At 39.9% G+C, this 57671-nt stretch carries 55 protein-coding genes and 1 pseudogene (2 of these 56 running past the window's edge); 12 read left to right on the top strand and 44 right to left on the bottom strand.

Annotation, left to right across the window (positions count from 1 at the left end; translation table 11 throughout):
• Positions 1–2132, bottom strand: the 5' portion of a protein-coding gene (gene pbp2a, locus JJN14_RS00720; RefSeq protein ID WP_201058659.1) for a penicillin-binding protein PBP2A. The gene continues 64 nt to the left of window position 1, outside the view; the window shows 2132 of its 2196 coding nt (coding positions 1–2132); its start codon is at positions 2130–2132; the stop codon falls past the left edge of the window.
• Between the two features lie 86 nt (positions 2133–2218).
• Between pbp2a and JJN14_RS00715 the strand changes: the two genes are divergently transcribed.
• Positions 2219–3094, top strand: coding sequence for an RluA family pseudouridine synthase (locus JJN14_RS00715; protein WP_322107892.1), 876 nt, complete (start codon positions 2219–2221; stop codon positions 3092–3094).
• 34 nt (positions 3095–3128) lie between these two features.
• Here the strand turns inward: JJN14_RS00715 and JJN14_RS00710 are convergent.
• The 24 genes and pseudogenes from JJN14_RS00710 to pbp1b all read right to left on the bottom strand — a co-directional run bounded on the left by JJN14_RS00710 (position 3129) and on the right by pbp1b (position 26426).
• Positions 3129–4477 (bottom strand): IS3 family transposase gene (locus JJN14_RS00710; protein ID WP_201058010.1). Its coding sequence is split into 2 segments (ribosomal slippage): positions 3129–4027 and positions 4027–4477, totalling 1350 coding nucleotides; the frame shifts between segments, so codons are not numbered across the junction.
• A gap of 123 nt (positions 4478–4600) precedes the next feature.
• Positions 4601–5611, bottom strand: coding sequence for a type I glyceraldehyde-3-phosphate dehydrogenase (gene gap / locus JJN14_RS00705; RefSeq protein WP_033687386.1), 1011 nt, complete (start codon positions 5609–5611; stop codon positions 4601–4603).
• Between the two features lie 318 nt (positions 5612–5929).
• Positions 5930–8581, bottom strand: a complete 2652-nt coding sequence (gene adhE / locus JJN14_RS00700; RefSeq protein ID WP_201058658.1) for a bifunctional acetaldehyde-CoA/alcohol dehydrogenase — start codon at positions 8579–8581, stop codon at positions 5930–5932.
• Positions 8582–8879: 298 nt separating this feature from the next.
• Positions 8880–9290, bottom strand: a complete 411-nt coding sequence (locus JJN14_RS00695; RefSeq protein WP_201058657.1) for an MORN repeat-containing protein — start codon at positions 9288–9290, stop codon at positions 8880–8882.
• Positions 9277–9720: a low molecular weight protein-tyrosine-phosphatase gene (locus tag JJN14_RS00690; RefSeq protein WP_201058656.1), complete on the bottom strand. Its 444-nt coding sequence runs from the start codon at positions 9718–9720 to the stop codon at positions 9277–9279. The genes JJN14_RS00695 and JJN14_RS00690 overlap by 14 nt, the downstream gene beginning before the upstream one ends.
• Before the next feature lie 46 nt (positions 9721–9766).
• Positions 9767–10066 (bottom strand): preprotein translocase subunit YajC, encoded by a 300-nt coding sequence (yajC, locus tag JJN14_RS00685; RefSeq protein WP_201058655.1) that lies wholly within the window; start codon positions 10064–10066, stop codon positions 9767–9769.
• 117 nt (positions 10067–10183) lie between these two features.
• The gene (tkt, locus tag JJN14_RS00680; RefSeq protein WP_201058654.1) at positions 10184–12160 is read right to left on the bottom strand and encodes a transketolase; all 1977 of its coding nucleotides are present in this window, start codon (positions 12158–12160) and stop codon (positions 10184–10186) included.
• A gap of 115 nt (positions 12161–12275) precedes the next feature.
• Positions 12276–12899, bottom strand: a complete 624-nt coding sequence (locus tag JJN14_RS00675) for a ribonuclease P (RefSeq protein ID WP_201058653.1) — start codon at positions 12897–12899, stop codon at positions 12276–12278.
• Between the two features lie 50 nt (positions 12900–12949).
• Entirely contained in the window at positions 12950–13936 is a 987-nt protein-coding gene (gene jag / locus JJN14_RS00670) for an RNA-binding cell elongation regulator Jag/EloR (RefSeq protein WP_061590182.1), read from the bottom strand.
• 17 nt (positions 13937–13953) lie between these two features.
• Entirely contained in the window at positions 13954–14778 is an 825-nt protein-coding gene (locus JJN14_RS00665) for a membrane protein insertase YidC (protein ID WP_201058652.1), read from the bottom strand.
• Complete coding sequence (rnpA, locus tag JJN14_RS00660; RefSeq protein ID WP_201058651.1) at positions 14753–15124, bottom strand: ribonuclease P protein component; 372 nt, start codon at positions 15122–15124, stop codon at positions 14753–14755. Before rnpA ends, JJN14_RS00665 begins: the two co-directional genes overlap by 26 nt.
• A 148-nt stretch (positions 15125–15272) precedes the next feature.
• Complete coding sequence (locus tag JJN14_RS00655) at positions 15273–16463, bottom strand: acetate kinase (RefSeq protein ID WP_201058650.1); 1191 nt, start codon at positions 16461–16463, stop codon at positions 15273–15275.
• A gap of 49 nt (positions 16464–16512) precedes the next feature.
• A complete protein-coding gene (locus JJN14_RS00650; RefSeq protein ID WP_201058649.1) occupies positions 16513–17466 on the bottom strand; it encodes a class I SAM-dependent methyltransferase in 954 nt (317 codons plus the stop codon).
• 60 nt (positions 17467–17526) lie between these two features.
• Positions 17527–18114, bottom strand: a pseudogene (locus JJN14_RS00645) (class I SAM-dependent methyltransferase).
• 32 nt (positions 18115–18146) lie between these two features.
• Positions 18147–18560, bottom strand: a complete 414-nt coding sequence (comGG, locus tag JJN14_RS00640; protein ID WP_201058648.1) for a competence type IV pilus minor pilin ComGG — start codon at positions 18558–18560, stop codon at positions 18147–18149.
• Positions 18538–18999 carry a competence type IV pilus minor pilin ComGF gene (gene comGF, locus JJN14_RS00635; protein WP_201058647.1) on the bottom strand — a complete coding sequence of 154 codons (462 nt, stop codon included), beginning with the start codon at positions 18997–18999 and terminating at the stop codon, positions 18538–18540. Before comGF ends, comGG begins: the two co-directional genes overlap by 23 nt.
• On the bottom strand, positions 18962–19264 hold the full coding sequence (gene comGE / locus JJN14_RS00630; protein WP_255262223.1) for a competence type IV pilus minor pilin ComGE: 303 nt from the start codon (positions 19262–19264) through the stop codon (positions 18962–18964). The genes comGF and comGE overlap by 38 nt, the downstream gene beginning before the upstream one ends.
• Complete coding sequence (comGD, locus tag JJN14_RS00625) at positions 19227–19631, bottom strand: competence type IV pilus minor pilin ComGD (protein WP_265342534.1); 405 nt, start codon at positions 19629–19631, stop codon at positions 19227–19229. The genes comGE and comGD overlap by 38 nt, the downstream gene beginning before the upstream one ends.
• Positions 19624–19950 carry a comG operon protein ComGC gene (gene comGC, locus JJN14_RS00620; RefSeq protein WP_201058645.1) on the bottom strand — a complete coding sequence of 109 codons (327 nt, stop codon included), beginning with the start codon at positions 19948–19950 and terminating at the stop codon, positions 19624–19626. Before comGC ends, comGD begins: the two co-directional genes overlap by 8 nt.
• A 1-nt stretch (position 19951) precedes the next feature.
• A complete protein-coding gene (gene comGB, locus JJN14_RS00615) occupies positions 19952–20968 on the bottom strand; it encodes a competence type IV pilus assembly protein ComGB (RefSeq protein WP_201059119.1) in 1017 nt (338 codons plus the stop codon).
• The gene (gene comGA, locus JJN14_RS00610) at positions 20916–21857 is read right to left on the bottom strand and encodes a competence type IV pilus ATPase ComGA (protein ID WP_201058644.1); all 942 of its coding nucleotides are present in this window, start codon (positions 21855–21857) and stop codon (positions 20916–20918) included. The genes comGB and comGA overlap by 53 nt, the downstream gene beginning before the upstream one ends.
• Before the next feature lie 76 nt (positions 21858–21933).
• Entirely contained in the window at positions 21934–22299 is a 366-nt protein-coding gene (locus JJN14_RS00605; RefSeq protein WP_033688032.1) for a DUF1033 family protein, read from the bottom strand.
• A gap of 149 nt (positions 22300–22448) precedes the next feature.
• The gene (locus JJN14_RS00600) at positions 22449–23507 is read right to left on the bottom strand and encodes a zinc-dependent alcohol dehydrogenase family protein (RefSeq protein ID WP_201058643.1); all 1059 of its coding nucleotides are present in this window, start codon (positions 23505–23507) and stop codon (positions 22449–22451) included.
• Between the two features lie 468 nt (positions 23508–23975).
• Positions 23976–26426, bottom strand: coding sequence for a penicillin-binding protein PBP1B (gene pbp1b / locus JJN14_RS00595; RefSeq protein ID WP_070479589.1), 2451 nt, complete (start codon positions 26424–26426; stop codon positions 23976–23978).
• A 141-nt stretch (positions 26427–26567) separates the two neighbouring features.
• Here pbp1b and tyrS point away from each other — a divergent pair, with 141 nt between their 5' ends.
• Together tyrS and JJN14_RS00585 are read left to right on the top strand one after the other, a co-directional pair.
• On the top strand, positions 26568–27824 hold the full coding sequence (gene tyrS / locus JJN14_RS00590) for a tyrosine--tRNA ligase (RefSeq protein WP_201058642.1): 1257 nt from the start codon (positions 26568–26570) through the stop codon (positions 27822–27824).
• A gap of 53 nt (positions 27825–27877) precedes the next feature.
• Positions 27878–28726, top strand: coding sequence for a putative RNA methyltransferase (locus tag JJN14_RS00585; protein WP_201058641.1), 849 nt, complete (start codon positions 27878–27880; stop codon positions 28724–28726).
• 688 nt (positions 28727–29414) lie between these two features.
• Here the strand turns inward: JJN14_RS00585 and glgP are convergent.
• Complete coding sequence (gene glgP, locus JJN14_RS00580) at positions 29415–31673, bottom strand: glycogen/starch/alpha-glucan family phosphorylase (RefSeq protein WP_201058640.1); 2259 nt, start codon at positions 31671–31673, stop codon at positions 29415–29417.
• A gap of 25 nt (positions 31674–31698) precedes the next feature.
• A complete protein-coding gene (gene malQ / locus JJN14_RS00575; RefSeq protein ID WP_045606606.1) occupies positions 31699–33216 on the bottom strand; it encodes a 4-alpha-glucanotransferase in 1518 nt (505 codons plus the stop codon).
• A gap of 478 nt (positions 33217–33694) precedes the next feature.
• On the opposite strand from malQ, the gene JJN14_RS00570 reads away from it, so the two are divergent.
• The 5 genes from JJN14_RS00570 (at position 33695) to JJN14_RS00550 (ending at position 39307) form a co-directional block, all read left to right on the top strand.
• Entirely contained in the window at positions 33695–34966 is a 1272-nt protein-coding gene (locus tag JJN14_RS00570; RefSeq protein WP_084862202.1) for an extracellular solute-binding protein, read from the top strand.
• Positions 34967–35076: 110 nt separating this feature from the next.
• Complete coding sequence (locus JJN14_RS00565; protein WP_201058639.1) at positions 35077–36369, top strand: sugar ABC transporter permease; 1293 nt, start codon at positions 35077–35079, stop codon at positions 36367–36369.
• 1 nt (position 36370) lies between these two features.
• Positions 36371–37213, top strand: a complete 843-nt coding sequence (locus JJN14_RS00560) for a sugar ABC transporter permease (protein ID WP_004236955.1) — start codon at positions 36371–36373, stop codon at positions 37211–37213.
• A 297-nt stretch (positions 37214–37510) separates the two neighbouring features.
• Entirely contained in the window at positions 37511–38311 is an 801-nt protein-coding gene (locus tag JJN14_RS00555) for a DUF1189 domain-containing protein (RefSeq protein WP_020903392.1), read from the top strand.
• Positions 38312–38320: 9 nt separating this feature from the next.
• Positions 38321–39307 carry a LacI family DNA-binding transcriptional regulator gene (locus JJN14_RS00550; protein WP_020903391.1) on the top strand — a complete coding sequence of 329 codons (987 nt, stop codon included), beginning with the start codon at positions 38321–38323 and terminating at the stop codon, positions 39305–39307.
• Between the two features lie 28 nt (positions 39308–39335).
• Here the strand turns inward: JJN14_RS00550 and JJN14_RS00545 are convergent, their stop codons facing one another.
• From JJN14_RS00545 to JJN14_RS00485, 13 genes are all read right to left on the bottom strand, one after another.
• Positions 39336–40277, bottom strand: coding sequence for a YitT family protein (locus tag JJN14_RS00545; RefSeq protein WP_201058638.1), 942 nt, complete (start codon positions 40275–40277; stop codon positions 39336–39338).
• The gene (gene aspS / locus JJN14_RS00540; RefSeq protein WP_201058637.1) at positions 40255–42018 is read right to left on the bottom strand and encodes an aspartate--tRNA ligase; all 1764 of its coding nucleotides are present in this window, start codon (positions 42016–42018) and stop codon (positions 40255–40257) included. Before aspS ends, JJN14_RS00545 begins: the two co-directional genes overlap by 23 nt.
• Before the next feature lie 156 nt (positions 42019–42174).
• Positions 42175–42405, bottom strand: coding sequence for a hypothetical protein (locus JJN14_RS00535; protein ID WP_000832184.1), 231 nt, complete (start codon positions 42403–42405; stop codon positions 42175–42177).
• Positions 42406–42422: 17 nt separating this feature from the next.
• Complete coding sequence (locus JJN14_RS00530) at positions 42423–43064, bottom strand: CPBP family intramembrane glutamic endopeptidase (RefSeq protein ID WP_125386718.1); 642 nt, start codon at positions 43062–43064, stop codon at positions 42423–42425.
• Between the two features lie 9 nt (positions 43065–43073).
• Positions 43074–43772, bottom strand: coding sequence for an ABC transporter permease (locus tag JJN14_RS00525; protein ID WP_125386719.1), 699 nt, complete (start codon positions 43770–43772; stop codon positions 43074–43076).
• Positions 43765–44589 (bottom strand): ABC transporter ATP-binding protein, encoded by an 825-nt coding sequence (locus tag JJN14_RS00520; RefSeq protein WP_125386720.1) that lies wholly within the window; start codon positions 44587–44589, stop codon positions 43765–43767. The genes JJN14_RS00525 and JJN14_RS00520 overlap by 8 nt, the downstream gene beginning before the upstream one ends.
• Before the next feature lie 10 nt (positions 44590–44599).
• Positions 44600–45340: a DUF3169 family protein gene (locus JJN14_RS00515; protein WP_201058636.1), complete on the bottom strand. Its 741-nt coding sequence runs from the start codon at positions 45338–45340 to the stop codon at positions 44600–44602.
• Positions 45341–45342: 2 nt separating this feature from the next.
• On the bottom strand, positions 45343–45540 hold the full coding sequence (locus tag JJN14_RS00510) for a hypothetical protein (protein ID WP_201058635.1): 198 nt from the start codon (positions 45538–45540) through the stop codon (positions 45343–45345).
• Complete coding sequence (locus tag JJN14_RS00505; protein ID WP_070479546.1) at positions 45540–45746, bottom strand: helix-turn-helix transcriptional regulator; 207 nt, start codon at positions 45744–45746, stop codon at positions 45540–45542. The genes JJN14_RS00510 and JJN14_RS00505 overlap by 1 nt, the downstream gene beginning before the upstream one ends.
• 9 nt (positions 45747–45755) lie before the next feature.
• A complete protein-coding gene (locus tag JJN14_RS00500) occupies positions 45756–46220 on the bottom strand; it encodes a hypothetical protein (RefSeq protein WP_201059118.1) in 465 nt (154 codons plus the stop codon).
• Positions 46220–47500: a histidine--tRNA ligase gene (hisS, locus tag JJN14_RS00495; RefSeq protein ID WP_201058634.1), complete on the bottom strand. Its 1281-nt coding sequence runs from the start codon at positions 47498–47500 to the stop codon at positions 46220–46222. Before hisS ends, JJN14_RS00500 begins: the two co-directional genes overlap by 1 nt.
• A 182-nt stretch (positions 47501–47682) precedes the next feature.
• Positions 47683–48930: a transporter gene (locus tag JJN14_RS00490; protein ID WP_201058633.1), complete on the bottom strand. Its 1248-nt coding sequence runs from the start codon at positions 48928–48930 to the stop codon at positions 47683–47685.
• A 199-nt stretch (positions 48931–49129) separates the two neighbouring features.
• On the bottom strand, positions 49130–49981 hold the full coding sequence (locus JJN14_RS00485; protein ID WP_201058632.1) for a helix-turn-helix domain-containing protein: 852 nt from the start codon (positions 49979–49981) through the stop codon (positions 49130–49132).
• 124 nt (positions 49982–50105) lie between these two features.
• Between JJN14_RS00485 and JJN14_RS00480 the strand changes: the two genes are divergently transcribed.
• Positions 50106–50447 carry a metal-sulfur cluster assembly factor gene (locus JJN14_RS00480; RefSeq protein WP_023944033.1) on the top strand — a complete coding sequence of 114 codons (342 nt, stop codon included), beginning with the start codon at positions 50106–50108 and terminating at the stop codon, positions 50445–50447.
• Between the two features lie 213 nt (positions 50448–50660).
• On the opposite strand, the gene ilvD is transcribed toward JJN14_RS00480, so the two are convergent.
• Positions 50661–52364: a dihydroxy-acid dehydratase gene (gene ilvD / locus JJN14_RS00475; RefSeq protein ID WP_000137346.1), complete on the bottom strand. Its 1704-nt coding sequence runs from the start codon at positions 52362–52364 to the stop codon at positions 50661–50663.
• Positions 52365–52594: 230 nt separating this feature from the next.
• Between ilvD and rpmF the strand changes: the two genes are divergently transcribed.
• Both rpmF and rpmG read left to right on the top strand, forming a co-directional pair.
• The gene (rpmF, locus tag JJN14_RS00470) at positions 52595–52777 is read left to right on the top strand and encodes a 50S ribosomal protein L32 (RefSeq protein ID WP_000290417.1); all 183 of its coding nucleotides are present in this window, start codon (positions 52595–52597) and stop codon (positions 52775–52777) included.
• Positions 52778–52792: 15 nt separating this feature from the next.
• The gene (rpmG, locus tag JJN14_RS00465; protein WP_001265622.1) at positions 52793–52942 is read left to right on the top strand and encodes a 50S ribosomal protein L33; all 150 of its coding nucleotides are present in this window, start codon (positions 52793–52795) and stop codon (positions 52940–52942) included.
• A gap of 423 nt (positions 52943–53365) precedes the next feature.
• Here rpmG and JJN14_RS00460 read toward each other — a convergent pair whose 3' ends face one another.
• Positions 53366–55078, bottom strand: a complete 1713-nt coding sequence (locus JJN14_RS00460) for an AlwI family type II restriction endonuclease (RefSeq protein ID WP_201058631.1) — start codon at positions 55076–55078, stop codon at positions 53366–53368.
• Between the two features lie 3 nt (positions 55079–55081).
• The gene (locus tag JJN14_RS00455) at positions 55082–55945 is read right to left on the bottom strand and encodes a DNA adenine methylase (protein ID WP_236253698.1); all 864 of its coding nucleotides are present in this window, start codon (positions 55943–55945) and stop codon (positions 55082–55084) included.
• Positions 55946–56523: 578 nt separating this feature from the next.
• Between JJN14_RS00455 and JJN14_RS00450 the strand changes: the two genes are divergently transcribed.
• Positions 56524–57045: an HXXEE domain-containing protein gene (locus tag JJN14_RS00450; protein WP_201058630.1), complete on the top strand. Its 522-nt coding sequence runs from the start codon at positions 56524–56526 to the stop codon at positions 57043–57045.
• A 37-nt stretch (positions 57046–57082) separates the two neighbouring features.
• Here JJN14_RS00450 and JJN14_RS00445 read toward each other — a convergent pair whose 3' ends face one another.
• Positions 57083–57671, bottom strand: the 3' portion of a protein-coding gene (locus JJN14_RS00445) for a toxic anion resistance protein (protein WP_201058629.1). Its footprint extends 659 nt past the window's final position; only the last 589 of its 1248 coding nucleotides appear in the window; its start codon lies beyond the right edge, outside the window; it ends in the stop codon at positions 57083–57085.

Below are 57671 nucleotides of genomic sequence, written 5' to 3'. Positions count from 1 at the left end.
GAGATAGCACGGCTAGCCTCATCTACCAGATTTTGTGCACGACTTCTAATATCAGAAAGGCTATTATCCGCCTGATTTTCTTCATTACTCTGTACTTGATTTCTTGTATTGGCTGGTGCAATTCCATTTTGCTTATAAGCATTTTCAACCGTAAAGGTACTTCCTGGCGTATAAGGTAAAATGGTATTGGCAATGTTTCTAAAGACATGGGCTGCACCGTTTGAAGTAGATCCTGCTAGATAGTGGCTTTCATCAGTGGTAGGGAAACCAAGCCAGTGACTAATCACTACATCCGGAGTATAACCAATTACCCACTGGTCACTTGTGTATTCAGGATTGAAAACAGCTTCAGTTGTTCCAGTTTTTCCTGCCATGACATAGTCTGCAGGCGATGAACTAACACCGGTACCGTTGGTGAATGTCCCCAACATCATACTAGTCATCTTGTCAGCTACAGACTTATCAATCACCCGTTTTTGTGAATTTTTATGGCTCGCAATAACCTGACCACTAGCATTTTCAATTCGACTAATAAAATGAGCTTCAGGCATTAAACCTTCATTAGCAAAGGCAGCATATGCTTGAGCCATTTGAAGAGGGTTGGTTTCAACACCGCTTCCCAAGGCGACACCAAGAACACGATCGACCTTTTCCATATTGAGTCCGAATTTTTCGCCCGCCTCAAAAGCCTTATCAACTCCCAAATCATTAACAGTGGCAACAGCAGGCAGATTAAGCGATTCTGCCAAGGCTTGATACATAGGAACTTCTCGACTCGTTTTGATCCCTGCATAGTTATCAACCTTATAGCTGTCATACTGCATCGTATGGTTATCCAACTGCTTATTCAAAGCCCAGCCAGCTTCAACTGCAGGCGTATAAACAACTAAAGGCTTAATTGTAGAACCAGGGCTACGTTTTGATTGAGTTGCATAGTTGAAATTCCGGAATCCAGTTTTATCATTGCCAGCAACCTGACCGACAACTCCACGAACTCCACCTGTTTTCGGTTCGAGAGCCACACTTCCTGATTGAGCAAATGTTCCATCCTCTGCCCTCGGAAATAGAGCTGTATTTTCATAGACAACCTGCATATTTGCTTGGTAGTTTTGGTCCAGTTCTGTGTATATGCGATAGCCATTATTTACGATTTCTTCCTCGGTTAGATGATACTTAGAAACGGCTTCATTAACCACCGCGTCAAAATAAGAAGGGTAGCGGTAATCTGAGATTTTTCCTTCATACTTATCGTGCAATTGCGAAGTCATATCAACTTCTGCAGCTTCGGTTTCTTGGTTTTTATCAATGTAACCCGCTGCAACCATATTTTGCAAAACAGTATCGCGACGATTGGTTGAATCCTCTATAGAATTCAAGGGATTATACAATTCCGGACCCTTTAGCATCCCTGCCAGAGTCGCAGCTTGATCCAGACTCACTTCTGATGCAGATACTCCAAAGTATTTCTTACTCGCATCTTCAACCCCCCACACACCATTTCCAAAATAGGCATTGTTAAGGTACATGGTTAAAATTTGATCCTTACTATATTTTTTTGTTAATTCTAAGGCAAGGAAAAATTCTTTCGCTTTTCTCTCGACAGTTTGATCCTGAGACAGATAGGCATTCTTAGCCAGCTGTTGGGTAATAGTAGAGCCACCACCTGAACGTCCAGCAGTGACAATAGCCAAGAAGAAACGACCATAGTTAATCCCGTCATTTTTATAGAAAGAACGGTCTTCTGTCGCAATAACAGCATTCTGCAAGTTTTTACTGATGTCAGTCAATTCAACGTAGGTTCCCTTTTGACCAGACAAGGCACCTGCCTCTTTTTCTTCACGGTCAAAAATAAGAGTTCGAGTTTTCAAGGCATTTTGCAAATCGTTAACATTGGTTGATTTGGCTACAGCAAACAAATAGGTTCCGACTAGCAAGCCTGCACTCAATCCTAGTATAATAACAATCTTTGTTAGATGATAGCGACGCCAGAATTTTCGAATTGGACCCACTTGGGCTAATTTTTTTCTATCACTACGAGAGCGACGTAAGCTAGTCGAATCAGATTCCTCTAGTTCACTTGTTTCTTTTTTAAAAAGAGAAAGAAATTTCTCAAATAATTTATCTAATTTCATGCGTTTATTTTATCATCTTCATCATAGGAACTCAAGAATTTTGCTATTTCCTATCCAAATAGGGCTTTTTTTGTTACAATATCTGTATGAAATTCACATTTACATTACCCGCCTCTTTACCTCAAATGACGGTAAAGCAATTACTAGAAGAGCAACTCCTCATCCCTAGAAAAATCCGGCATTTTTTGAGAGTCAAGAAACATATTTTGATAAATCAAAAAGAAGTTCACTGGAATGAGATGGTAAATCCTGGAGATGTTTGCCAGTTGACTTTTGACGAGGAAGATTACCCCAAAAAGACAATCCATCGGGGCGACCCAGACTTAGTTCAGGAAGTTTATCAAGACCAACACTTGATTATTGTAAACAAACCCGAGGGGATGAAAACCCACGGTAACCAACCAAACGAAATTGCTCTTCTTAACCATGTCAGTGCCTACGTTGGCCAGACCTGTTATGTCGTTCATCGTCTAGACATGGAAACCAGCGGTTTAGTTCTCTTCGCTAAAAATCCTTTTATCCTGCCTATTCTCAATCGCTTATTGGAGAAAAAAGAGATTTCTAGAGAATATTGGGCACTTGTTAACGGAAATATCAGCAGCAAAGAGCTTGTTTTCAAGGACAAAATCGGACGTGATCGTCATGATCGCAGAAAAAGAATAGTTGATGCAAAAAATGGGCAATATGCTGAAACGCATGTAAGCAGATTAAAGCAATTTCCAAACAAAACTTCCTTGGTTCGTTGCAAACTAAAAACCGGTCGAACCCATCAAATCCGTGTTCACCTTTCTCATCATAACTTCCCGATCCTGGGCGATCCTCTCTATAATAGTAAAGGGAAATCAAGTCGACTTATGCTTCATGCCTTCCGACTTTCCTTTACCCATCCGCTTACATTAGAGAAGCTAACTTTCACTACCCTTTCAGATACCTTTGAAAAAGAATTAAAAAAGAATGGATGATTGTGTACTGACCCCAAAAAGTTAGACAATTAATTTAAGCAAAGGATTTAGTTCTATATTGTACAGGGCTAAGTCCTTTTAGTTTTACCTTAATTCGTTTGTTGTTGTAGTAATCAATATAGTCTACAATAGCTTGTTCCAAGTGTTCAAGTGACTGAAACGTATTCTCATAACCATAAAACATTTCAGACTTAAGAATGCCAAAGAAAGATTCCATCATACCGTTATCTGGGCTATTTCCCTTACGTGACATAGATGGTTGGATTCCCTTATTCTTTAAAAAATGATGATAGAAATCGTGTTGGTATTGCCATCCTTGGTCACTATGGAGAATTGTATTCTCGTAATGGTTCTCTGTAAAGGCTTGTTCTAGCATAGCTTTCATTTGTACTAAGTTCGGCGAAGTAGAAAGATTGTAGGAGATAATTTCGCTGTTAAAGCCATCTAAAACTGGTGATAAATAAAGCTTTTGGCTGCTTGCTGGAATGGCAAATTCTGTCACATCCGTATAACACTTTTCCATTGGTTTGGTTGCTTCAAATTGACGTTGAATAAGATTATCTGCTTTCTTGCCAACCTCTCCTTGGTATGAAGAATACTTCCTTTTACGGCGAATTCGAGCCGTTAAACCAAGTACTTTCATCAGACGCTGCACCTTCTTATGGTTCACTACGAAGCCACGATTTCGTAATTCTAGAGTCATGCGACGATAGCCGTAATTTCCTTTATGCTCAGTATAAATTGACTGAATTTCAGCTTTAATATCATAATCTTTATCGCTTTGATCCAGCTGTTTTAAGTGGTAATAATAAGTTGAACGGGCAAGCTTAATAATCTTTAGAAGGATATCTAAAGAAAACTCTGTTACCAGTCCTTGAACAATTTCCGTTTTTCTTCTTGCTCCTTTTCGTCCCTCAATCGGAGTTCTCTCAACTTTTTTAGAATGGCATTCTCCGCTCTCAAGTACTCATTTTCTGCTTGAAGACGTTCTAATTCTGTCATATCTTCAAATCTCTTCTTTGGCTTACGTCCCATTTTAGGTGGTCTCCCTCTTGTTTTCTCAACAATAGTATACCCGTTTTTCTTATATTGTGCCAGCCAATTCGAAAGTAATCCACTACTTAGAAGAGCATAATCCAGAGACGCCCTAATTTGTGAATGCCCCTCAAGAAGAACTTTATCAATGATCTCTTGTTTTAGTTCAGGAGAATAGTAACAATTCTTTCCTTTTTTGACGAACTCTATTCCGTAACGATCAATCAATTTAATCATGTACCTAAGATTAGAATTGTTTATCCCAAATTTATTTGAAAGCTTCTCTAAGCTATATCCTTGTTTTCTAAGTTCATAGATCTGAACTTTATCATCATAACTCAATTTCATAATAAAACACCCCAAAAGTTAGATTTTTACTGTCTAACTTTTGGGGTGCAGTACATTGTGTCATCCATTTTTAAATACTTAAAAAGCAAGACCAGAGGCCTTGCTTTTCTATCGACTCAAGAATTATTTAGCGATTTTTGCGAAGTATTCAAGAGTACGAACAAGTTGTGCAGTGTATGACATTTCGTTGTCGTACCATGATACAACTTTAACCAATTGTTTACCGTCAACGTCAAGAACTTTAGTTTGAGTTGCGTCAAACAATGAACCGTAAGACATACCTACGATATCTGAAGATACGATTGGATCTTCTGTGTAACCGTATGATTCGTTTGAAGCTGCTTTCATAGCTGCGTTCACTTCATCAACAGTAACGTTCTTTTCAAGAACTGCTACCAATTCAGTAACTGATCCAGTTGGAGTTGGAACGCGTTGTGCAGATCCGTCAAGTTTACCGTTCAATTCTGGGATTACAAGACCGATAGCTTTTGCAGCACCAGTTGAGTTAGGAACGATGTTTGCAGCACCAGCGCGAGCACGGCGAAGGTCACCACCACGGTGTGGTCCGTCAAGGATCATTTGGTCACCAGTGTAAGCGTGGATAGTAGTCATCAATCCTTCAACAACACCAAAGTTGTCTTGAAGAGCTTTAGCCATTGGAGCCAAACAGTTTGTAGTACATGAAGCACCTGAGATAACTGTTTCAGTACCATCAAGAACGTCATGGTTAGTGTTGAATACAACTGTTTTAACGTCGTTTCCACCAGGAGCAGTGATAACAACTTTCTTAGCACCACCAGCGTGCAAGTGTTTTTCAGCAGCTGCTTTCTTAGCAAAGAAACCAGTAGCTTCAAGAACGATTTCTACACCGTCGTTAGCCCAGTCGATTTGTTCTGGATCACGTTCAGCAGAAACTTTGATGAATTTACCGTTAACTTCAAATCCACCTTCTTTAACTTCAACAGTACCGTCGAAACGACCTTGAGTTGTGTCGTATTTCAACAAGTGTGCAAGCATAACTGGATCTGTAAGGTCGTTGATACGAGTAACTTCAACACCTTCTACGTTTTGGATACGACGGAAAGCAAGACGACCGATACGTCCGAAACCGTTAATACCAACTTTAACTACCATTAGTGATTTCCTCCTTATGAAAATCATGAAATTTTTATTGTGAAAAGAGTAACTTGAATCACTACAAATCACCTTTCAACAAACCTATTATATAACTATTTAAGTTTAATTGCAAGTACGGGCGTTGTTTTTTGTCTCCACCTTACTTATTTTTCTTTCTTCTTTCAAAGCCTATACTGCTGTCTTTCTTTGTCTACATAGTCATTTCCCACTTTTCTTTTCAGATAAAAAGCTAAAATAGAAAGTTAAAATTTATTTTCGATACTCCAATTTCACAAAAAAGAGACAGGAAATTCCTGCCTCTAGGCTGATAAACAATTATTTGCGGCGTCCTGGTCTTTCTTTGTAACCATAGTAAGAATCTTCGATAATTTCTTGCATATGGTCAACCATTGGAAGACGTGGGTTAGCTGGTGAACATTGGTCTTCATAAGCAAGGAAGGCCAACTCACGAGAATGTTCTTTCCATTCTTTTTCATCGATTCCTTGTGCTTTGAAGTTCATTTGGATACCTACGCGCTCACCAAGTTCGTAGACAGCTTTTGCGTAAGATTCCACACCTTCTTCTGGAGTAGAAGCTGGAAGTCCAAGCATGCGTGCGATATCTTGGTATTTTTCATCTGCACGGTAGTAGTTGTACTTAGGCCATGTTGCTGTCTTAGCTGGACGTGTACCGTTGTAACGGATAACGTATGGAAGCAAGATAGCATTAGTACGACCGTGGATTGTGTGGAATTGCGCACCGATCTTATGAGCCATTGAGTGAGAAATACCTAGGAAGGCATTTGCAAAGGCCATACCAGCAATTGTTGAAGCGTTGTGCATTTTCTCACGTGAGTGGAAGTCTGCATTCTTAACTGAGCTTTCAAGGTTTTCAAATACAAGCTTGATGGCTTGAAGCGCAAGACCGTCAGTGTAGTCGCTAGCCATTTGTGATACGTATGCTTCAGTCGCGTGGGTCAATACGTCCATACCAGTATCTGCAGCAACAAATCCAGGAATTGTCAATACCAAGGCAGGGTCTACGATTGCCACAGTTGGTGTCAATGAGTAGTCAGCGATTGGGTATTTACGGTTGTTTGCTTTATCAGAGATAACGGCAAATGGAGTTACTTCAGATCCTGTACCAGATGTAGTTGGGATAGCGATGAATTTAGTCTTCTTACCAAGCAATGGGAATTTGAAGGCACGTTTACGGATATCCATGAATTTTTGTACAAGGTCACGGAAGTCCACTTCTGGTTGCTCGTAGAAGAGCCACATTACTTTTGCAGCATCCATTGGTGATCCACCACCGAGAGCGATGATTGTATCTGGTTTGAAGGCGCGCATAATCTCAGTACCACGGTTTACAGTTGTGATATCTGGATCTGGTTCTACATCAGCAAAGATTTGGTAAACAACCTTATTGCGACGAAGGTCAAGTTGTTCGATGATACGATCAAGGAAACCAAGCTCTACCATGGCATGGTCAGTAACGATCATGACACGTTCAACGTCACGACATTTTTGAAGGTATTGAATTGAATCACGTTCAAAGTATGTTTTTGAAGGAAGTTTCATCCATTGCATGTTATTTCTCCGTCTTCCGACTTTTTTGATATTCAAGAGGTTAATGGCACTAACGTTATCCCCAACTGAGTTGCGTCCGTAAGAACCACATCCGAGTGTCAATGATGGCAAGAAGGCATTGTAAACGTCCCCGATACCACCGAAAGTAGAAGGTGAGTTACAGATAACACGAATAGCTTTAACAGCTTTACCAAATTCTTTAGTCAATTCTTCATCAGCTGTGTGGATAGCTGCTGAGTGTCCAAGACCGTTAAATTCAACCATTTGACGAGCTTTGGTAATACCGTCTTCACGGCTTTCAGATTTCAAAACTGCGATAACTGGTGACAATTTTTCACGAGTCAATGGCTCATTTTCACCAACTTCTTTACATTCTGCAGCAAGAATGTTTGTTCCTTCTGGAACTGTAAATCCGGCTTGTTCTGCAATCCAGATTGCTGGTTTACCAACGATGTCAGCGTTCAATTTTGCACCAGCACAGTTTTTGCTGTTTGCTTTCACACCAAAACAGAACTCTTCAAGAAGTGCTTTTTCTTTCTTATTCACAAAGTAAGTGTGATAAGATTTGAACTCTGCTACAAATTCATCGTAAATTTCTTTATCAATGATAACCGCTTGTTCAGATGCACAGACCATACCGTTATCAAATGATTTAGACATGACGATATCGTGTGCAGCTTGACGGATGTTTGCTGATTTTTCAACATAAGCTGGAACGTTTCCGGCACCTACCCCAAGAGCTGGTTTACCACATGAGTAAGCCGCTTTAACCATGGCATTACCACCAGTTGCAAGAATTGTTGCAACACCTTCGTGGTTCATAAGGGCACTTGTTGCTTCCATAGATGGTTCAGTAATCCATTGCACACAGTTTTCAGGAGCACCAGCTGCGATAGCTGCATCGCGGACGATACGTGCTGCATGAGCAGATGATTCTTGTGCTGATGGGTGGAAGGCAAAGACGATTGGATTACGTGTCTTCAATGAAATCAATGATTTGAAGATTGCTGTTGATGTCGGGTTTGTTGTAGGAGTAATACCACAGACAACACCAACCGGTTCAGCGATAAGAGTCAAACCTGTTACATCGTCTTCTTCGATAACGCCAACTGTTTTAGTGTGGCGCATGTTGTTTACTACGTGTTCACAAGCAAACAAGTTCTTAGTCGCTTTATCTTCAAATACACCACGTCCTGTTTCTTCATAGGCATGTAGAGCCAATTCTCCGTGGGCATCCAAAGCTGCCACTGATGCTTTAGCTACGATGTAGTCGACCTGTTCTTGGTCGAGTTTACGCATTTCCTCAAGAGCAACTAAAGCTTTTTGCACCAAGCCATCGACATGCTTTTCAGCAGCAAGTTTCTTTTCCTCTGGTGTCACAGTTTTTTTATCAGCCATATTTTCCTCCATAGCTTTCAAGGATTTAATCCTTTGTTAATTTTTTCACAAGTTTATTATAACGCATTATTTCAACTTTGTAAACAGTTTCATAAACATTTCACAAAGAATTTTTAAACCCTTGTGAAATTTTTCTCATCTTCTTTTCTTATCAACTTCTTTCTTTAAAGTTTGTGAAACTTATTTCAAATATTTTTTATTTCACAAACTTGCTTGGAAGAGGGATTTGGAAAGAAAGGGATTTGCAGGTAAGCGCTTACTTGATAGTTCTAACAATACCTCCTTTGATAAGGAGGCTTTATTTTTGTTGAAAAACGCCTTGTTTAAAAGTCCCTTCATAAACAACTTCTTGTTCTGTTGTTAGTTTTCCTTTTCCTTCAGCTTGACCATTTACAAAATCACCTTCGTAGGTCCAGCCTTCTTTGGATTGAAAGGTACCTTTTCCGTTGAAGGCTCCATTGCTGAAACCACCGGTATATTGGTCTCCATTTTGGAAGGTGATGGAGCCTTGACCATTCATTTTACCTCGGACAAGACTGCCGTCATAAACAATCGTTCCATTATCCAGTTTTAAGACACCTTTTCCGGGAATATTTAGAAAAAAGACGAGTACAGCACAAAAAACAATGGCAACTACTGCCAAAAGCTCTAAACGTGAACGAGTCAGATAGATACGATACTTTTCGTAAAAATTCTTAAGATTTTCCACCTTCACTCTCCTTTTCTAAACGTTCTAACCAAGCTTGACAACCCTCTTGAACACGCTGATAGGTTTCTTCAAAATCTCCTGTATACCAAGGATCTGGAACACTTTCAGATGCAAATGAGTAAATCTTATCTTGACAGTCTACTGGACACATCTGACGTAGGTCAGAAACATTTGAAGCATCCATTCCGATAATATAATCAAAGGCTTCAAAATCTTCCTTACTAATCTGAAGCGATGTCTTGCCTTTTTCATAAGGAATCTGATACTGTTGAAAAATCCCTTGAGTTCCCTTATGAATCGGATTGCCATGTTCCCAAGAGGAAGTCGCTCGACTTTGGATTTCATAATTATCTGTCATTGATTTCATCACAAACTCGGCCATAGGGCTGCGGCAAATATTTCCCAGACAGACAAAGACTAATTTTTTCATCCCATTTCCTTTCTTTTATAGAAAAACGGGAGTTAGTGATCCCGTCTTATTTTTCAATTGCACCTTCGAGTGAAGCTGTTTCTTTAAGTGGTAATACTGTCTTGATAGCAGCTAGTTCAAAAGTCAAGTAAACCCCATCTACATCAAGAACAATTGTTTTCTTTTCTGTATCTACTTCATCGACTGTTCCATAAAGGCCCCCGATTGTAATAACTTCATAGCCTTTTTGTAGTTTATTCAAGCTTTCCATACGTTTTTGTGCTTGTTTCTTTTGAGAGCGTTGCGTAAAGAACATCAAGCCCACCATAGCCACAAAAATGATTAAAAATGTATATTGTGATTCCATTATATTCTCCTTTGTCTTTTACATAGGACTACTATATCAAATTTCAGTTACTTTTACAAGATTGTACCTTACTTTTCTAGTAAGAAAAAACCAGAGCTTGCGCCCTGATTTTTAGGATTATTTCAAATTTTGAACGACTTTTACAAGATTTTCGACAGTAAAGCCATATTCTGCCAATACTTTTGGTGCTGGAGCAGAGGCTCCGAAGGTATCAATACCTAGAACGGCACCATCTAGTCCAACATATTTGTACCAGTTTTGAGTTGCACCCATTTCGACTGCAACACGACGGCGAACTGCATTTGGAAGAATTTCTTCCTTGTATGCTGCATCTTGTTTATCAAAGACATCTGTAGATGGCATGCTAACTACACGGACTTTTGCTCCTTGACTAGCCAATTCTTTGGCAGCTGAGACAGCAAGATTAACCTCTGAGCCTGTCGCAATCAAGATTGTATCAAAATCTGCTGCATTTTCATAGACAACATAGGCACCTTTTGCAACCTTGTCAAAGTCTGTTCCTTCTTCAACAGTCAAGTTTTGACGTGTCAAGACAAGGGCAGTTGGTGTTTTTTCACTTGTCACTGCAAGGTACCAAGCTGCTTGCGTTTCACGCGCATCTGCTGGACGGAAAACATTCAAATTTGGCATGGCACGAAGACCTGCTAGGTGTTCAACTGGTTCGTGCGTTGGACCATCTTCCCCAACTGCAATAGAATCGTGGGTAAAGACATAAGTCACAGGAAGACCTTGCAAGGCTGACAAGCGGACAGCTGCCTTCACATAGTCAGAGAAGACGAAGAAAGTTCCACCGTATACACGAAGTCCACCGTGAAGAGCCATCCCGTTCAAGATCGTTCCCATTGCAAATTCACGAACACCAAACTGAATGTTACGGTTCAAGCGATTGGTATCATCTTGAAGTCCATCAGTCTTGATATAAGTCATGTTTGAGTGAGCTAGGTCAGCTGAACCACCCAGGAAAGTTGGTAACTTAGCTGCCACAACATTCAAGGCATCTTGGCTTGAATTACGAGTTGCTTGAGAGAAACCATTTTCTAAAGCTGGGAAGTCTGCTGGAGTCACTTCAACTGGATCACGTCCATCAATAATGGCTTCTACTTCTGCAGCCAATTCTGGGTGAGCTTCTTTATAATCAGCAACTAATTTTGTCCAAGTTTGATAAGCTGATGCACCACGGTCTGCAACATGTTCTTTGAAATCAGCATATACTTGTTCTGGGATTTCAAATGGTTCGTAGTCCCAACCGAGAGCTTGACGAGTAGCTGCAGTTTCATCTGCTCCAAGAGGAGCACCGTGTACAGCATTGGTTCCTTGTTTGTTTGGAGAACCGTATCCAATAACAGTCTTCACTTCAATCAAAGATGGTTTGCCTGAAGCTTTAGCTGTTTCGATAGCAGCATGGATGGCTTCCAAGTCTGTTCCATCTTCAACCAAGGCAGTATGCCAACCATAGGCATTATAACGGTCACGAACACTTTCTGTAAAGGAATCCTTTGTCTCACCATCCAAGTTGATGTCATTTGAATCATAAAGAACAACCAACTTGTCTAGTTTTTGCAAGCCTGCGTATGAAGCTGCCTCGCTTGAGACACCTTCCATCAAGTCTCCGTCTCCACAGATAACATAAGTATAGTGGTCAAAGATATTGTAGCCTTCGCGGTTATATTTGGCTGCCAAGAATCGTTCTGCCTGGGCAAAACCAGTGGCAGTTGAAATCCCTTGACCTAGAGGACCTGTTGTAGCATCAATTCCTGCTGTATGGCCAAATTCTGGGTGACCTGGTGTTTTTGAACCCCATTGACGGAAGCTCTTGATCTCATCCATACTGACATCTTCAAAACCAGAAAGATGAAGAAGGGCATAAAGGAGCATTGAACCATGACCCGCTGAAAGAATAAAACGGTCGCGGTTAATCCAGTTTGGTTGAGCTGGATTGATACGAAGTTGTTTTGTAAAGAGGCTGTAAGCCATCGGAGCCGCTCCCATAACCACACCTGGGTGACCTGAGTTGGCTTTGTTGATAGCGTCAATACCTAGGAAACGAATTGCATTAACAGATAGATTTGACATAGAATTTCCTTTCTATTTGAGGTGATTATTGAATCACACATTCTATTTTACTATTATATGAAAAAATACATAGAATAGCAATTAAACAATTCGACGTAAATAAGTATTCTATTTGCTATCCTCTAGTCGCCTGATAGTAGGGAAGTAAGCGTTCATAAGCATCTTCTAATTTTTCTAAAATCACTTCTAATGATTGATTTTCTATGATAGAAACATCTGATTTAACTAACACTTTTCGGATTTCTTGACTTCCTACCTTCTCGACTAAAACCTGACGATTTTCTTCGTTCGCATCCCACCGTTGACTTTCCCCATCTGAGTAGGATAGATAATAAATCCCTTCTACCACTGGAACCTCTAAAACCTTGGCCTGCTTGCCTAGAGTTTGCTCATCTTTCTTGCGCTCGATGAAACTGACTTCTAAGGAAACACCAAAATCAGAAGGATTCCCGTACAAACGTAAGGCTAGCATAGGCTCTGTCACTTGTCCGTCTCTCTGTAGATAGACCCAGAAATGTGGTCGCAAACACTGCGCTTGGTTCATCCACTGGCTAGTCTGTTGGAGTTGCCATTCTGGATGGCTTGCTTGAAAGGCTTTGGCTAGCTCTGTAAAAGCCTTTCGTGCCTCTTGACCTTTGTGGCGCAATTCCAACATCTTCTCTCGCTCATCTCCAGACTTATCCGGATTACGGTACTGCAAACCAGCAAAGTCTAAATAGTCTCTTATCTTATTCAACATCCATTTAACCTCCTCTAACTAGCAAAAAATCAGGAGAACCCTGATTTTGTTTATTCTGTATCTACAACGACATAGCGATTTGGCTCATCACCCTCAGAGTAACTAGTCACGCCATCCATACGTGAAATAATACGATGAATAATCTTACGTTCGCTATTTGACATTGGATCCGTTTGATGACTGCGGCCTTCTTCTAAAACACGAGTCGCCAATTTTTGCGCATAGGTCTGCAAGACTTCGGCACGGTGTTCAACATAATCATTGACATTGATTGTGATGTAGAAGGTTCTTGAATAGCGATTATAAAGATAATTTTGAGCCAATAGTTGCAAAGCCTTCAAGACTTTGCCATGGTAACCGATAATACGACCTGGTTCGTTGGTGTCAATCTGTAGATTGATGCTACGACGGTTATAGTCATTTGAAATCGTCGCCTCAACGTCCATATCATCAATAATCGTTTGAACATAAGTCGTTACTTCCGTAGCTACTTGTTCAATATCAAAGCTCGGTTCCACCTTTAAGCCCAAATCTTCTAATTCTTGACTTTCAGTTTGTTCAGTTTGGCTCTCAACAATAGGAGTTTCTGCTTCTTCGAGGCCAGCTTCTTCAAGCTGTAATTCATTTAAAATCTCAATGTGCCCAGTTTCTTCTAAGATGGTGCTAGCATGTTTTTCATTTTTCAAGATTTCAGCCTTGACTTCATCAGAAACCCCTTGGCCTTCTTCTTCAATCTTTTTAATTGCTTCTACAACATAACCCAAATCAACGGTTGCTTCACTGACCGTTTTGACCGGTTCATTTTGTTCATTGATTTCTTTAGGAACACCCTTAATAGCTTGTTGATTTGCTTTAATGACAGTTGTTTCACTAATAGCTTCAATGTCAACTTGAGCTGGTTTTTTACCAAATAAACCAAGAAATCCTTTTTTCTCGCGAGAAATGACTTTGATATGAGCCTTCATTCTTGGAATATCTAATTCTTTCAATCCTTTCTGGATTGCTTCTTCAACAGTTGAACCTGTAAATACTCCCATTACCAGATTCCTCCTTATTATTTCGTTTTCTGAGCCTTTTTCTTGGCTTTTCTTTTTCTATTTTCCAAATCTTTCTGTGCCTGAGCTACCGCCTCGCGCTCTGCAATAATCTTGAATGGATTGTTCAAGAAATAGGTTTGCAAGACTTGATAAGCATTGGACACTGCCCAGTAGAGAGCGACTCCGCTCGGAGCATAAACCCCAAAGATAAAGATTAAGACTGGAATACCATACATCATCGCAGTCGTAGCGCCATTACGCTCAGACAAGGCTTTATTAGACAGCCAAGTACTTAAAAAGGTAAAGACAGCTGCTAAAATCGGAAGAACAAGGGTTGTATCCACACCACCAAGGTTAATCCATAAGAAATGACCTGTCTTTAAAAAGTCAACTCTTGATAGAGCTTGGAACAAAGCCAAGATAACCGGCATCTGAATCAAAATCGGCCAAAGAGAATCTGACTGTCTGACACCCATTTCTTTAAAGACTTTACGCATTTCTTGCTCTAGCTTGGTTCTGCTTTCCATATCTCGACCTGGATATTGTTCTCGAAGCGCCTTAATGCGAGGTTGAGCTTCCTGCATTTTTCTGGATGCCACCATTTGCACTTGGAAAACTGGCAAGAGGACTGTACGAATCAAGATCGTAAAGAGAATAATCCCTACTCCGATACTGATATCAAACGATAAGAAGCGAATGACCTCTGCAAAGAAGTAAACCAATTTACTCCAAAAATCAGTCGAATCTGCCGTAATATCGCTAGTTGTCCCATTTGTTGCACAGGCTGTCATGATAAATAGAGACAGTCCTAGCAAACTAGTCAACTGTAGTTTCTTTTTCACTCCCATTTCCTTCCTGGTAAATCTTTGATAATTTTAATACGTGGAGTAGATTTTTCTCCATCTCTGCGTATTCCAAGGTTTCGACCCCTTTTCGAGCAATGACAACAAAGTCGACATCTTCTACCAGACTCCCTTTTGCATTCTGGATAATATGTCTAATTCGTCGCTTGATTTGATTTCTAGTGACTGCATTCCCCAGCTTTTTGCTAACTGATAGACCTACTCGAAAATGGTTTTTCTGGTTTTCTAATTGGTAGACAACAAATTTGCGATTGGCAAAGCTTGTCCCCTTCTTGAAAATCGCCTTAAAATCTTTCTCTCTTTTTACACGAAAGTTTTTCTTCAAAACTCAACTCCATCTATTAAATTACTACTATTATACCATATTTTTCAAAAAAGCCAATCATAGCAAGGTTTTGCACAATTTCATCAGAAAAAGAAGCTGGAAAATCTCTTTCCCAACTCCTTGTACGGAATATTTTTACTAGTTTTACTTATTTTTTCAAGCGTTCAACATCACGGGCAATAACTAATTCCTCATCTGTTGGAATAACCAAGACACGGATTTTCGCTGCCTCTGTTGAGATGTCTCCTGTCACACCAAAGACGTTCTTTTCATCATCAACATCACAACCAAACCAAGAAATTCCTGAGATAACATCCTTACGTACAGCAGCTGCATTTTCTCCGATACCTGCTGTGAAGATAATGGCATCTGCTCCATTTAGGACTGCAAGGTATTGACCGATATGTTTTTGAATGCGATCAACATACATTTCATAGGCCAAAGTGGCATCGTGGTCCCCTTCTTCCATAGCAGCAATTACATCACGCATATCACTAGATTTACCTGAAACACCCATAAGCCCTGATTCACGATTAAGGACGCGGCTAATGTCTTCAGGTGTGTTAAAGTCCTCTGTATATTGCATTAAGTAAGGAATGATAGCTGGGTCAACATCCCCTGTACGAGTTCCCATCATCACACCACCAAGTGGAGTGAAGCCCATTGAAGTATCAACAGATTGACCACCCTTAACAGCTGTAATAGATGCACCATTACCAATGTGGCAAGTAATCAATTTCAAGTCTTCTAATGGACGTCCCAAGAGTTTTGCAGCTTCTCCTGCTACAAACTGGTGACTTGTACCATGAGCACCGTATTTACGAACCTTGTTTTCTGTGTAATATTTTGTTGGTAGAGGGTAGCGATAAGCTTTCTCTGGCATAGTTGTGTGGAATGAAGTATCAAAAACAACTACACTGGTAATATCTGGCAACAATTCCTTGAAGGCACGAACACCTGCTGCATTGGCTGGATTGTGGAGAGGAGCTAACAAGCTCAACTCTTCAACTTTTTCTAAAACATCTCCCTCAACGACTGTTGATTCTTTGAAATATTCTCCACCTGCAACAACACGGTGGCCAACACCTGTAATCTCATCGTAAGCCTTGATAATATCGAAACGAATCAAGTCATCCAATAAAATTTTAACGGCTTGTGTATGATTTTCGATATCCAAAATTTGTTGTTCAGAACGGCCATCAAATTTTACAGTCGAAATTGAATCTTTCAAACCGATACGTTCAATCAAGCCTTTCGCCAATACTTTTTCTTCTGGCATTAAGTATAATTGCCATTTTAAACTTGAACTTCCTGCATTGATTGCAATTGTTTTTGTCATAACAAGACTCCTCTTTTAAGCGTTTTCATCTATTATATCAAAATCTATTTTATATTTCAGTACCTTGAGTCCATTTTTGAAAATTTTCTTTAAATTTCATTAAAACACTTGCATCTTGCAGGCTAGCAAGTGGATAAACAAAGGGTTCTACTGGTATTTCACTTTTCTTTTGTAAGATAAAAATCGTCTTGGATTGTTTAGCATTAGCAAAGAGATTTTCAGGGAGACTAATCATGGCAACCAGACTTGCCTCTTCTTTCAACCACCCTTTCAATAAATCACTTTGAGGACTGGTCAACAAATCACTCGGAGCGAGAAAAATAGCGTATCCATCTGACTTGAGATACTTAAGTCCTTGTTCCATGAGCAAGTGATGGGCGTAAGTATGTTCTTGACTAGAAGCAACTTGATGGCGCGACGCAACGGCATCATCAGGATAATAGCCGACAGGCAAGTCGCTGATGACCACGTCGCTTTCTTTGAGCATTTGTGGACGAGCAGCATCTCCTTGGACAAAGCCAGCCTGCAAGCCAATCACATCTGCCATGCTAGCTGCCAAATCAATCAGCAAATCATCCACTTCCATTCCCAAGTAATCCACCTTTTTATCAAGCGAGGTCAAGAAAGTAGCGCCCAAAATTCCCATCCCAGAACCCATTTCGAGGATAGTAATTTCATTATCTTTAAACAACTCTTCCACGATAAACACCAAAAGTAAAGCAATGGCGTCCGGCGTAAACTGGTGATTGGCCTGTAAAGGCTCCGTTTGTCCTGCCTTCATCAAGAGAAACTGGTAGGTCTTGAGCCACTCTTCTTTGCGAAGCACTAAGCGCTTAAGGGCTTGATTATTCTCCTTGACCTGATTTAGCTCAGTCTCACCATCCAGATAGATGCTGTTTTGCTCCACCAAGGCGTCATAAAAGTTGGTCGCTAAATCACTTTGGATGACTTGGACATTCTCTAGTAAATACGTATAAGCTTGTTCAATTTTTTCAAAATCCATATTCCTATCTTATCAAATTTCCCTTCTTTTTTCCATCCTTATAGAAAAATCACTCCCTGACTAGGCGAGTGATTTTTGGGCTACTGTAAAAAAGAGTTCTGAGTAATTTCCTTGAAACAAGTCTTCAGAGCTATAGAGGATCTGACTATGCACAGATGAAAAACCGTTCTCAATTAGCTGTTTTTCCAGTTCAGTCAATTCAAAGCCGTGATGGTTAGCTTCCGCCTTGGTAAAATCAGCAATGAGGAGTTGTCCATCTTTCCTCAAATGTTGATGAAACAGTGAGAGAGCTGCATCCACATCAGGCATATGATGAAGAACCCTACTAACGACAATGAGATCAAACTCTTTCTCCAAGGGACTTTTCAATAAATCTTGCTCCAAAAACTGGATATTCTTGATTTCTTGCTACTCCGCTTTCAAACGAGCTTGCTCCAGCATTTTCTCCGAAATATCCACCAATGTTACAGACTTGGCCTGTTTGGCTAGGGGCAAGGCTAATAGACCCGTCCCACCACCAAAATCCAGAATTTCTTTGTCTGATAGAAGATCAATCTGTTTCTCGACTGCTTGATAAACCAAGTTTGCAAGAAAGATATTTTTAGGGGAATCGAAAGTTTCTGCTTTGTGGTTAAAATCATGTTTCATATTTTTAGTTTAGCACAAAGTAGTTGAATTGACTAGGAATTCTCTTTCTTTTCAGACTTCTCTTCTGATTTTTTCTTTTCCGCTTGATTACTTGAATCAGTCACTACCTGTTCCTTTTTATCCGTTTTCTCTTCTTTGATTTTGACTGAAGGAAATAGGAACTCATATTGGCTCTTAGGCGTACGAACCGTCGTCACTAAGCTTGTTTTCTTGTTTTGATAGCTTACCTGACCTAGGTTAAAGACCTGTTCCCCACTTTCTTGCTCAACCTTATCTTTGGTTCGTTTGGCCATAGCAAAAGCGATTAACTTTTCTTTATTCAAAGCATAGTCTTGATAGTGGGCGACTTGTCTGTTCAAGTAAAATTGTAACAAAAGGCTAAAAATGGCTGCCATGATGACTGCATAAAGGAGAACTCCTGCCTTAACTTTTTGCTTTTTCCACACGATAGATGAACTCCCTTTCTAATCCTTTTTGAAACTGGAAACGAAAACGAACCAGTTGATTATCCTCTATAATCTGAGCTGATTTGAGGCCATAAACCATAGGCTGATACCCCCGTCCACTGGCATCGGTTTTCCGAAAATCGTCCGAATTGGACTTACTGATGGCGATTTCCTTGCCATCCTGCTTCATATAAATGCGATTGCCTTCTACTTTTTCGAACTGCGAACGGTCTAATTCTGCCTCCAGCTGGTCTACAAACAAGAGCCACTCTTTTTGCTCACTTTGCTGCTGGTAGCGAACTTCTGAAATGAGGAGCTGACTCATGGCTTGAAAGAGAAGTAAGCTTCCACTGATGACAATAAGGACAATCAGCGATTCTAACAGGGTAAAAGCCTTGATCTTATGGCTCTTTGATAGCCAACAACTGTTCTGAACCATGATAAACCTCCAATCCCTTTTCACTAGAAAACACCTGAATCTCAACTCCGTTTATCTTTACCTGATTTTGACCTGTCTGCAAAGCCATCTTAGCTACACGCAAGATCTCTTCTTTCTGCAAGATTTTTGCTTCTTCTTGCCTATTTTTCTGAATTTGGCCCAAAAGGAGGGTCGCAATGCTGGCAAAGATAGCTAGAGCAACTACGGCTTCCAGTAAAATCACTGCCCTAATTTTTTGTTTCCTTAATGCGTTTAATTTTTCCATTTCCTAGATATAATTGATAACGAATCGCTCCTTTACTGGTCTGAAATTCAACCTTAGCTAGGGACGAATTGCCCCCAGCTCGGTCAAATGTAATACTTTGGCCTGTTGGTGCTTGAATGCCTTTAGGAACTGTCAACTTTTGACTGCCATTGCTAATGGTCTTTCCGTCTATGCTCAAACTTGTCTTTTGCTGACTGGCTACACTGCGTTTTTGGGTTTCCCGATAGAGTTCTTCAAACTCCATAAAGAAAATCTGCTCCTCTACCGCCGCAAAAGTGGACTGAACAGAGCCGGACAAGCCCAAGGCAAGGATACTCACAAGTCCCAAAACTAAGAGACTTTCAAACATGGTAAAGGCCTTAATCATTGACTTTACGATTGGCTCCTCCGTTTTTATCATGGTATTCTTTATAAGCCTTAGCCTGTTCTTCTGTGATTCGCCCATCTGCTTGTAACTTACTTAGGCTAGCATCTTCATTCTTATCTAAGCTATAAAGTTCTGCCTGGCTTTCCACTACCTTAACAACAGCAGCTTTTCCTTTGTCATTGACCGCCTCTTTTTGCTTGGTCAAATTAGGTACAAAGAGCAAGAGAAGCACGCTGATGATGAGCAAGACCACCAACATTTCCACAAGCGTGAAAGCCTTCACTTTCGCTTTTTTCAAGAATGTCATCATTTTTTTCATTTTAAAAATTTACCTCCATATTTTGATACATGGGCATGAGCATTGCCGCGTAAAGTAAAACGATAATCAGAGCCACAAAGATAAAGACCAGTGGCTGCACCAGATTCATGGTGCGATTGACTCGGGTAAAAAAGGCTTCCCAAGTCTTTTCCGCATAGATTTCCAACTCGCTCCCCAGCTTGGACTTGACTTCCCCATACTCGATGATGAGACTCAACTCCTTTTTAAAGAAAGGATAGGTTCCTATAGTCTGAGAAAATTCCTGACCATTTTGTAGGGCTTGAGCCAGATTTTGACCGATTTCTTTAAAGAGCCGAGAACCTTGTTCCTGCATGATCTGAAAAATCTGCGTCAGCTCCATTCCCTGCGAAATCATATTCCCCCACTCACGCGCATAATAGGCTGTCAAATAGGTCTGAACAAATATTCCAAAGAAAGGAAGGCGTGCTAAGATAGAAAAGACGCGCATCTTAGAACTTCTTTTATAAAAAGTTAGCGCTAAAAGGGCAAGTATGGAAACAAAACCTACCATTCCTAGAAAAATTTGTGGCAGATTACCAATAATTTGGGTGGCAATATTGCTACTATCCAGTTGTGGTAGTAGGTAGTTACGTAACCCCAGCATGATTAAGAGAAGAAATCCCAGCAAAATCAAAGGATAGGTCGCTACTTCAATTAATTTTTTCTTGACCTTGGCCAGATTGTCTAGATATTCTTCTATCTTTCCCAAACTCAGGTGGAGATTTCCATGGACTTCCGCTAGAGATAACTGAGTGACAATGGCACTTGAAAAACCCAAACTTTCCATCATTTCTGAGAATGATTTCCCCTGAGACAAGCCTGTACGCATCTGGGTCACACACTGCTTATCCAACAAGGCACTCCTATCTAAAAAGGAGATGGTCTCCACCAGATGAAAACCGCTGGAAAAGAGATTGTTAAACAAGGTGATGATATTTTTTTGCTTAGCTGTAGCTAATTTTTTCCGTTTCAGCCTGAAGACTTGTGATATGTCCATCTTTAAGAAGCTGGTCAACCTGTTCATTCCAGCTAGTTGGCTGGTGTTCTTGATAGTCTTTGTTGGCAAAGTCAACGATTCCTCCTCCCCCGATTAATCTCTGGTAGCAGACTCCTTGCAGAACGACTGCCAATTCCTCCTCACTCACACCCAACTCCAGCAGGCGCTCATAAACACCTCGAATACTCTTGGCATGAATGGTTGAAAAGACTGTCGCCCCTGTCAAACTAGCTCTAACCACTGCACGTGCCGTTTCGCTGTCCCTAATTTCTCCGATAATCAGGAGATCAGGACGATGCCGTAGGGAAAGTTTGATGAGATTTTCATAGGTAAGCCCTATCGCCTCATTCAACTGCAACTGGAGCATATCGTCCTGCTTAATCTCGACTGGATCTTCAATGGACATGACTTGCTGTCCTTTAAAGAGAGATTTAGCTAATTCGTGCATCAGGGTTGTCTTGCCACTTCCGACTGGACCAGCAAAAAGATAGAGACCACGTTGCCTGTACTGATTGCCCAGTTCTTCGATATCCTGAAACCAAAAATGCAAATCCTGCTCCTCATTATGCAACAAGCGAATCACTAAGCTCTCATGCCCTCGATAGTCGCCTACAGTAGATAAACGTAAGGACGCCATCTTCTGGTCATATTCATAATCACAAGAACCAAGTTGACTACGTCGCTTTTCTCCCACATTCATACCCGCCACAAACTTAAAGTGACTGATAACGGCCGCAAACTTTTCAAAATCATAGCTACCAATTTTACAGCGCTCGTCTCCTACCCTCATATGAAGCTCATAAGCGTCTAACTTAGGAACAAAATAAATATCCTGCGCCCCTTTTTTCCGAGCCGAACGAATGATTTCTTGTGCAATTTCTTGAACCATACTTACCTCCTCACCTATACTATTCGCAAAGAGTTGGAAAAAATAAAAAAGCAACTCCAAAAAAGTTACTTTTTCTCTATTTTAATTTCATACGGCAAGAACGGTGCCTTTCCTGACCTGTTTGTTTTTCATAGCCTGGGCGTAGTTTTTCATCTGGGATGACCTGCTCGTCCTGCAAAAGGGCCAAAGAATGGTATTGTTGTAAATATTCATCACATTCATCACACCAGCGTTGGTCTTCCGGATCCCAAAAAATGGTCATCAAGTCACTTCTACTTTTATAAAGAGGAGATTCTTGTTCCAATCTAAACCAGCAAGTTTTGTAGTATTTGAGAGCATCATAATACTGGTCAAATTTTCTACTTGCTATAATATCTTCTTCCCAACCTTCTAAGAACCACCACGGTTCAAAATCTCCGTACATTTCTATAACACGATACATATTCATTCATTCCTTTGTACCGTATATTATAACCAATTCCGCCAGACAAGAAAAGAAATATGCTCATTTCTTAATTTCCAGATAAAAAATCCAGCCATCTTATGATGACTGAATTTCTATTTGCTTATGTTCCAAAATCTTGTTACTACCTAGGCTTCCGAGATATCGTTTTCGATAATGACCTTGATTGCATGGTGGTCTGCTGCCTTACTGAAGACTTCATAGGCTTTTTCAATTTCACTGAGTTTGAAATAATGAGTTACCAATTTTTCTGGTTCAATCTTATGACTTTCAAGAGCTTTCAACAATTGTGGAGTTGTATTTGTAGATACCAAACCAGTTGTTACATTGATGTTGCGAATCCAAAGCTTGTCCAAATCAAATTCAACTGGTTTACCATGTACACCACAGTTGGCAACCGTTCCGTCTACACCAATAATCTTTTGACAGAAATCAAATGTTGCAGGAATACCAACAGCTTCGATGGCAACGTCCACACCGCGGCCATCTGTCAAATCATAAATTTCTTTAATCGCTTTTTCAGGGTCTGAAGAATTAATCTTATGAGTCGCACCAAATGATACAGCAGTTTCCAAGCGGTTATCGTCTAAGTCCACCATAATCAATTTAGCTGGTGAATAGAATTGGGCTGTCAAAAGAGCAGCCAATCCAACTGGACCTGAACCGATAATGGCTACGCTACAACCAGGTTCTACTTTTCCTTTCAAGACACCAATTTCATACCCAGTAGGCAAAATGTCTGATAGCATAACCAAGGCTTCATCTGACAAGTCTTCTGGAGTATGGTAAAGAGTGTTATCTGCATGAGGGACACGTAGATACTCAGCTTGCATACCGTCAATCAAGTGACCGAAAATCCAACCCCCTTCGTCTTCACAGTGGGCATAAATTCCTTTTTTACAGTAGTAGCATTTACCACAGGCACAAACACAAGAAATCAAGACCTTGTCGCCTTTTTTGAAATTCGAAACTCCTTCTCCAACTTCTTCAACAATCCCAATCCCTTCGTGACCAAGAATGGTACCACTTTGGCAAGCGGGAACATCCCCTTTGATAATATGGAGGTCTGTTCCACAAATAGTAGTTTTTACGATACGCACAATAGCGTCTGTTGGCTTGCGAATCACTGGTTTGTCAACGTCAACAAAAGAAGCAAGTCCTTGTTTAACATAAGTATAGGCTTTCATAAAGCACTCCTCCTTTTTTATTTGTACTGTTTATAATATAATTGTAAGCCTTTTCATTTGCTTCTTCAAGTGTTTTTGTGATTTTTTTAACTATTTTATTTACCAGTAAAGCAATATAGATAAAAAAGCAGAAGCTAGTCTGCTTTCATCCTTAACAAAGAGAAATTTCACTACTCCATAAGAACTTTCGATTAACATCAAACGACTAAACAAAAATGATATTACTGATAGATGGAGAATATTCTTCTATATCATTGAAACACTAGGACATCCAAAACAATTGCACTTTCAGTAAATTTCTATACTAAAATTACGAATAATCTCTGCAATATTATCTAAGTTGCAATATATATTAGACATTTTACTAACAATTTTTATAATATCGTTTGTCTTTAAGAGCACAATAACGGCCTTGCTTCTCACTTAACGAGATTCAAGACCGTTATTTAAGATTTTTATTTTATAGCTCTATCTTCTACTATTTGATTGTGTTGAAGATGAACTTGATGTACTGCTAGAGCTACTACTTGAGCTTGGTGTAGATGAGAAACTACCAATAATACTTGACCAAGCATTTTGGTAATCTGCTTCACTTCCTCCAATAGCAAAGTGATAGCTTGTCGTAGGAGCTCCCGTCTTGGTAGCCCAATAGCTCGTTACAGTAGAACCTGAAAGATCCACTGTTCTTCCATTAACGGATACTTTGCCAGGCTTCTGCCCTGTTGATCTGAGGACCTGAGACTGGGTCACACTAGAATCAAGATTAAAGCGTTCATTGCCCCAAACACCAGGCTCAGCCTGTTGGATAGCATTGACCAAGTGGGCCATATATTTGGCATTTCGATAATGCCCAGCCCCCTTAGCCATTGGACGGTTGTCATCATGACCTAGCCAACCACCTAGAGTCAATCTTGGTGTCGAAAGCATGAGCCACATATTTTCATCCTCGTTGGTTGTACCAGTCTTACCAATCCAGTCTGCACGAGCTAAACTTGAATTGATAGAAGCCAAGTCCGTTTGGAAACTTGAAGTGATCCGAGATGAAATCACCTCACGAAGCAAACTCTGCATAATCGTTGCTGTTGCCTTCGAATACACTTGAACTGGTTTGTCTTGGAATTCATAGATTACTGTGCCATCAGATGATTCAATCTTAGAAATCACATGTTTCTGATGGTAGACACCGTTATTAGCAAGTGTTTGATAACCATTGGTATGCTGGGCAACTGTAACTTCAATACCACCGCCCATAGGCAGACTTTCGATACCGTACTCTGGAATCTCGTAACCCATTTTCTCCATATAGCTCTTAACATCGACACCTTTTTCACGAAGCATGCGATAGGTCCAATAGGCTGGAATATTCCATGAATAGTTTAAAGCATCACCTAAATTGACCATATCTGTGCCTTTACTACTACCATGCACAATCGGACTACCATTTGCAAAATTTGTAGGATAATTTGACAATATGCTAGCACTTCCCATCAAACCTTGGTCAATGGCAATTCCGTAGGCCAGCAAAGGCTTGGTTGTAGAGGCTGGTGAACGCTTGGTGTCAAAGGCGTGATTGTTTTGGTTAGTCTGGTAATTACGACCACCAACAAAGCCTAGAACAGCCCCCGTTTTATTGTCCATCAAAACATTCCCTACTTCAGGCTGCCCAGTCGAATCATCTACCAAATGACCATAGTTAGCAACTGCATTTTGCATGGCCGCATGGATTTTTTTATTGATCGTTGTAGTAATTTTGTAGCCACCATTACTTAGTTCCTGCTCAGCTCTCTCATGATAAGCCTTTCGAATCGCTTCATTTTTCAACTCTTGGTTAGAGACATTGTCCTGTCGAACTAAATAATCATACATACGGTCTGTCGCTTCAGCCATAGCTGTAAAGTAGAGATAATCCCTCGAAACAACATTGACAGTTCCTGATGGCAAGAAGTCTTGTTTGAGATTATAGTCCTTGTACTGGTCGTATTCTTCCTGAGTCAGAGCACCCGTGCGGTACATGTTGTAGAGAACATCCTTGGCCCGCTTCAAACCAAGTTCTAAGTCTTCATCACTCTTTAACTCTCCAGTATTTTCATAAGGAGAATAAGTAATCGGACTCTGTGGCAAACCTGCTAGGAAGGCAGCTTGGGGAATACTCAACTTGTTGGCATCGATACCGAAAATCCCTTCAGCAGCTTGCTGGGCACCTGCAATATTCTGTCCTTTATGATTTCGACCAAAGGGAGCAACATTGAGATAAGTCGTCAAGATTTCATCCTTACTCATGCTACGTTCCAAGGCAAGGGCATCAACAATTTCTGTAGCCTTACGAGCCAAAGTCGGAGCATCTCCGACCACTTGTTGCTTGATTAACTGTTGGGTCAAGGTCGAGCCCCCGCTAGATGAGCCCAAACCTGCAAAGGTTCCCAAAGTCGCTCGAATCACAGCTTTTGGCACAACCCCGTTATGTTCAAGAAAATGTTCATCCTCAGTAGCAACGATAGCCTTTTTGAGATTGTCCGATATTTCCCCAGATGAAACAGAAGTTCGCAGTAGGTCACTCTCGATAGAAGCAATGACACTCCCATCTGCATAAACAATTTCTGAGATGGAAGAAATATTTTTAACCTGCTTTACCAAGTCCTCCGCTTGGGGAACCTTAGCCTTGTCAAACAAAGCAACTCCATAACCAAGAGCTACACCTGCACCAAAAAGTCCACCGATAAAGCCTAGAATAAAGAGAGTATTCAGAATGCCCTTAATAGCAACTAAAATGCTACCTAGGATAGCCAGAACTTTCCCACCTGTCCCATCCGACTTCTTCACTTCTGAGACTTTCTCTGACTTTTTATGATTTATTTTTGATTTTACTCGCTGGAAAAATTCCAGCATTTTTCGTTTTAATTCATTTAATTGATTTTGCATGGATTTCCTCACTGTAACTATTATACCATAAAAGGGAAACTTTCAATAAAATAGCCACTTTCTTCCCTATTCTACTAGGCTATTGCCCAAGTTTGTGATACAATAGATAGAAACAATATTTTTAAAAAGGAGAAAAGACATATGCACATTTTTGATGAGCTAAAAGAGCGTGGTTTGATTTTTCAAACGACTGATGAAGAAGCTTTGCGTAAAGCCCTAGAAGAAGGTCAAGTTTCTTATTATACTGGCTACGATCCAACTGCTGACAGCCTTCACCTAGGCCACCTTGTCGCAATCTTGACAAGTCGTCGCTTGCAACTAGCAGGTCACAAACCTTATGCGCTCGTTGGCGGTGCTACAGGTCTCATCGGAGATCCGTCCTTCAAAGATGCTGAACGTAGTCTCCAAACAAAAGACACAGTAGATGGCTGGGTCAAGTCTATCCAAGGACAACTTTCTCGTTTTCTTGATTTTGAAAATGGCGAAAACAAGGCTGTCATGGTCAACAACTACGACTGGTTTGGCAGCATCAGCTTCATTGATTTCCTCCGTGATATCGGAAAATACTTCACTGTAAACTACATGATGAGCAAGGAGTCTGTGAAAAAACGGATCGAAACAGGAATTTCATACACTGAGTTTGCCTACCAAATCATGCAAGGTTACGACTTCTTCGTTCTTAACCAAGACCACAACGTAACGCTTCAAATCGGTGGTTCTGACCAGTGGGGAAATATGACAGCTGGTACTGAATTGCTTCGTCGTAAGGCTGACAAGACAGGCCACGTAATCACTGTTCCATTGATCACAGATGCAACTGGTAAGAAATTTGGTAAATCAGAAGGAAATGCCGTCTGGCTTAATCCTGAAAAGACTTCTCCATACGAAATGTACCAATTTTGGATGAACGTGATGGACGCAGACGCTGTTCGCTTCTTGAAGATCTTTACTTTCTTGTCACTTGATGACATTGAAGACATCCGTAAACAATTTGAAGCAGCTCCACACGAACGCTTGGCTCAAAAAGTCTTGGCTCGTGAAGTCGTTACACTTGTTCACGGCGAAGAAGCCTACAAAGAAGCCCTCAACATCACTGAGCAACTCTTTGCAGGAAACATCAAAAATCTTTCTGTCAAAGAGCTCAAACAAGGACTTCGTGGAGTGCCAAACTACCAAGTTCAAGCAGATGAAAACCACAATATCGTGGAACTGCTCGTCTCATCTGGTGTAGTTAACTCAAAACGCCAAGCCCGTGAAGATGTTCAAAATGGAGCCATCTACATCAACGGCGACCGCATCCAAGACCTTGACTATGTCTTGAGTGACGCAGATAAGCTTGAGAACGAACTGACTGTTATCCGTCGTGGGAAGAAAAAATACTTTGTTCTTACATATTAAAAAGTAGACTGGAGGCATTTGCCATCCAGTCCTTTTTTTGCTAGACTTAAACTATGAATACAAACCTTAAACCCAAACTTCAGCGCTTCGCTTCTGCGACTGCCTTTGCCTGTCCTATCTGCCAAGAAAATCTGACTCTGGTAGAGAGTAGTCTCAAATGCAACAATCGCCATTCTTTTGACTTGGCTAAATTCGGCTATGTCAATCTAGCCCCACAAATCAAGCAATCTGCTAACTACGACAAAGAAAACTTCCAAAATCGTCAACAAATCCTAGAAGCCGGCTTTTATCAGGCTATTCTAGAGGCCGTTTCTGATTTACTTTCAAACTCAAAAAATGCCAAAACAATTTTAGATATCGGTTGTGGTGAAGGTTTCTATTCTCGCAAACTCCAAGAACGTCATCCTGACAAAACCTTCTATGCCTTTGATATTTCAAAAGATTCTATCCAAATCGCTGCCAAGAGCGAACCCAACTGGGCAGTCAACTGGTTCGTTGGTGACTTGGCTCGTCTTCCTATAAAAGACGCTAGCATGGATATCCTGCTTGATATCTTCTCACCTGCCAACTATGGAGAATTTCGTCGCGTTTTATCCAAAGACGGTATCTTGATAAAGGTTATTCCAACTAAAAATCACCTCAAGGAAATCCGTCAGAAGGTACAAGACCAGCTGACAAACAAGGATTATTCTAATCAAGATATCAAGGAGCATTTCCAGGAACACTTTACCATCCTATCTAACCAAACGGCCTCTCTGACTAAGACTATCACAGCAGATCAGCTCCAAGCCCTACTCAGCATGATCCCCTTACTCTTTCACGTTGACCAGACTAAGATTGACTGGAGCCAACTGACAGAAATTACCATTGAAGCTGAGATTCTGGTTGGGAAAGTACTATAATTGACACAAAAACCGCATTTCAAAAAGATTTGCGGTTTTAAATTTCAATTTTTAAACTATCTATCCGAAAAATTTAGGAAATTTACCAATTCTAAGTTCTAATCTTTATTTTCGATTCGAAATAACAAACTTATCAATAAATAGTAAGTGAAATAAGGCAAGTGTAATTCCCGATAAGCACCCATGATAAGAGATTTCTTGATGATTGAGAGGAAACAAATCGTGGTTACCTATATAGAGGCAGGTCAAAATGATAAATAAAATCCAAAATAAACCCTACATTCTTAAAATAACTTAGTACATAAATGACAATGCTGTCGCCGCCATCAATATTGCAAGAACTATTTTCCAAATTTTTTTATTTTTTCCAAAAATCTTATCAGGTAACAAGCTTATTACAAGAAAGGTAATAAACAACACCAATTTAAGTGTATATATCATAAAAACACCTTCTTCCTTATAATTATATTATAACACTTTATGTAAGCGAATACAATAAATATGAGGTGTTCAACTACGAAGAAACATAAGGATGAAAGACAGTAAAAACCAGCATTTCTAGGCCTTCACTGCATCTAGAATTTCTCTATTTTTAGACAAAATTAACCAAAATCCACATCAATCAAAAAAAGCGAATTTCAATCGAAATTCGCTTTATAGGAAAGTGTATTAGTATAAATCTTGTATCTTAGTTCAAGTGCCAGATATCTTCGTTGTACTGAGCGATTGTACGGTCAGATGAGAAGAATCCTGCTTTAGAAATGTTAACGATAACTTTATCCAACCATGCGTCACGGTCTTCGTAGTCAGTAAGCATTTGCTCTTTGACTTTGATGTAGTCTTCCAAGTCAAGAAGAGTCATGAACCAGTCTTTGTTGATCAATTCATTGTAAAGACGTTCCAAGCGCTCTTTGTTTCCAGCTGCAAGAACTGCATCGCTAACGATGAAGTCAACCAATGGTTTGATAGCTTCACGAGCGTAGAATTCGCTTGATTTGTAAGCTGCTTTTGCGTAAAGGTCGATAACAGTTTCTGAATCTTCACCAAAGATATAGATGTTTTCGTCGCCAACCAACTCAGCGATTTCCACGTTAGCACCGTCCATAGTACCAAGAGTCAAAGCTCCGTTCAACATGAATTTCATGTTACCAGTACCTGAAGCTTCTTTAGAAGCAAGTGAGATTTGTTCTGAGATATCACATGCTGGGATAAGGAAGCTTGCTGCAGTAACGTTGTAGTTTTCAACCATAACTACTTGCAAGTGTGGAGCTACTGCTGGATCGTTAGCAATAACTTCTGACATGCAAAGGATCAAGTGGATGATATCTTGAGCAATTGTGTAGGCTGGAGCTGCTTTACCACCAAAGAAGATTGTGATTGGGCGAGCAGGGATGTTGCCAGCTTTGATGTCAAGGTATTTGTGGATCACGTACAAAGCGTTCATTTGTTGGCGTTTGTACTCGTGAAGACGTTTGATTTGGATATCAAAGATAGAGTTTGGATTGATTTCCACACCTTGGTGTTCTTTCAAGTGACGAGCCAATTTACGTTTGTTGTGAGCCTTGATGCTTTCCAATTTTTCTTTGACAGCTGCTTTGTCTTCATAAGACAAAAGTTTTTCAAGCTCATCTGCTTCATGGTGCCAACCTTCTCCAAGAATCTCATCCAAGTAGTGAGACAATCTTGGGTTAGCATGCATGAGCCAACGACGGAAAGTGATACCGTTTGTTTTGTTGTTGAATTTTTCTGGGTAAAGGTCGTAGAAAGCTTTTAACTCAGAGTTCTTCAAGATTTCAGTGTGAAGTGCTGCAACCCCGTTAACGCTGTATCCGTAGTGGATATCCATGTGAGCCATGTGAACACGTCCGCTCTCATCGATAATTTGAACAGCTGGGTCTTTGTATTCTGCTTTCACGCGACGATCCAATTCTTCGATGATTGGTACCAAGTGAGGAACCACTTCTTGCAAGAATTCAAGAGGCCATTTTTCAAGGGCTTCAGCAAGGATTGTGTGGTTAGTGTAGGCAGTCATGCTACGAACAATTGAGATTGCTTCGTCAAGTTCGATACCACGAGCAGTCAAAAGACGGATCAATTCAGGGATAACCATTGATGGGTGAGTATCGTTGATTTGTACAACTGCGTAGTCAGCAAGGTCATGCAAGTTGCTTCCTTTTTCGATTGCTTCGTCGATGATCAATTGCGCACCGTTTGAAACCATGAAGTATTGTTGGAAGATACGAAGCAATTCACCTTGACGGTCACTATCATCTGGGTAAAGGAAAAGAGTCAAGTTGCGAGCGATGTCTGTCTTGTCAAAGTTGATACCGTCTTTAATGATTGAAGAATCAACTGAATCCAAGTCAAACAAACGCAAGCGGTTCTTAGTTTCTGTCTTGTAACCAGGTACATCGATATCGTAAAGAGTTGATGTCAAAGTAAAGTCTGCAAATGGTACTTGGTAGCTACGGCTTGAGCGAACCAACCAGTTTTGCTCTGTCAACCATGCATTTGGAATTGTTTCTTGTTGGTTGTTTTTAAGAACTTGTTGGAAAAGACCGTAGTGGTAGTTAAGACCAACACCGTCACCGTTCAAACCAAGAGTAGCAATTGAGTCGATAAAGCAGGCAGCCAAACGTCCCAAACCACCATTACCAAGAGATGGTTCCAATTCAACTTCTTCAACTTCGATCAAGTCTTTACCTGCAGCTGCAAGTTCTTTTTTAACATCGTCGTAAAGACCAAGGTTGATCAAGTTGTTTGACAAGAGTTTACCAATCAAGAACTCAGCTGAGATATAGTAAACTTTCTTTTTACCAGTGTTGACTGGTTTTTGACTGCTTGCAAGCTTGCTGTAGTTAAGAAGAGCAAGGTAAAGCTCTTCATTGCTACATTCTGCAATGGTTTTATTGTAACGATTTTGTACAAATTCTTGTAGTGATAACATGTTTAAGGTGTCTCCTGATATTGTATTATTTCTTTAAATCTACCAAATTTTCATTGATTCGGCGATAGATTGTTGTCAAGTCAAGCAAGCCTTCCTCGACAGCTGGTGTCAATTGATCTTCAGTCATACGCCAAGACCAGTTTCCACCAAGGGTAGATGGGAAGTTCATACGAGCTGCCTCATCCAATTCTAGCAAATCTTGCATAGTTGCAATTGCCATGAAGCTAACTGATGAAAAGACTGTACGAAGCATAGCATGTGGCACTGTTTCGTATTCTTTACGGTTAGTGTAGCGCGCCATGTATTCACGAGTCGCATCATCGATCTCGTTACGGTACCAACCAAGGACCGTATTGTTATCGTGTGTTCCTGTGTACATAACTGAGTTAGCAGGTGCCAAGTGTGGGCTATCGATGCTTTCGTCTTCTGGGTTGAAGGCAAATTGAAGGATCTTCATTCCTGGGAAGCCAGTACGTTCACGCAATTCGATAACTTCATCTGTCATGAAGCCAAGGTCTTCAGCGATGATGTTGAGCTCACCAAGTTCTTCCTTAACGGCTGCAAAAAGCTTGTAGCCAGGACCTTTCACCCACTCACCAGGTGCTGCTGTATCGGAACCAGCAGGGATTTCCCAGTAAGATTCGAAGCCACGGAAGTGGTCGATACGAACGATGTCGTAGATTTTAAAGCTTTCACGCAAGCGTTCAATCCACCATTTGTAACCGTCTTTGTCCATTGCTTCCCAGTCATAGATTGGGTTACCCCAAAGCTGACCAGTTGCAGAGAACTCATCTGGTGGACATCCTGCGATGCAAGTAGCCTTACCATTGACATCTGTCTTGAAGAGGTGTGGATTTGCCCACATATCACTTGAATCTTCCGCTACATAGATTGGCATGTCTCCAACGATTTCGATGTGGTTGTCGTTAGCGTAAGCTTTCAATTTCAACCATTGTTGGAAGAAGAAGTATTGAGTCACACGGTGGTAAACCAACTTGTCTGCCAATTGTTCACGGTAGCTTTCAAGTGCTGAAGCTTTACGAGCACGGGCATCTGCATCTGGCCACTCAGTCCAAGCAAGATTGTCAAAATGCTCTTTGATAGCCATATACTCTGCAAAGAGTTCAAGCCATGATTGGTTGTCTTGAGCAAATTTCTCAAAATCTTTAACATCTCCTACTTCCAAGAAACGTTTTACCGCTTTTTCTAAAAGAGGACGACGTGCATAGTAGATTTTCGCATAGTCAACTTCAGACGCATCACTACCAAAGTCAACCCCTTCAAGGTCACTTGCTTGTAACAAGCCTTGCTCCACTAAGATATCCAAATCGATAAAATGAGTGTTCCCTGCAAAGGCTGAGAAAGATTGGTAAGGAGAGTCTCCGTAACTAGTTGTTCCTAGTGGAAGGATTTGCCAGTAACGTTGTTTTGTGCGAACCAAGAAATCAACGAAGTCGTAAGCACTTTTACCAAATGATCCGATTCCGTATGCTCCTGGAAGAGAAGAAATGTGCATCAACACACCACTTTGACGTTTTTTCATAATAAGCACCTCATGTGTTTATAGTTAGATATTACATTTTTATGAACGCAAACGTTTGCGCTACTACTAGTATAGCTTATTTTCTTGATAAATGCAAGCGGTTTTAAATAACTTTTTTGATTATTTTTTAAAAATTTTTTCTTCTTACTCGTATATATATTCTTTCAGGAAACAAACAAAATAGGAATAAGGCTTTCACTTATCTTATTAAGCAAAAATAAAGTGAGAATCCTCTCTACTTTCCATTTGTAAATTAGGCAATCGTTTTCCCAACTTTTTTTAAATTTAAAACAAAACCGATTTTTGGGATTTTCTACTATTATAAACAAATAAAACGCTTACCCTTTTCGTGAATTTTTTTAAAATTTTTACAAAAAACACTTGCAACCGCTTTCCGATTGTGCTATACTAGTCCCATAAAGGAAAACGTTTGCGTTTCCTCATTATAAAATTTGTTATTCTTTAGGAGGAATACACTATGTCATCTAAATTCATGAAAAGCGCTGCTGTGCTTGGAACTGCTACACTTGCTAGCTTGCTTTTGGTAGCTTGCGGAAGCAAACCTGCTGAAAAAGCTGCTGATGCTGGTTCATCTGAAGCGAAAGAAATCACTCTTTACGTTGAAGACCAATACAAAGCTTTTGCTGAATCAGCTGCAAAAGCTTACGAAAAAGAAGCTGGCGTAAAAGTGACTATCAAAACCGGAGACCAAATGGGTGGTCTTGACAACCTTTCTCTAGATAACCAATCTGGTAAAGCTGCTGACGTTATGATGGCACCATACGACCGTGTAGGTAGCCTTGGTACTGACGGCCAACTTTCAGAAGTGAAGTTGAGCGACGGCGCTAAAACAGATGATAAAACTAAATCTCTTGTAACAGCTGCTGACGGTAAAGTTTACGGTGCTCCTGCCGTTATCGAGTCACTTGTTATGTACTACAACAAAGACTTGGTAAAAGAAGCTCCAAAAACATTTGCTGACTTGGAAAACCTTGCTAAAGATAGCAAATACGCATTCGCTGGTGAAGATGGAAAAACTTCTGCTTTCCTAGCTGACTGGACAAACTTCTACTTTGCATACGGACTTCTTGCTGGTAACGGCGGTTACGTATTCGGACAAAACGGTAAAGACGCTAAAGACATCGGTCTTGCAAACGACGGCGCTATCAAAGGTGTAGAATACGCTAAATCTTGGTATGAAAAATGGCCTAAAGGTATGCAAGATACTGAAGGAGCTGGAAACCTAATCCAAACTCAATTCCAAGAAGGTAAAACAGCTGCTATCATTGACGGACCTTGGAAAGCTAAAGCCTTCAAAGACGCTAAAGTAAACTACGGTGTTGCAACTATCCCAACTCTTCCAAACGGAAAAGACTACGCAGCATTCGGTGGTGGTAAAGCTTGGATCATCCCATCAAGCACTAAGAACCTTGAAGCTGCTCAAAAATTTGTAGACTTCCTTGTTTCAACTGAAGAACAAAAAGCCTTCTACGATACAACTAACGAAATCCCAGCTAACACTGAAGCTCGTTCATACGCTGAAGGTAAAAACGATGAGTTGACAACAGCTGTTATCAAACAGTTCAAGAACGCTCAACCAATGCCAAACATCTCTCAAATGTCAGCAGTTTGGGACCCAGCTAAAACAATGTTGTTTGAAGCTGTAAGTGGTAAGAAAGATGCTAAAACAGCTGCTAACGATGCTGTAACATTGATCAAAGAAACAATCAAACAAAAATTTGGTGAATAAAAAGTTTGTTCAAGGGGGGTGGAATTCAAATCCCCCTTTGAATTTATCAATAAAAAACATATATAGTTTAGGTTTTGATTAGAAACCAGTATCCTATGAAAGGAGTTATTATGGAAAAGCAACAACCTAGTAAAGCAGCCCTGCTGTCTATCATTCCTGGGTTAGGACAGATTTACAATAAACAAAAGGCCAAAGGTTTTATCTTCCTTGGTGTAACCATCGTATTTGTCCTTTATTTCCTAGCACTTGCATCCCCTGAATTGAGCAACCTCATCACTCTTGGTGACAAGCCAGGTCGTGATAATTCCCTCTTCATGCTGATTCGCGGTGCCTTCCATTTAATCTTTGTAGTTGTTTATGTACTCTTTTATTTCGCAAATATCAAAGATGCACATACAACTGCCAAACACATTAATAATGGTATTCCAGTAGCACTTACCTTTAAAGAAATGGTCAAAGGAATCTATGAGAATGGTTTCCCTTACCTCTTAATCATTCCATCTTACATTGCCATGACTTTTGCGATTATCTTCCCAGTTATCGTAACCTTGATGATCGCCTTTACCAACTACGACTTCCAACACTTGCCACCAAACAAATTGTTGGACTGGGTTGGTTTGACCAACTTTACAAACATCTGGAGCTTGAGTACCTTCCGTTCTGCCTTTGGTTCTGTTCTTTCTTGGACTATCATCTGGGCTTTATCTGCCTCAACTTTACAGATCGTGATTGGTATCTTCACAGCTATCATTGCTAACCAACCATTTATCAAAGGAAAACGTATCTTTGGTGTTATTTTCCTTCTTCCTTGGGCTGTCCCAGCCTTCATCACCATCTTGACATTCTCAAACATGTTTAATGATAGTGTTGGTGCTATCAACACTCAAGTCTTGCCGATCTTTGCTAAATTCCTTCCTTTCCTTGATGGGGCTCTTATCCCTTGGAAAACAGACCCTACTTGGACTAAGGTTGCCTTGATTATGATGCAAGGTTGGCTTGGATTCCCATATATCTACGTTTTGACTTTGGGTATCTTGCAATCTATTCCTAACGACCTTTATGAAGCAGCTTATATTGACGGTGCTAATGCTTGGCAAAAATTCCGCAACATCACTTTCCCAATGATCTTGGCTGTTGCAGCACCTACTTTGATTAGCCAATACACCTTCAACTTTAACAACTTCTCTATCATGTACCTCTTCAATGGTGGAGGTCCTGGTAGTGTCGGAGGAGGAGCTGGTTCAACAGATATCTTGATTTCATGGATCTACCGTTTGACAACAGGTACATCTCCTCAATACTCAATGGCGGCAGCTGTTACCTTGATTATCTCTATCATTGTCATCTCAATCTCTATGATCGCATTCAAGAAACTACACGCATTTGATATGGAGGATGTCTAAGATGAATAACTCAATTAAACTCAAACGTAGACTGACTCAAACCCTTACTTACCTCTACTTAATTGGCCTATCAATCGTGATTATCTATCCACTTTTGATTACCATCATGTCAGCCTTTAAAGCAGGTAACGTCTCAGCCTTTAAACTAGATACTAATATCGACCTCAATTTTGATAACTTTAAAGGTCTCTTCACTGAAACCTTGTACGGTACTTGGTACCTCAACACTTTGATTATCGCCTTAATTACTATGGCTGTTCAAACAAGTATTATCGTACTTGCTGGTTATGCTTATAGCCGTTACAATTTCTTGGCTCGTAAACAAAGTTTGGTCTTCTTCTTGATTATCCAAATGGTGCCAACAATGGCCGCTTTGACTGCCTTCTTCGTTATGGCACTTATGTTGAACGCCCTTAACCACAGCTGGTTCCTCATCTTCCTTTATGTTGGTGGGGGTATCCCGATGAATGCTTGGCTCATGAAGGGCTACTTCGATACAGTGCCAATGTCTCTAGACGAATCTGCAAAACTAGACGGTGCAGGACACTTCCGCCGCTTCTGGCAAATTGTTCTTCCACTTGTTCGCCCAATGGTTGCCGTACAAGCTCTCTGGGCCTTCATGGGACCTTTTGGAGACTATATCCTCTCTAGTTTCTTGCTTCGTGAGAAAGAATACTTTACTGTTGCCGTAGGTCTCCAAACCTTCGTTAGCAATGTGAAAAACATGAAGATTGCCTACTTCTCAGCAGGTGCTATCCTCATCGCCCTTCCAATCTGTATTCTCTTCTTCTTCCTACAAAAGAACTTTGTTTCAGGACTTACAAGTGGTGGCGACAAGGGATAATATATCCCCGCCACCCTTTTTCATTTTATACTCTTCGAGAATCTCTTCAAACCACGTCAGCTTCACCTTGCCGTAGTACGGTTACTGACTTCGTCAGTTCTAACCACAACCTCAAAACAGTGTTTTGAGCAACCTGCGGCTAGATTCCTAGTTTGCTCTTTGATTTTCATTGAGTATTAGCGATTGTTACTGTAAGTAATACCCTTACAACAAGCAATTTTTCTCCTAGACTTGAAATAAAGCACATTTCTCTATATAATAATACTCATATAGAAAACACCTTTTAGAAAGATACCTATGCTTCCATATCCATTTTCCTATTTTTCAAGTATTTGGGGATTTCGTAAGCCCCTGTCCAAACGTTTCGGACTCAACTGGTTTCAGCTTCTCTTTACCAGTATCTTCCTTATCAGCTTATCTATGGTACCTATTGCCATCCAAAACAGCTCACAGGAGACTTATCCGCTAGAAACCTTTATCGATAATGTCTATGAACCATTGACAGATAAGGTTGTCCAGGATCTCTCTGAACACGCTACAATTGTTGATGGTAAATTAACTTATACTGGAACAGCTAGTCAAGAGCCTTCTATTGTGATCGGTCCAAGTCAAAGCAAGGAATTACCTAAGGACTTGCAACTGCATTTCGATACGAATGAGCTAGTCATCAGCAAAGAAAGTAAAGAACTGACCCGTGTCTCTTACCGAGCGATTGAGACTGAGAGTTTCAAAAGTAAAGACAGCTTGACCCAAGCCATTTCTAAAGACTGGTACCAGCAGAATCGTGTCTATATCAGTCTCTTTCTAGTTCTCGGTGCGAGCTTCCTCTTTGGTTTGAATTTCTTTATCGTCTCTCTAGGAGCGAGTCTTCTCCTTTATATCACTAAGAAATCACGCCTCTTTTCATTTAGGACCTTTAAAGAGTGCTACCATTTTATCTTGAACTGTTTAGGATTACCAACTCTGATTACACTTATTTTGGGACTCTTTGGCCAAAATATGTCAAACCTCATCACTGTACAAAACATTCTTTTTGTTCTGTATCTGGTCACTATCTTTTATAAAACGCATTTCCGTGATCCAGATTACCATAAATAGGAGATTTTTATGCCCGTTACGATTAAAGATGTGGCCAAGGCTGCTGGTGTTTCACCTTCAACCGTAACCCGTGTTATTCAAAATAAATCAACCATTAGCGACGAAACAAAAAAACGTGTTCGCAAGGCTATGAAGGAGCTCAATTACCACCCCAACCTCAATGCTCGTAGCTTGGTAAGTAGCTATACCCAAGTTATCGGCTTGGTGCTTCCTGACGACTCAGATGCCTTCTATCAAAATCCTTTCTTCCCATCTGTCCTCCGTGGTATTGCCCAAGTCGCCTCTGAAAACCACTACGCCATTCAGATCGCGACAGGTAAAGACGCCAAAGAGCGACTCAAAGCTATTTCCCAGATGGTTTACGGCAAACGTGTAGATGGTTTGATTTTCCTCTATGCCCAAGAAGAGGACCCTTTGGTTAAGTTAGTAGCAGACGAGCAATTTCCTTTCCTTATCTTAGGTAAATCTCTATCTCCCTTCATTCCACTTGTCGATAATGACAATGTCCAAGCTGGTTTTGATGCGACAGAGTATTTCATCAAAAAAGGATGCAAGCGAATTGCCTTTATCGGAGGTACTAAGCGACTCTTCGTAACACAAGACCGTCTGACAGGTTACGAGCTAGCTCTAAAACAATACCAACTTCCTCTCGATACTAATCTGACTTACTTTGCTACTGAATTTCTTGAAGATAATGGTTATCGCTTTAGTAGACTTCTCTTCAAACACGATCCAAATATTGACGCTATTATTACCATTGATAGTCTCCTTGCTGCAGGGGTCTGTGATTACATCGCAAAACACCAACTGGATGTCCCTGTCCTCAGCTTCGACTCAGTCAATCCCAAGCTCAACTTGGCAGCCTATGTCGATATCAATAGTTTGGAGCTTGGTCGTGTTTCCTTTGAAACTATTCTCCAGATCATCAATGATGCTAAAAGCAATAAACAAATTTGTTATCGCCAGTTGATTGGACATAAAATTGTTGAAAAATAAAAACCAGCTCGCGCTGGTTTTTTAGTTACTAATTTTCTGTTTCAACGAATCGTCCCAAAATATGAACATTCTCAGATACAGAGACAAAGGCACCTGGGTCCACCTGTTTCATAATCTGTTTAAATTCATTAAACTCTGCACGTGTAATGACAGTGATTAAAACTGCCTTTCTTTCGTGATTATAGGTTCCTTCTGCATCGTGGATCATGGTTGCTCCGCGGTGCAATTTTTTATGGATTTTTTCAATAACCTTCACTGGATGATTGGTCACAATCATAGCCTGCATGCGTTTTTGCTTGGTAAAGACCGCATCTGTCACACGGCTAGAGACAAAGATGGTAATCATAGAGTAGAGAGCGTATTTCCAACCAAAGGTCAAACCAGCTATCAACATGATTGTCCCATTTACCAAGAAAGAAATACTGCCGACATTCTTACCTGTTTTCTTACGAATGGTCAGGCTGACGATATCCGTTCCCCCACTGGAGATATTGTTTCGAAGAGCAAAACCAATCCCCAAGCCCATGACAACACCCCCAAAAAGGGCATTGATAATGGGATCCTCCGTCAAGGTTGCCACAGGGACAAACTGGATAAAGAAGGAACTCATGGATACTGTGATAAAGGTAAAGACGGTGAACTTATGGCCAATCTGATACCAAGCCAAGACCATCAAAGGAAAATTAATGGCGTAGAAGGTTAGCGAAATCGGGATATGAAAACCAAACCAATGATTACTCAAGGCAGAGATAATCTGTGCCAGACCTGTCGCACCACTCGAATACACATGCCCTGGTTGGAAAAAGAAATTGACCGCTACTGCTGATAAAAAACCATAGACCAGAGAGGCCGAAATCTTCTCATCATATTTTTCCCGAGAGATGCTTTGTAAGACACGTAAAATTTTTATCTGATAAGCAAAGCGGCGCAGATAATAGCGCCACCGCTTAATTCGTTTTGCTTGTTTCATCTTCTTCTATTTGTAAGCTGAGTTCCTCTAGTTGTTTGAGAGCTACTGTTGAAGGAGCTTGTGTCATTGGGTCAGTTGCCTTGTTGTTCTTAGGAAAGGCAATAACTTCACGGATATTTTCTTCCCCTGCTAAAAGCATGACAAATCGGTCAAGCCCGATAGCCAAACCACCGTGTGGTGGGAAACCATAGTCCATGGCTTCAAGAAGGAAGCCAAATTGGTCATTTGCTTCTTCGGCTGAGAAACCAAGAGCCTTGAACATACGTTCTTGAAGGTCTTTTTGGTTGATACGAAGGCTACCACCACCAAGCTCATAACCGTTCAAGACAATATCGTAAGCAATGGCACGAACCTTCGCCAAATCACCTTCTAATTCGTGAGCAGTCTCTTCCTGTGGTAGAGTAAATGGATGGTGGGCGCTCATGTAACGGCCTTCTTCTTCAGACCATTCAAACATTGGCCAGTCAACTACCCAAAGGAAGTTGAATTTATCGTTATCAATCAAGCCAAGCGCCTTGGCAATACGTCCACGAAGGGCACCCAGTGTTGCATTAGCCACTTCAAGCGTATCTGCCACAAAGAGAACCAAGTCCTTGTCTTCAAGAGCAAGCGCTGTTGTCAATTCTGCTTGGATGTCCGTCAAGAACTTAGCAACTGGTCCGTTTAATTCTCCGTCAACTACCTTGACCCAAGCAAGACCCTTGGCACCATATTGTTTGGCTACTTCAGTCATCTTGTCGATGTCTTTACGTGAATAGTTGTCCGCAGCTCCTTTGACCACAATGGCTTTTACAGCAGGTGCTTCTGAAAAGACTTTAAAGTCCACACCTTTGACCACTTCTGTCAAGTCCTGAAGCAACATGTCAAAACGGGTATCTGGCTTGTCAGAACCGTAAAGAGCCATAGCGTCATCGTATTTCATACGAGGGAATGGAAGGGTTACTTCGATGCCTTTTGTTTCCTTCATCACTCGGGCAATCAATCCTTCTGTGATATCTTGGATTTCTTGCTCAGTAAGGAATGAAGTTTCCAAGTCGACCTGAGTAAACTCAGGCTGGCGGTCACCACGCAAGTCCTCGTCACGGAAACATTTAACGATTTGATAATAACGGTCAAAACCAGCATTCATCAACAACTGCTTAGTGATTTGTGGACTTTGAGGAAGCGCGTAAAAATGCCCTTTATTAACACGAGATGGCACCAAATAGTCACGCGCCCCTTCTGGCGTTGACTTAGAAAGGAATGGTGTCTCCACATCGATAAACTCCAACTCATCCAAGTAATTACGGATAGAGTGGGTCACCTTAGCACGAAGTTTAAGATTTTCCAACATTTCTGGACGACGAAGGTCAAGGTAACGGTAACGTAAACGCGTATCGTCATTGGCCTCAATGCCATCCTTAATTTCAAATGGGGTTGTTTTAGCTGTATTAAGCACAGTAAGAGCTGTCACATTCAACTCAACTGCACCAGTTGGCAACTTATCATTGGCTTGCTCACGCGCAACGACATCTCCAGTCACCTCGATAACAAACTCGCTACGAAGGCTTTCAGCTGTTGCCATAACCTCTGCAGATACTTTTTCAGGGTTGATAACCAACTGCATGATTCCTTCACGGTCACGAAGGTCGATAAAGATCAAACCACCAAGGTCACGACGACGTCCAACCCATCCTTTCAAGGTAATTTCTTGTCCGATGTGTTCCTCACGAACACGACCAGCATACATACTACGTTTCATTGTTTCTCTCCTCTTTTATTCTGTTACTATTTTACCATAAAAGCGCAGGCTCTTCATGAAAATCAGCAGAAAAGTTTGCCTGACTTTAAAAATCAAGTGAAGACTCTAAAAATTAATGCCAATACAAAAATCCGATGAAAATATCACCGGACTCTCTTATTTTGAATTTTTGCCTGCTTTACGCTTTTCAGCAATTTCGGCTGCCTTTCGAGGCAAGACAATTTCCGTTGTGTAAGCTGTCCCAAAGCGCAAGACACCTGCAATAGGGGCAAAGACAACTGCTAGATAGTTGTAGAAGAAATCGCCCTTAAAGGCATAAGCTAGCGCCCCAATGATGAAAAATAGAACAACTGCTTGAATCACTGCTAATAAAATTACTCGTTTCATGTGACCTCCTGACTCTATTATAGCATGAGAATCATCAAAAAGCCGACTAAATTATTCAAAGCGTGGAGAGAAATACTGTAGACCAGACCTTTTCTGCTAATATAAGCCAAGCCCAAACTAAAACCAAGGCTAAAATAGACAAAAAATTGTTGCACATCACCTGGGAAATGAATCAAGGCAAACAGAACACTGGATACCAGAAGAAAAATCAGAGTTTGTTTACTATTGTCCTGCTTAGGAAAGAGGTAGCGTGCTAACATCCCTCTAAAGATAAGTTCTTCCGTCAAAGGAGCAAAGACCACCACCATAAAGAAACCAAATGCAGGCTGTTCCACTGTCAGTTGAGATACGATTTGTTGACTGACCGACGGATCTTCTGGTAAAAAGAACTGGGCTGTAATAGCCACTAGCAAAACCAGAGTAGGCAACCAGATATGACGATTAAAAGCAGTCGTCTGGATGCTAACCTTTTCTGTCTGATACCATCTGTAAACTCCATAAACATAGGCTCCTGACAGGGCGATATAAAGTGGTAAGACTCCAAAGATTGAAGCCCCTAGTCCAAGAGCTGACAGAGCCATGCTCTGAACCAGACCATAGATAAAGTAAAAGGATAGAATGGCTAGAAGAAACCAGCCAAGGTTTTTAAGTAGTTTCATAAATAACTCCTATCTTGCTTTATAGCTATTTTTCAATACAAAGAAGTTTGCTATTCCTAATACAAGTACCCAGGCAAGTAACATACCGATGTTAGAAAAAGATATTTCTCCACCTTTTTTATTTAAAAGATTTACAATAGGACCGACGAACGAGTAATCTAACACTTTCTGAGCCGTATCATTTTGAAGAGCAATTATAGGTAAAAAAGAGACAATTAACATAGGGAAGATACTATAAACTTGCGCTTTAGATTGAGTATCTGACACCGCACCGATTAGAAGGTTGAGAAAAATAATACTAATAGTTGCTAGGAGCAAATAGATAACGTAAGCAAATAAATAACCAGATACATCTACTCTAAGATAGATGGGAAGTACAATCATAGCAAGTAACATTATCAGAATAGGGAGAACAAGCATACTGAAAGTATATTCTGTTGCTGTCACACCACTTAGGATGAGTGATTTAAGATTTCGTTTTTCCTTATCTTCTGCCATCATAATCGATACCATATAACCACTTCCCATGCTCAAGACCATCGTCAAGCTAGAAGATAGTAAAAATAGGCTCAATTGTCCATTCTTATTTAAAAATTCATTATATAAAACAGCAATACCAAAAGGTATCAATAAAGTCGCTAACAAAGTTGAATTGCTAATAAGAACTTGCACTCTTAACCATAGTAGGGCATTTAATTTTCTAAACATCTAACTTTTCTCCTGTCAATCTGATAAAGATTTCTTCTAGTGTCGGCTCACAAGAGTGAACCACCATCAAATCTGTCGTGTCTAATTGTGGTAATTCTTCAAATGGAACGATCTGTTCTCGTCCATCATTATAAACCACACGTACTTTCTTATCCACATGGTACTTCTGGATGATATCTTGCGGACTTCCATACTCTATTAGGTTACCCTTATTCAAAAGAGATAAGCGATCACAAAGCAGAGTTGCTTCATTCATATCATGCGTGGTCAGAAAGATAGTTGTCCCCGCCTGCTTTAATTCTTGAAGTAGGGTATGAATCATCTTAGATGTTGTAGGGTCTAAGCCACTGGTTGGCTCATCTAGAAAGAGAATCTTAGGAGCATTCAGAAGGGCACGGGCCAAGAACATTCGTTGTTTCATTCCTGTAGATAACTTTTCTGCGATAATATCTTTAGCATCTGCCAATCCAACCTGTTGGAGCACCTGAACTACTCTATCTGACTTGAGACCATATAACTTAGCGTAAATGAGCAGATTTTTGTAAAGACTCATCTTTTCATAAAAACCACTGCCATCACTAACTATACCGATTTGTTCCAAATCATTTGAAGTTAAATCTTGAGAATTCTTACCTAACAAAATTGTGTTACCTTGATCTGCAGCCAACTGACCTGTTAAGACATTGATCATGGTTGTTTTACCTGAGCCAGAAGGGCCAAGAAAACCAAAGATTTCACCCTCCTTAATCTCAAAAGAAATCTGGTGAAGAGCTTTTTTGCTCCCAAAACTTTTGCTTACATTTTCAACACGAATCATAGAAACTCCTTTATTTGAAATAACGTTTTACCATAGGTAACTGCATCACATTGATATAAATATGGATTGCTCCTACAAGCAATAAGGACAGTAATTGAATCTTTCCTGTCAAGAAAGAAATGATAAAAAGAAAAATATATAAGATTGGCAAGACATACTGATTTAATTGGAATAAAATCCGAAAACTCTGTTCCAAATTAGCCTTGCGCTCCCCTTCATCGTAAGAATCGAAATGCTCTAAGATATCCTTTGGTGTAGAGAAAAATACCAAATCAAACTGACGAACAATCGCAATGGTCTTAAAAAGATATTTTTGAACACTGAAAATCAGCACTAATGCCAAAAAAGAAAGAGGTAAGGTTATATGGCTTCCATTTAGTACAACCATTTCACTTGCTGAAATGAAGAGAGCTAATAAAATCGCTACACTTGCAATATTAAAAGCAATGGTTCCAAACTCGAGATTCCGATACATTTGCACATAATAGGTTTCATTCAGATCATCATCCATTTCCTCTTGATACAAGGAATGAAATTTTCTGCTTTTCTTTAAGAAATTGAATGTCAAAAGTATGCTAATGAAACCTAACACTAAACAAATAGCTGATATCCATGGTATCAAGATTTTTACATCTAACATAATTCCGTGGGATTCAGCAAGTGCCTTAAACATCCCTACAAACATGGCCAAAAAAAATCCCAAGACAATAGACATTAAAAATAACAATCCACGTTTCTTTTTCTTTTTCATATTCATTCTCCTTTTTCACTTGCTAGATTTTTGGATTTCTTTTCAATCCATTCAATTACTGGTATGAGGGCAAAATAGGCCCAAACAAATTGGTTACTTTGATAGGGACTAAACCAGCCTAAGTCTATCCCAATCAATAGAAATACGCTGATTAATAGAGCTACGACAACTACATAATAGATCACTTTATACTTGTTCATCACTCATCCTCCTCTAAGCGAAATACCGATTCGACTGTTTCGTTGAAAATTTGAGATATTTTCAGAGCAATGATAATGGATGGGGTGTACTCATCCCGTTCTAGTAGGCTAACGGTCTGTCTGGAAACCCCTGCCAACTTGGCTAGTTCGGTTTGATTGAGACCATCGCGAGCTCTAAGCTCTTTTAGACGATTTTTTAGTTGCATGTTACACACCTACTTTCCGTCAAATTCAACAGTTTGGATATCCTCAATGCGTTGTAGTTTGAATTTTTCTTTTCCTTTTTTATTAACACGACGTAGCTTGACCCATTCCTCATCAACATCCACAACTTCCCAGTTGTCTGTTCCAAACAATTGTCCAACGATGACTGGCGTTCTCCCAATCAATTCTTTTAATAATCTTGACATATCTTTATTTCCTTTCTGTTTTTGCTCAATTCTTTTGATTTTATTCTCTAGTTTCTGGACCTTTTGGGAATGGTAGATATAATACATAATCACAAGAGGTACAAATCCTAATGCCCACATAATCGTTCCTTTCTCCTTTTCTCTTAACTTGCTTACATTGTAACACATCTTTTTCTTTTTGACAAGCATATTTGTCAAAAAGTTTATGATTTTTGTCATTTTGCAAAAGAAAAAGGTCAGGAATAGGTTCCTGACCAGTTTGTCTACTATTAAAAGCCTAATTTTTCAAAGATTTCTGAGAAGTTTTGGCTGATTGCTTCAAGTGACACTTGCAATTCTTCTCGGGTTTGGTTGTTCTTAACAGTTACTTGTCCGCTTTCGACTTCGCTCTCTCCGAGGGTGATGAGGGTCTTAGCCGCAAAGACATCGGCTGACTTGAACTGAGCTTTGAGTTTACGGTTGAGGTAATCACGCTCTGCTTTGAATCCTTGTTGGCGAAGGGCTTGTACCAACTCCAAGGCTTTGACATTTGCTCCTTGACCCAAGACTGCGATATAAACATCTAGGGCGTTTTCGATAGGGAGGGCCACACCTTGCTTTTCAAGAATGAGAAGCAGGCGCTCTACACCAAGCCCAAAACCAAATCCAGCAGTTTCAGGGCCTCCAAAGTAAGCAACCAGGCCATCATAACGACCACCCGCACAGACTGTCAAGTCACTGCCCTCAATCTCAGTGATAAACTCGAAAATCGTGTGGTTGTAGTAGTCCAGACCACGCACCATATTGGTATCGATGATGTAGTCTACTCCAAGATTTTCCAACATCTGACGCACAGCATCAAAGTGTGCTTGGCTTGCTTCATCAAGGAAGTCCAAGATAGACGGCGCATTCTCTACTGCCACCTTGTCTTCTTTTTCTTTAGAGTCCAAGACACGAAGAGGATTTTCCTCCAAACGACGTTGGCTATCCTTAGACAAGGTCTCCTTGAGCGGTGTCAAATAGTCAATTAAGGCTTGACGGTAGGCCGCACGGCTCTCAGGATTTCCAAGAGTGTTAAGATGTAATTTGACACCTTGGATACCGATTTCTTTCAAGAAATGGGCTGCCATCGCGATTGTTTCCACATCGGTAGCTGGATTGCTAGATCCAAAACACTCAACACCAATCTGGTGGAACTGGCGCAAACGTCCTGCCTGTGGACGCTCGTAACGGAACATAGGACCCATGTAGTAGAACTTGCTTGGCTTTTGCACTTCTGGGGCGAAAAGTTTATTTTCCACATAGGAACGGACAACGGGCGCAGTTCCTTCTGGACGGAGGGTAATATGACGGTCACCCTTGTCATAGAAATCGTACATTTCCTTGGTTACGATATCCGTTGTATCTCCGACAGAGCGACTGATGACCTCGTAATGCTCAAAAATAGGCGTACGCACTTCTGCATAGTTATAGCGCTTGAAAATTTCACGGGCAAAGCCCTCAACGTACTGCCATTTGGCAGATTCAGCAGGTAAAATATCCTGCGTTCCTTTTGGTTTTTGTAATTTCATAGGGAATCCTCTTTAAACTTAATAGTCTTATTTTACCATAAATAAAGGGATTAAAACAGTAAGAAAAAAATTAGGATTTATACTCAATGAAAATCAAAAAGCAAACTAGGAAGTTAGCCGCAAGCTGTACTTGAGTACGGTAAGGCGACACTGACGTGGTTTGAAGAGATTTTCGAAGAGTATTAGATATCATTTTTGAGATTAAGACCTGTCAAAAGAATAGCTAGCAAGGAAAAACCAACAAATAGCATCCAAGTCAACTGTATATTCCATACGGCTACTAGTGAAAAACAAGCTGTTCCCACAGGTATGGATAAGGTAAACAATAAACCTAAAAAATTACTGGTACGAGCTAAAACCTCTGGAGCTAGATTTTTCATGAGCATGGCATTAATCTTTGGAGCAACTTTACCAGACACATACAGAGTTAAAAATAGAAATAGCAAACCAAGCACGACTTGATTGAATACGTTAGCCAGACCAATTAGAGTGAGCCCTACGGTAGCCCACATCATCAATCTAGGCAAGGACTGCTTCCCAAAATAATCATTGCCCGTAAGGCTACTAATGATGATTGCTAACAAAGCACAGAATTGACTGATAAATAATGCCTCTGTATAAGAAAAATTCAAGAGAGAATGGCTCAAAAAGAAGATATTATAAATTCCACCCAAAGCGCCACCCAAGGCATTGATAAGCAAGACAGCAAAGAGCATAAAACCAAAGTTTTTCTGTCCACTTTTAAGAAAAACAAGGCGTAAATTTCGATAAATCGTTAGAAATTGGTCTTTGATAGAAAGCTTCTCATTTTTTAGTGATTCACCATCAGGAGATGAAATTGACAGGCTCAATTTGCTTTTTCCTAAAAATAGAACAGAAGCTGATACGAGGAAAAAACAGGCATTGATTCCTGCAACGAGGGAAAAATTGTTGACCGATAGTCCTAAGAGCCAGACTCCAAAAGCTTGACCACCAATAGCTGAAATATAGGTGATGAATTGGGAAAAAGAATAAGCCTCCATCAGATCATCTTCAGCTACTTTTTCCTTAATGAGAGGCATACGCAAACCACCAGCAAAATCACTGATGACATCACTAATGACATTGATTAAACACAGGCTAGAAAAGGCAAAGAGACTAGCTTGCTGAACAACTAGGGCTGCTAGAAAAAATAAAACCGCCTGAAACAAACCGCTATAGACCATCCATTTGACCTTGTCCCTCGTGTAATCTGCCCGAATCCCTACAAAAACTGTAAAGAGAGTCGGAAGAAGCATGACAATATTCGCCATAGCAACAGCAAAGGAGGCTTGTGGCAGGGTCGATGCATAGACGATAAAGACCAGGTTGAAAATTGAAGCACCAAAAGCATTGAAGAAGCGTGACAAAGTCAAGAGACGATAAGCTTGATTTCTGAACAATAGTTTCATAGGTAATCTCCCTTCTTGTTCGAAGTTTTATGTGAAGTATGACTATAGTATAGCACTTAGAAATTTTAGAGGAAAAACTTTGAATATATGCAACAAATAAAATGAACAAAAAGAAACGATAGAATTTCTCCAATGACACGAGAGAGCCCAACAGTTCTATCGCTTAAAATTTCAAATGATTTTCTTGGTTTGCAGATATTCAACAATCGGTCGTATTTCTATAGTATTCGGCAGATTTATTACAGCCGAGCATCTCAAAAATACGGACAGCATTCTCCATCTTTTTCTGTCCTTCCTTGACTCTACCTTGCTTGCTATCAAGGAGACCTTCCGCCCACAAATAGACAGTTCGGAAATAGGTTTCATTTTCATTGTAGAAATGCTCTTCGATAACACGTTTAAAATAAGAGGCATTGGTAAATTCTTCACATTCAATGCTGGCTAAAAAACCATTCAATAGTATAGTGTGAAAAAGGTTTCGATTGCCAGACATTTCCATTAGAAAATCAGATTTACGTACCATTTCTCGTACATATCTAGTGAAAAGAGAAACAGATAAAAATGGAGAACTGATTGAAAATAAATTGAGTTCATAGATTCCCCAAATCTCAGTAGAAAACAAGTAGTCATGAAGAACTCTCTCTTCCTCTGCCGTTAACTCTACCCTTTCATCCATGCTCTTTATATAAGACTTGATAATAATGGCATTTAGAATATGTTTCTGTTTGTTTTGAGAATGGGCATGCTTTTGATACTCCTTGCGATACAAGTCCTCAAGCGGAGCTATATTCTTTGGATCCAAGACATCTTTGATTTCTTTTCTCAACTCAGAATCTGCATCATACTGAAAACCTCTCGCAAGAAAAAGGATTTCCTCCACACTGGCAGATATATTCCCCAGAGCAAATAGAAACTTTTCCACCGAAAGCTCACTCTGACCAGTTTCAAATCGGGATAACATAGACGGCGAAAATTGTCCCCCAGTTGCTTGTCTCAGCGAGATATTTCTTGACTCTCGTAATTGTCTAAAGACTTTTCCAATCTGCTCCATAGGCTTCCCCTTGATTCAGTGTTTTCTTTATATTATCATATTTTTTTCAGAAATTCATCAAAAACTTGCCAAATTGTCAGAATTATGAGAAAATAGAGGATATTTATCATGTGGAGGGACTGTAATGAGAGACGATATCAAAATCAATGACCGCGCTTTGGCCATACAAGACCAAATTATCGAAAAACTAGAGAAGGTTTTTGATACAGATGTGGAATTGGATGTTTACAATCTAGGGCTGATTTATGAAATCAATCTGGATGAAACAGGGCTCTGTAAGATTGTCATGACCTTCACCGACACCGCCTGTGATTGCGCCGAAAGCCTGCCTATCGAAATCGTCGCAGGTCTGAAACAAATCGAGGGTATCGAAGATGTCAAGGTTGAAGTTACCTGGTCGCCTGCCTGGAAGATTACACGAATCAGTCGCTACGGCCGCATTGCCCTTGGACTGCCACCTCGTTAAGCAGGTAAATTACTTTTGAAGATGAAAAGAAGCAAGCCAAAGTTGGCTTGCTTTTTAATACTCAATGAAAATCAAAGAGCAAACTAGGAAACTAGCCGCAGGCTGCTCAAAACAGTGTTTTGAGGTTGTAGATAGAACTGACGAAGTCAGTAACCATACCTACGGCAAGACGACGTTGACGTGGTTTGAATTTGATTTTCGAAGAGTATGAGTTTATTTTTTACCTGACTTGTCCATATTCCAGAAGTCTGTCACGGCTCCGCGTGAAGCAGATGATACGATGTGGGCATATTTACCAAGAACACCACGGCTGTAGAGTGGTGGCAAGGTTGTTTCTGCCTTGCGTTTTTCAAGTTCTTCTTCCGATACGGCCATGGAAATTTCTTTGGTATCTTGGTCAACCGTAACGATATCGCCTGTACGGAGGTAAGCAATCGGTCCACCATCCTGAGCTTCAGGGGCGATATGTCCAACAACCAGACCATAAGTACCACCAGAGAAACGTCCGTCCGTCAAGAGGGCCACCTTATCTCCTTGACCTTTACCAACAATCATGGATGAAAGTGAGAGCATCTCAGGCATACCAGGACCACCCTTAGGTCCAACGAAACGAACAACGACTACATCACCATCAACGATTTCATCTGTCAGAACGGCTTGAATAGCATCTTCTTCTGAGTCAAAGACCTTAGCTGGTCCAACGTGACGACGCACTTTAACACCTGAAACCTTGGCAACCGCACCGTCAGGAGCAAGGTTTCCGTTCAAGATGATAAGCGGACCATCCGCACGTTTTGGATTTTCAAGTGGCATAATAACTTTTTGACCTGGTGTAAGGTCTGCAAAGTCAGCTAAGTTCTCAGCAACAGTCTTACCAGTACATGTAATGCGGTCTCCGTGAAGGAAACCATTTGCCAAGAGATATCTCATAACCGCAGGCACACCACCGACTTCGTAGAGGTCTTGGAAGACATACTGACCAGATGGTTTCAAGTCGGCCAAGTGAGGCACACGCTCTTGGATCGTATTGAAGTCCTCAAGTGACAAGTCAACATTGGCAGCATGGGCAATGGCAAGCAAATGAAGAGTGGCATTTGTAGAACCACCGAGAGCCATAGTTACAGTGATAGCATCTTCAAAGGCTTCACGAGTCAAGATATCTGATGGTTTGAGACCAAGTTCCAACATCTTAACAACAGCACGTCCTGCTGCTTCGATGTCTTCTTTCTTATCAGCTGATTCAGCTGGGTGAGATGAAGAACCTGGCAAACTCATACCCAAAACTTCGATAGCAGTCGCCATGGTATTAGCAGTGTACATACCACCACAGCCACCAGGGCCAGGGCAGGCATTACATTCAAGACGTTTCACGTCCTCAGCTGTCATATCACCGTGGTTCCATTTTCCGATACCCTCAAAGACAGAAACCAAGTCGATATCTTTACCATCAAGATTTCCCGGTGCAATAGTTCCACCATAGGCGAAAATAGCTGGAATATCCATGTTGGCAATGGCAATCATAGAACCCGGCATGTTCTTGTCACAGCCACCGATAGCAACAAAGGCATCCACATTGTGACCACCCATAGCTGCCTCAATTGAGTCCGCAATGATATCACGAGATGTCAAAGAGAAGCGCATACCAGGCGTTCCCATGGCAATCCCGTCCGCTACAGTGATAGTCCCAAACTGCACAGGCCACGCACCTGCCGATTTGACACCTTCTTTGGCTAATTTCCCAAAATCATGCAAGTGGATGTTACATGGTGTATTTTCCGCCCAAGTCGAAATCACTCCCACAATCGGTGTTTCAAAGTCCTTATCTGTCATACCAGTCGCACGAAGCATGGCACGGTTTGGTGATTTTACCATACTGTCATAAATGCTACTGCGATGACGTTTATCTAATTCAGTCATTTGTTCCCTCCCATTTCAGTTTTTACTATTATAGCACATTTTAAAAGCAATGAACAGAAGAAAATTCTTGAATTTTCAGAAAATTTCGATTAATTAGATTGAATAGCTTCTATTTTTTTCATCTTTTTTTGTCAAGTAACTTTACTTTACAAAAAAAATGTGTTATTCTTATATGGTTGATGAAAATCAGTAGATTGAATCGAATATAAATACCTAAAGGAGAAATCAAAATGGCAGTACCTGCACGTCGCACTTCAAAAGCGAAGAAAAACAAACGTCGTACACACTACAAAGTAACAGCTCCATCTGTAAACTTTGACGAAACTACTGGAGATTACTCACGTTCTCACCGTGTATCACTTAAAGGATACTACAAAGGACGTAAAATCGCTAAAGCTGCATCAGCTGAATAATAGAAGGGAGATACCATGCGCGTAAATATTACACTTGAACACAAAGAATCTGGTGAACGCTTGTACCTTACTTCTAAAAACAAACGTAACACTCCAGACCGTCTTCAATTGAAGAAATACTCACCAAAACTTCGCAAACACGTTGTGTTTACAGAAGTTAAGTAAGCATTCAATACGAATCAATACAGAAGAAAAACGCATAATATGCGTTTTTTTCTTTTTGTTAATTTCAGTACATTACAATAAAAATCATTCAAATCACTACCTTTTTCACCACCTTTTTTGAAATAAGAATATTGATTCGGATATTTAAAAAAAGAGGAACTTTAGTGTGAAGCTCCTCTTTTTTATTTGTTCTTTTACTTATAAATCGTATGACCTGGTTTGTCAGGTGATAATTTGATAAATCTTGAATAAGCTTTAACAGTCAGGGATTGAGTTTTTTATTTTGCTTGAAATATGAATAAATTTCAACTAATTTGAAATAAGTAAGGTAACTTTTTCGATACTCTAAACTATCTCACACCAACAAATGAATTTTTAAGTGAGGTGTTCGTTTTTTTAAATGTTCGGGAATTGATTAGTTGCTTAATTTACAATCTCAAAGACTTTCTCTATTACGGAATTATGCCAATCTTCTTCTGTTTTACCCTCTATCAACATTTGTATTGATATTGATGTGGAATGTTCATGAATTGAATACAAGTCCTTTGGACCGATGTCTTTACTGGTTGCTTGTTTGAAAAATTCAATGAAAGTTTTGGTGTCCATTGGAATGATATCTACTATACCATTATATATTTTTGATTTCTGATGAGACAAAGTGTAAAAATGATTGATAACTGTTTCATTTAAAGTATTTGCTATAAAAATTCCAAATGTTGGTTTTTGTATCTGCATTTCACCGATATGTCTACTTACAGGTTCTCCTTCCATTTCAAATTGTTTCTGACCAGTAGAAAGTGTAACCTCAACACCTATATTAAAGTCCCCATAATCACCAACTATGTCACTTTGACCACCGCCTGCTGTAGAAACTGGCATTCCTGAATCATCAACAATGAAATTACCTTTTACATCACCATGGTTAATCATAGTCATTGCTCTCCAGATATTCCATTCAAAGAAAGTAGGTCGCATACTTGCAGGTTCAATTTCCTTATTACTAATCGCTTCAAATGTTTGTAGTATATCTTCAATATCAGCTTGAGAACGAGTTTTTAATTTAAGTGATTCACTTTTAATTTTTTCTCGTTTTCTCAAATTCCTTTGTTGATTTAGTCTGTGTTTAAGTACATAAATATCTTCATCTTTATCTCCATAACTACCGATACTTGTTAAAGTATTTACTAAGTTGTCTTTATTATCGTTTAGTAATACAGGTTCATATGGATTGGAAATATATTTGTCAAAATCATCTCGACTCATATCAATAGAAATAATTTCTCTACTAACATTGTCTAGCATATACCTGATCTCGGTGATTCGTTCTGTACTTAATGTAAGAGTCCTTCCTTTACTGAATACAACAACGCCCGTTGCCCTCAAAATACGAAAAATAGAGTCTGTGTAATCGCCCCAATTGCTTAATTTCTTTTTCATGTAAGCTTCAACGGTTTTCGTTTCAGTTTCTCTTGTTTTAAAATCACCCATTTGAATAATATCAGCATACAGCTCCTTAAAAACATTCAACTGAGTTCCATGATCAAAGATCTTTAGAGATTTTTTTTGCTTTTTAATTACTTCCCTCTGATTTCTATACTCCCTTATTTTTTTTACAACATTTTCAAAATTACGATAATCCGTTAAAGTCATTCCAAAAATCATTAATTCTTTATACGATAAATATTCTAGTTCGTCAATAAGTCTGATGATTTCTAAGAATGGTTTTATTCTGAATCTTCCTTTATTGGAGTCTTTTTCTTTATGAAGAGGCGATGGAAGTTGAAATTTTAATATTTGATGAAGTAAGACATCTTCAAATAAGTCCTCATCTTTTAACAGTTGTCCTGCTTCTGTTACTTGAAAATTTTTATGTCTTTGTGTAATAAAAAAACCTAATGCCTGTGGCATTCTAGTTAATTTATCTCTCCCTGCAAGGGCTTTATCTTTTGCTGTCCCAGCTTCTTCTCCTGCTACCTGTGCTTTAGAGAGAACCGTATAAAACTTTTCCTGAAATGCGGTATCATAAGGTAGATTATTCATCTTGTTTTCTTCAATAACCTTAATATACTCACTTATTAGTTTAGGTGTTCTAGGGCTGGTAAAGCCTAATAAAAATCTTTCTCCAAATCCTGCCATGACTTACCTCTCAGTGTCGTAATTTGTTATTATCAAATGGTTCGCTTCTGCCTTAAATCTGTTTCTTATATTGACCATATAGCTTTTAGGATATTTCCCTTTTATATAACCCGAGTATAATTCAGATATTAGTGGCGTTTCCCCTATAATCATCAAAGCAGGACTAGATAGATTCTTAAAATTTTCTGCAAGTCTGACATGTTCAGCTTCACCAAAATCACCAGTGAATGTTTCGTTTCCGTATTCCGAGAAAACAGTATCATATGGAGGGTCTAAGAAAATAAAGTCATTATAAGTAGCTAACTCAAATGATTTTTCATAAGTGCCATTGAAAATGGTAGATTGCTTCAGCAATTTATGATGGTCATTAGTTAATAAATTTGTATTAAAATTAGCGTAGCGCCCATAGGGTACGTTAAATTCTCCTAATGAATTATATCTAATCATGCCTGAATAAGCAGTCTTATTTATGAAAAAATATAGAGTTGCTCTTTCATACTCTGATGGAATTTTCCCGTTGAACATATCTCTTATTTTGTAGTATAGTTCATCATTTGGGTCTTCAACTCTTTCTGTCGGAGAGAGCGATTTTCTATAATTAAAGATTCTCCTATTATTTTCATATTGAGTTTGTAGTTCAAACAGCTCTTGTTTAATTTTTTCAAATTTTGTGCTACTTACTTCTGAATAAAAGTTTATTAGTAGTTCATTGACATCACTAATAAAAGCCTTTTCAGGTTCTAAATAAAAATATGTTGCACCTCCACCCAAAAATGGTTCATAATAGGTATCAAATTCGGGTATAAAATCTATAAATGATGGAATTTCTTTCGACTTACCACCTCTGTATTTTAGTATCGGTTTCAAAAATATTACTCCTAAGCTATGGTTAATTTAATTATACTATTACCATCGGCATTTAGCAATAATTAAGGGAACGGACATCTATCCCTTTCTTTCCGAAAAACAAGTCTTTTCCCGAAAGTTATTATTTGCTATTATAATAGACATTTCTTCATTTTTCCGTTATAACAGACACTGACATACTCTTGTAATATTATTTTGGTATAATTAAAATTATAGAAGAAGGCACAGATTATGAGAAAATTAATAGGTATACTACTACTTTCATTATAATCAAAGTTTTTCAAATTATATAAGAATAGACATTAAATAAATTTCGCTTATAGAGCAAGTTTGATATATACTGAAATACATTTTTATCAAACTAGGTTTTAAGTTTAATAAAATTTTTTTGGAAAATCTAGATACTGTATGAATCTCTACATTTTTCTTAGAAATAGCCTTAAAGTCTGGTATAATAAGCTTTATAGGCGTATTATTTTATGTTTACAGAGGTTAAATAAGCATTCATAACTCAAAACGCCTTACTGGGCGTTTTTTGTTTTATTTGCTAACAGTCTATAGCTTTGCAGGAGAGATTTATGGCATTTTATCTTTGGATGTTTCCTCTACTTTTTATCTTTCACGATATGGAAGAAATTATCGGTCTTGTCCCTTGGATCCGTCTCAACGAAACCTTGCTGGCCCAAAAGGTGCCAACTATTCTAAAAATCCACAAAGAAATGACAACAGAGGGATTTGCCCTTGCTGTTTTTGAGGAGTTTATCATTGTCTTATCCATCACTTTATTAGCGTATTTTAGTCAATCTAGAGCGCTCGAATTAGTTTGGTTAGGAGGCTTTGTGGCCTTTGCACTCCATCTCTTGCTCCATATTGGACAATCAATTCTTCTCCGTAAGTATATCCCTGCTCTCATCACTTCTATCCTTTGTTTCCCTATCAGTGCTTATTTGATTACAGACATCGTGCATTTGTGGCAGGTTTCGACTAGCGAATTTTTCCTATTTTCACTGGTCGGTTCAGGCATCGTCGTCATCAATCTCCTCTTTGCCCTTTGGATTGGGAAAAAATATTCCACCTGGCTTGTCCACAAAAACGAATAAAATCCCCTGTAAATCTACATTACAGGGGACTTGTGTATTATTCTTGTACTTCTTTCTGAGCAGCCTTTCCTTGGTCTAGAAGGGCTTGGACGATTTTCTCATCGCGTAGTTTGACAGAATCGTTGATCATTTCTGCGGACTTGACGATGGTTGTTTCTAGTTGGGCACGTTTCTGGCGTCCCAATTCAATAGCTGCGACGATACCTTGGTTTTGTGCAACCAGACTTTCAGCCAGTTTGGTAACAGACTCAACAGCGACTGTCGGGCTTTGGGCAATTCGTTCCATCTGTGGAATCACTTCCTTGCTGGTTTCAGCTAGCATCTGAAGGGCAGCATTGTTGGCATTAACAATGGCATCTGCCACGACACCTGATTTCATTGATTGTTGTAAAATACCAAGTTGGGCAATGGAAAGCTTCATTGTCGGAATCGTATTGCGACGAAGCATGCCCAATTTTTGGCGCATATCAGATGAGACCTTCACAAGATTGCGCATCTGAGGTGTTGTTGCCCAGGCAACATAGAGACGGCTGACATACTCAGTATGTTGTTGTTCAAGGGTATTGACCACTTCTGCCATGCGGGCCAATTCTTGTGACTTGGCCTGGTATTCTACCGTACTTGTA

Origin of the sequence: Streptococcus mitis (assembly GCF_016658865.1) — a bacterium.
Lineage (GTDB): Bacteria > Bacillota > Bacilli > Lactobacillales > Streptococcaceae > Streptococcus > Streptococcus mitis_BT.
This window is presented reverse-complemented; position numbering and strand designations above follow the sequence as displayed.

Bases quoted from the DNA above. Each gene is read 5' to 3' on its own strand.
- malQ (WP_045606606.1), bottom strand. From the start codon at position 33,216: ATGAAAAAACGTCAAAGTGGTGTGTTGATGCACATTTCTTCTCTTCCA.
- aspS (WP_201058637.1), bottom strand. From the start codon at position 42,018: ATGAAACGTAGTATGTATGCTGGTCGTGTTCGTGAGGAACACATCGGA.
- JJN14_RS00480 (WP_023944033.1), top strand. From the start codon at position 50,106: ATGAGAGACGATATCAAAATCAATGACCGCGCTTTGGCCATACAAGAC.
- comGA (WP_201058644.1), bottom strand. From the start codon at position 21,857: ATGGTTCAAGAAATTGCACAAGAAATCATTCGTTCGGCTCGGAAAAAA.
- hisS (WP_201058634.1), bottom strand. From the start codon at position 47,500: ATGAAATTACAAAAACCAAAAGGAACGCAGGATATTTTACCTGCTGAA.
- jag (WP_061590182.1), bottom strand. From the start codon at position 13,936: ATGGGAGTATTTACAGGTTCAACTGTTGAAGAAGCAATCCAGAAAGGA.
- JJN14_RS00545 (WP_201058638.1), bottom strand. From the start codon at position 40,277: ATGAAACAAGCAAAACGAATTAAGCGGTGGCGCTATTATCTGCGCCGC.
- tkt (WP_201058654.1), bottom strand. From the start codon at position 12,160: ATGTCAAATCTATCTGTTAATGCAATTCGTTTCCTAGGTATTGACGCT.
- JJN14_RS00515 (WP_201058636.1), bottom strand. From the start codon at position 45,340: ATGAAAAAGAAAAAGAAACGTGGATTGTTATTTTTAATGTCTATTGTC.
- JJN14_RS00605 (WP_033688032.1), bottom strand. From the start codon at position 22,299: ATGTATCGTGTTATAGAAATGTACGGAGATTTTGAACCGTGGTGGTTC.
- JJN14_RS00490 (WP_201058633.1), bottom strand. From the start codon at position 48,930: ATGAAACTATTGTTCAGAAATCAAGCTTATCGTCTCTTGACTTTGTCA.
- JJN14_RS00650 (WP_201058649.1), bottom strand. From the start codon at position 17,466: ATGGATTTTGAAAAAATTGAACAAGCTTATACGTATTTACTAGAGAAT.
- ilvD (WP_000137346.1), bottom strand. From the start codon at position 52,364: ATGACTGAATTAGATAAACGTCATCGCAGTAGCATTTATGACAGTATG.
- JJN14_RS00675 (WP_201058653.1), bottom strand. From the start codon at position 12,899: ATGTTGAATAAGATAAGAGACTATTTAGACTTTGCTGGTTTGCAGTAC.
- JJN14_RS00530 (WP_125386718.1), bottom strand. From the start codon at position 43,064: ATGAAACTACTTAAAAACCTTGGCTGGTTTCTTCTAGCCATTCTATCC.
- JJN14_RS00560 (WP_004236955.1), top strand. From the start codon at position 36,371: ATGAATAACTCAATTAAACTCAAACGTAGACTGACTCAAACCCTTACT.
- JJN14_RS00600 (WP_201058643.1), bottom strand. From the start codon at position 23,507: ATGAAAGCCTATACTTATGTTAAACAAGGACTTGCTTCTTTTGTTGAC.
- JJN14_RS00485 (WP_201058632.1), bottom strand. From the start codon at position 49,981: ATGGAGCAGATTGGAAAAGTCTTTAGACAATTACGAGAGTCAAGAAAT.
- comGE (WP_255262223.1), bottom strand. From the start codon at position 19,264: ATGGAAAAATTAAACGCATTAAGGAAACAAAAAATTAGGGCAGTGATT.
- rpmF (WP_000290417.1), top strand. From the start codon at position 52,595: ATGGCAGTACCTGCACGTCGCACTTCAAAAGCGAAGAAAAACAAACGT.
- JJN14_RS00460 (WP_201058631.1), bottom strand. From the start codon at position 55,078: ATGGCAGGATTTGGAGAAAGATTTTTATTAGGCTTTACCAGCCCTAGA.
- rpmG (WP_001265622.1), top strand. From the start codon at position 52,793: ATGCGCGTAAATATTACACTTGAACACAAAGAATCTGGTGAACGCTTG.
- adhE (WP_201058658.1), bottom strand. From the start codon at position 8,581: ATGGCTGATAAAAAAACTGTGACACCAGAGGAAAAGAAACTTGCTGCT.
- JJN14_RS00505 (WP_070479546.1), bottom strand. From the start codon at position 45,746: ATGCAACTAAAAAATCGTCTAAAAGAGCTTAGAGCTCGCGATGGTCTC.
- JJN14_RS00555 (WP_020903392.1), top strand. From the start codon at position 37,511: ATGCTTCCATATCCATTTTCCTATTTTTCAAGTATTTGGGGATTTCGT.
- JJN14_RS00565 (WP_201058639.1), top strand. From the start codon at position 35,077: ATGGAAAAGCAACAACCTAGTAAAGCAGCCCTGCTGTCTATCATTCCT.
- JJN14_RS00535 (WP_000832184.1), bottom strand. From the start codon at position 42,405: ATGAAACGAGTAATTTTATTAGCAGTGATTCAAGCAGTTGTTCTATTT.
- comGF (WP_201058647.1), bottom strand. From the start codon at position 18,999: ATGGTTCAGAACAGTTGTTGGCTATCAAAGAGCCATAAGATCAAGGCT.
- comGC (WP_201058645.1), bottom strand. From the start codon at position 19,950: ATGAAAAAAATGATGACATTCTTGAAAAAAGCGAAAGTGAAGGCTTTC.
- JJN14_RS00715 (WP_322107892.1), top strand. From the start codon at position 2,219: ATGAAATTCACATTTACATTACCCGCCTCTTTACCTCAAATGACGGTA.
- JJN14_RS00655 (WP_201058650.1), bottom strand. From the start codon at position 16,463: ATGACAAAAACAATTGCAATCAATGCAGGAAGTTCAAGTTTAAAATGG.
- gap (WP_033687386.1), bottom strand. From the start codon at position 5,611: ATGGTAGTTAAAGTTGGTATTAACGGTTTCGGACGTATCGGTCGTCTT.
- yajC (WP_201058655.1), bottom strand. From the start codon at position 10,066: ATGGAATCACAATATACATTTTTAATCATTTTTGTGGCTATGGTGGGC.
- JJN14_RS00525 (WP_125386719.1), bottom strand. From the start codon at position 43,772: ATGTTTAGAAAATTAAATGCCCTACTATGGTTAAGAGTGCAAGTTCTT.
- JJN14_RS00510 (WP_201058635.1), bottom strand. From the start codon at position 45,540: ATGAACAAGTATAAAGTGATCTATTATGTAGTTGTCGTAGCTCTATTA.
- tyrS (WP_201058642.1), top strand. From the start codon at position 26,568: ATGCACATTTTTGATGAGCTAAAAGAGCGTGGTTTGATTTTTCAAACG.
- glgP (WP_201058640.1), bottom strand. From the start codon at position 31,673: ATGTTATCACTACAAGAATTTGTACAAAATCGTTACAATAAAACCATT.
- JJN14_RS00550 (WP_020903391.1), top strand. From the start codon at position 38,321: ATGCCCGTTACGATTAAAGATGTGGCCAAGGCTGCTGGTGTTTCACCT.
- JJN14_RS00450 (WP_201058630.1), top strand. From the start codon at position 56,524: ATGGCATTTTATCTTTGGATGTTTCCTCTACTTTTTATCTTTCACGAT.
- comGD (WP_265342534.1), bottom strand. From the start codon at position 19,631: ATGATTAAGGCCTTTACCATGTTTGAAAGTCTCTTAGTTTTGGGACTT.
- pbp1b (WP_070479589.1), bottom strand. From the start codon at position 26,426: ATGCAAAATCAATTAAATGAATTAAAACGAAAAATGCTGGAATTTTTC.
- JJN14_RS00690 (WP_201058656.1), bottom strand. From the start codon at position 9,720: ATGAAAAAATTAGTCTTTGTCTGTCTGGGAAATATTTGCCGCAGCCCT.
- JJN14_RS00570 (WP_084862202.1), top strand. From the start codon at position 33,695: ATGTCATCTAAATTCATGAAAAGCGCTGCTGTGCTTGGAACTGCTACA.
- JJN14_RS00520 (WP_125386720.1), bottom strand. From the start codon at position 44,589: ATGATTCGTGTTGAAAATGTAAGCAAAAGTTTTGGGAGCAAAAAAGCT.
- JJN14_RS00585 (WP_201058641.1), top strand. From the start codon at position 27,878: ATGAATACAAACCTTAAACCCAAACTTCAGCGCTTCGCTTCTGCGACT.
- comGB (WP_201059119.1), bottom strand. From the start codon at position 20,968: ATGGACATATCACAAGTCTTCAGGCTGAAACGGAAAAAATTAGCTACA.